At 67.2% G+C, this 56,199-nt stretch carries 53 protein-coding genes and 1 tRNA gene (2 of these 54 only partly in view); 30 read left to right on the top strand and 24 right to left on the bottom strand.

All coding sequences use genetic code 11. The features are described 5' to 3' along the window. Both ACT3HL_RS09840 and ACT3HL_RS09835 read right to left on the bottom strand, forming a co-directional pair. Positions 1-880, bottom strand: the 5' portion of a protein-coding gene (locus tag ACT3HL_RS09840) for an aminomethyl transferase family protein (protein ID WP_445086658.1). 440 nt of this gene lie to the left of the window's left edge; 880 of the gene's 1,320 nt are visible here — the first part of the coding sequence; its start codon is at positions 878-880; the stop codon falls past the left edge of the window. A 140-nt stretch (positions 881-1,020) separates the two neighbouring features. Continuing rightward, positions 1,021-2,580, bottom strand: coding sequence for an AMP-binding protein (locus ACT3HL_RS09835; protein ID WP_445086657.1), 1,560 nt, complete (start codon positions 2,578-2,580; stop codon positions 1,021-1,023). Positions 2,581-2,677: 97 nt separating this feature from the next. Between ACT3HL_RS09835 and ACT3HL_RS09830 the strand changes: the two genes are divergently transcribed. The 5 genes from ACT3HL_RS09830 to ACT3HL_RS09810 all read left to right on the top strand — a co-directional run bounded on the left by ACT3HL_RS09830 (position 2,678) and on the right by ACT3HL_RS09810 (position 7,484). Then, positions 2,678-3,637 carry an NAD(P)-dependent oxidoreductase gene (locus ACT3HL_RS09830; protein WP_445086656.1) on the top strand — a complete coding sequence of 320 codons (960 nt, stop codon included), beginning with the start codon at positions 2,678-2,680 and terminating at the stop codon, positions 3,635-3,637. A gap of 598 nt (positions 3,638-4,235) precedes the next feature. Beyond that, positions 4,236-4,997: an IclR family transcriptional regulator domain-containing protein gene (locus ACT3HL_RS09825; RefSeq protein WP_445086655.1), complete on the top strand. Its 762-nt coding sequence runs from the start codon at positions 4,236-4,238 to the stop codon at positions 4,995-4,997. A 158-nt stretch (positions 4,998-5,155) separates the two neighbouring features. Further along, a complete protein-coding gene (locus tag ACT3HL_RS09820; protein ID WP_445086654.1) occupies positions 5,156-5,527 on the top strand; it encodes a VOC family protein in 372 nt (123 codons plus the stop codon). Positions 5,528-5,681: 154 nt separating this feature from the next. Next, a complete protein-coding gene (locus ACT3HL_RS09815) occupies positions 5,682-6,464 on the top strand; it encodes an aldolase/citrate lyase family protein (RefSeq protein WP_445086653.1) in 783 nt (260 codons plus the stop codon). An 87-nt stretch (positions 6,465-6,551) separates the two neighbouring features. Further along, on the top strand, positions 6,552-7,484 hold the full coding sequence (locus ACT3HL_RS09810; RefSeq protein WP_445086652.1) for a VOC family protein: 933 nt from the start codon (positions 6,552-6,554) through the stop codon (positions 7,482-7,484). Between the two features lie 326 nt (positions 7,485-7,810). Here the strand turns inward: ACT3HL_RS09810 and ACT3HL_RS09805 are convergent, their stop codons facing one another. Continuing rightward, positions 7,811-9,610 (bottom strand): MutS-related protein, encoded by a 1,800-nt coding sequence (locus ACT3HL_RS09805; RefSeq protein WP_445086651.1) that lies wholly within the window; start codon positions 9,608-9,610, stop codon positions 7,811-7,813. A gap of 80 nt (positions 9,611-9,690) precedes the next feature. Beyond that, on the bottom strand, positions 9,691-9,855 hold the full coding sequence (locus ACT3HL_RS09800) for a DUF7563 family protein (RefSeq protein WP_445086650.1): 165 nt from the start codon (positions 9,853-9,855) through the stop codon (positions 9,691-9,693). A gap of 168 nt (positions 9,856-10,023) precedes the next feature. Here ACT3HL_RS09800 and ACT3HL_RS09795 point away from each other — a divergent pair, with 168 nt between their 5' ends. Beyond that, positions 10,024-11,760 carry a bacterio-opsin activator domain-containing protein gene (locus ACT3HL_RS09795; protein ID WP_445086649.1) on the top strand — a complete coding sequence of 579 codons (1,737 nt, stop codon included), beginning with the start codon at positions 10,024-10,026 and terminating at the stop codon, positions 11,758-11,760. A 72-nt stretch (positions 11,761-11,832) separates the two neighbouring features. Here ACT3HL_RS09795 and ACT3HL_RS09790 read toward each other — a convergent pair whose 3' ends face one another. From ACT3HL_RS09790 to ACT3HL_RS09765, 6 genes are all read right to left on the bottom strand, one after another. Then, a complete protein-coding gene (locus ACT3HL_RS09790) occupies positions 11,833-12,033 on the bottom strand; it encodes a DUF7835 family putative zinc beta-ribbon protein (protein WP_445086648.1) in 201 nt (66 codons plus the stop codon). A 149-nt stretch (positions 12,034-12,182) separates the two neighbouring features. Next, the gene (locus tag ACT3HL_RS09785) at positions 12,183-13,334 is read right to left on the bottom strand and encodes an acyl-CoA dehydrogenase family protein (protein WP_445086647.1); all 1,152 of its coding nucleotides are present in this window, start codon (positions 13,332-13,334) and stop codon (positions 12,183-12,185) included. Between the two features lie 70 nt (positions 13,335-13,404). After that, on the bottom strand, positions 13,405-15,285 hold the full coding sequence (locus ACT3HL_RS09780) for an AMP-binding protein (protein ID WP_445086646.1): 1,881 nt from the start codon (positions 15,283-15,285) through the stop codon (positions 13,405-13,407). A 1-nt stretch (position 15,286) separates the two neighbouring features. Beyond that, complete coding sequence (mce, locus tag ACT3HL_RS09775; protein WP_445086771.1) at positions 15,287-15,673, bottom strand: methylmalonyl-CoA epimerase; 387 nt, start codon at positions 15,671-15,673, stop codon at positions 15,287-15,289. 150 nt (positions 15,674-15,823) lie between these two features. Further along, a complete protein-coding gene (locus ACT3HL_RS09770; protein WP_445086645.1) occupies positions 15,824-17,500 on the bottom strand; it encodes a methylmalonyl-CoA mutase family protein in 1,677 nt (558 codons plus the stop codon). Between the two features lie 76 nt (positions 17,501-17,576). Beyond that, positions 17,577-19,436, bottom strand: coding sequence for a PKD domain-containing protein (locus ACT3HL_RS09765; protein ID WP_445086644.1), 1,860 nt, complete (start codon positions 19,434-19,436; stop codon positions 17,577-17,579). Positions 19,437-19,489: 53 nt separating this feature from the next. On the opposite strand from ACT3HL_RS09765, the gene ACT3HL_RS09760 reads away from it, so the two are divergent. Continuing rightward, positions 19,490-20,578, top strand: coding sequence for an oxidoreductase (locus tag ACT3HL_RS09760; protein ID WP_445086643.1), 1,089 nt, complete (start codon positions 19,490-19,492; stop codon positions 20,576-20,578). Positions 20,579-20,835: 257 nt separating this feature from the next. Further along, positions 20,836-21,807 (top strand): DUF7547 family protein, encoded by a 972-nt coding sequence (locus ACT3HL_RS09755; RefSeq protein WP_445086642.1) that lies wholly within the window; start codon positions 20,836-20,838, stop codon positions 21,805-21,807. Positions 21,808-21,938: 131 nt separating this feature from the next. Here the strand turns inward: ACT3HL_RS09755 and ACT3HL_RS09750 are convergent, their stop codons facing one another. After that, positions 21,939-23,414 carry a PQQ-dependent sugar dehydrogenase gene (locus ACT3HL_RS09750; RefSeq protein WP_445086641.1) on the bottom strand — a complete coding sequence of 492 codons (1,476 nt, stop codon included), beginning with the start codon at positions 23,412-23,414 and terminating at the stop codon, positions 21,939-21,941. A gap of 112 nt (positions 23,415-23,526) precedes the next feature. Here ACT3HL_RS09750 and ACT3HL_RS09745 point away from each other — a divergent pair, with 112 nt between their 5' ends. From ACT3HL_RS09745 to ACT3HL_RS09720, 6 genes are all read left to right on the top strand, one after another. Next, entirely contained in the window at positions 23,527-24,510 is a 984-nt protein-coding gene (locus ACT3HL_RS09745) for an ATP-binding cassette domain-containing protein (protein ID WP_445086640.1), read from the top strand. Beyond that, entirely contained in the window at positions 24,507-25,268 is a 762-nt protein-coding gene (locus ACT3HL_RS09740) for an ABC transporter permease (protein ID WP_445086639.1), read from the top strand. The genes ACT3HL_RS09745 and ACT3HL_RS09740 overlap by 4 nt, the downstream gene beginning before the upstream one ends. Before the next feature lie 62 nt (positions 25,269-25,330). After that, entirely contained in the window at positions 25,331-25,990 is a 660-nt protein-coding gene (locus ACT3HL_RS09735) for a bifunctional 4-hydroxy-2-oxoglutarate aldolase/2-dehydro-3-deoxy-phosphogluconate aldolase (RefSeq protein ID WP_445086638.1), read from the top strand. A 67-nt stretch (positions 25,991-26,057) separates the two neighbouring features. Then, complete coding sequence (locus ACT3HL_RS09730; protein ID WP_445086637.1) at positions 26,058-26,522, top strand: winged helix-turn-helix transcriptional regulator; 465 nt, start codon at positions 26,058-26,060, stop codon at positions 26,520-26,522. Positions 26,523-26,845: 323 nt separating this feature from the next. Continuing rightward, complete coding sequence (locus ACT3HL_RS09725; RefSeq protein WP_445086636.1) at positions 26,846-28,342, top strand: proton-conducting transporter transmembrane domain-containing protein; 1,497 nt, start codon at positions 26,846-26,848, stop codon at positions 28,340-28,342. Then, positions 28,332-30,863, top strand: coding sequence for a putative inorganic carbon transporter subunit DabA (locus tag ACT3HL_RS09720; RefSeq protein ID WP_445086635.1), 2,532 nt, complete (start codon positions 28,332-28,334; stop codon positions 30,861-30,863). Before ACT3HL_RS09725 ends, ACT3HL_RS09720 begins: the two co-directional genes overlap by 11 nt. Before the next feature lie 118 nt (positions 30,864-30,981). Here the strand turns inward: ACT3HL_RS09720 and ACT3HL_RS09715 are convergent, their stop codons facing one another. The 4 genes from ACT3HL_RS09715 to ACT3HL_RS09700 form a co-directional block, all read right to left on the bottom strand. Continuing rightward, positions 30,982-32,640, bottom strand: coding sequence for a PH domain-containing protein (locus ACT3HL_RS09715; RefSeq protein WP_445086634.1), 1,659 nt, complete (start codon positions 32,638-32,640; stop codon positions 30,982-30,984). 1 nt (position 32,641) lies between these two features. After that, positions 32,642-33,109: a PH domain-containing protein gene (locus ACT3HL_RS09710; protein WP_445086633.1), complete on the bottom strand. Its 468-nt coding sequence runs from the start codon at positions 33,107-33,109 to the stop codon at positions 32,642-32,644. Positions 33,110-33,114: 5 nt separating this feature from the next. Beyond that, positions 33,115-33,573, bottom strand: a complete 459-nt coding sequence (locus tag ACT3HL_RS09705; protein ID WP_445086632.1) for a CopD family protein — start codon at positions 33,571-33,573, stop codon at positions 33,115-33,117. Positions 33,574-33,728: 155 nt separating this feature from the next. Beyond that, a complete protein-coding gene (locus ACT3HL_RS09700; RefSeq protein WP_445086631.1) occupies positions 33,729-34,565 on the bottom strand; it encodes an inositol monophosphatase family protein in 837 nt (278 codons plus the stop codon). A gap of 103 nt (positions 34,566-34,668) precedes the next feature. On the opposite strand from ACT3HL_RS09700, the gene ACT3HL_RS09695 reads away from it, so the two are divergent. Then, positions 34,669-35,169 (top strand): macro domain-containing protein, encoded by a 501-nt coding sequence (locus tag ACT3HL_RS09695; RefSeq protein ID WP_445086630.1) that lies wholly within the window; start codon positions 34,669-34,671, stop codon positions 35,167-35,169. 85 nt (positions 35,170-35,254) lie between these two features. Here ACT3HL_RS09695 and ACT3HL_RS09690 read toward each other — a convergent pair whose 3' ends face one another. Beyond that, positions 35,255-36,286, bottom strand: a complete 1,032-nt coding sequence (locus tag ACT3HL_RS09690) for a succinylglutamate desuccinylase/aspartoacylase family protein (protein WP_445086629.1) — start codon at positions 36,284-36,286, stop codon at positions 35,255-35,257. Between the two features lie 105 nt (positions 36,287-36,391). Between ACT3HL_RS09690 and ACT3HL_RS09685 the strand changes: the two genes are divergently transcribed. From ACT3HL_RS09685 to ACT3HL_RS09655, 7 genes are all read left to right on the top strand, one after another. Further along, a complete protein-coding gene (locus ACT3HL_RS09685) occupies positions 36,392-36,766 on the top strand; it encodes a helix-turn-helix domain-containing protein (RefSeq protein WP_445086628.1) in 375 nt (124 codons plus the stop codon). After that, on the top strand, positions 36,766-37,059 hold the full coding sequence (locus tag ACT3HL_RS09680) for a DUF7521 family protein (protein WP_445086627.1): 294 nt from the start codon (positions 36,766-36,768) through the stop codon (positions 37,057-37,059). Before ACT3HL_RS09685 ends, ACT3HL_RS09680 begins: the two co-directional genes overlap by 1 nt. A gap of 121 nt (positions 37,060-37,180) precedes the next feature. Then, the gene (locus ACT3HL_RS09675; RefSeq protein WP_445086626.1) at positions 37,181-37,780 is read left to right on the top strand and encodes an NAD(P)H-dependent oxidoreductase; all 600 of its coding nucleotides are present in this window, start codon (positions 37,181-37,183) and stop codon (positions 37,778-37,780) included. 96 nt (positions 37,781-37,876) lie between these two features. Next, positions 37,877-38,464 (top strand): thymidine kinase, encoded by a 588-nt coding sequence (locus ACT3HL_RS09670; RefSeq protein WP_445086625.1) that lies wholly within the window; start codon positions 37,877-37,879, stop codon positions 38,462-38,464. A 17-nt stretch (positions 38,465-38,481) separates the two neighbouring features. Beyond that, positions 38,482-39,084, top strand: a complete 603-nt coding sequence (locus ACT3HL_RS09665; protein WP_445086624.1) for a YIP1 family protein — start codon at positions 38,482-38,484, stop codon at positions 39,082-39,084. A gap of 90 nt (positions 39,085-39,174) precedes the next feature. Continuing rightward, complete coding sequence (locus ACT3HL_RS09660) at positions 39,175-41,307, top strand: OB-fold nucleic acid binding domain-containing protein (protein ID WP_445086623.1); 2,133 nt, start codon at positions 39,175-39,177, stop codon at positions 41,305-41,307. Between the two features lie 175 nt (positions 41,308-41,482). Further along, positions 41,483-43,156 carry a tRNA uridine(34) 5-carboxymethylaminomethyl modification radical SAM/GNAT enzyme Elp3 gene (locus ACT3HL_RS09655; protein WP_445086622.1) on the top strand — a complete coding sequence of 558 codons (1,674 nt, stop codon included), beginning with the start codon at positions 41,483-41,485 and terminating at the stop codon, positions 43,154-43,156. A gap of 185 nt (positions 43,157-43,341) precedes the next feature. On the opposite strand, the gene ACT3HL_RS09650 is transcribed toward ACT3HL_RS09655, so the two are convergent. The 6 genes from ACT3HL_RS09650 to folP form a co-directional block, all read right to left on the bottom strand. Further along, the gene (locus tag ACT3HL_RS09650; protein ID WP_445086770.1) at positions 43,342-43,800 is read right to left on the bottom strand and encodes a GNAT family N-acetyltransferase; all 459 of its coding nucleotides are present in this window, start codon (positions 43,798-43,800) and stop codon (positions 43,342-43,344) included. 346 nt (positions 43,801-44,146) lie between these two features. Beyond that, positions 44,147-44,341, bottom strand: coding sequence for a cold shock domain-containing protein (locus tag ACT3HL_RS09645; protein ID WP_445086621.1), 195 nt, complete (start codon positions 44,339-44,341; stop codon positions 44,147-44,149). Between the two features lie 207 nt (positions 44,342-44,548). Beyond that, positions 44,549-45,148, bottom strand: coding sequence for a superoxide dismutase (gene sod / locus ACT3HL_RS09640; protein WP_445086620.1), 600 nt, complete (start codon positions 45,146-45,148; stop codon positions 44,549-44,551). Between the two features lie 100 nt (positions 45,149-45,248). After that, entirely contained in the window at positions 45,249-46,676 is a 1,428-nt protein-coding gene (locus ACT3HL_RS09635; RefSeq protein ID WP_445086619.1) for an FAD-binding domain-containing protein, read from the bottom strand. A 112-nt stretch (positions 46,677-46,788) separates the two neighbouring features. Then, positions 46,789-47,490, bottom strand: a complete 702-nt coding sequence (locus ACT3HL_RS09630) for a 6-hydroxymethylpterin diphosphokinase MptE-like protein (RefSeq protein ID WP_445086618.1) — start codon at positions 47,488-47,490, stop codon at positions 46,789-46,791. Between the two features lie 203 nt (positions 47,491-47,693). Continuing rightward, the gene (gene folP, locus ACT3HL_RS09625; RefSeq protein ID WP_445086617.1) at positions 47,694-48,968 is read right to left on the bottom strand and encodes a dihydropteroate synthase; all 1,275 of its coding nucleotides are present in this window, start codon (positions 48,966-48,968) and stop codon (positions 47,694-47,696) included. A 103-nt stretch (positions 48,969-49,071) separates the two neighbouring features. On the opposite strand from folP, the gene ACT3HL_RS09620 reads away from it, so the two are divergent. Then, positions 49,072-49,377 (top strand): DUF5827 family protein, encoded by a 306-nt coding sequence (locus ACT3HL_RS09620; protein ID WP_445086616.1) that lies wholly within the window; start codon positions 49,072-49,074, stop codon positions 49,375-49,377. Positions 49,378-49,444: 67 nt separating this feature from the next. Here the strand turns inward: ACT3HL_RS09620 and ACT3HL_RS09615 are convergent, their stop codons facing one another. Then, positions 49,445-50,053 carry an MBL fold metallo-hydrolase gene (locus ACT3HL_RS09615; RefSeq protein WP_445086615.1) on the bottom strand — a complete coding sequence of 203 codons (609 nt, stop codon included), beginning with the start codon at positions 50,051-50,053 and terminating at the stop codon, positions 49,445-49,447. 167 nt (positions 50,054-50,220) lie between these two features. Between ACT3HL_RS09615 and thyA the strand changes: the two genes are divergently transcribed. From thyA to ACT3HL_RS09580, 7 genes are all read left to right on the top strand, one after another. Then, positions 50,221-51,219, top strand: coding sequence for a thymidylate synthase (thyA, locus tag ACT3HL_RS09610; protein ID WP_445086614.1), 999 nt, complete (start codon positions 50,221-50,223; stop codon positions 51,217-51,219). After that, entirely contained in the window at positions 51,216-51,764 is a 549-nt protein-coding gene (locus ACT3HL_RS09605; RefSeq protein WP_445086613.1) for a dihydrofolate reductase, read from the top strand. The genes thyA and ACT3HL_RS09605 overlap by 4 nt, the downstream gene beginning before the upstream one ends. Before the next feature lie 81 nt (positions 51,765-51,845). Then, complete coding sequence (locus ACT3HL_RS09600; protein WP_445086612.1) at positions 51,846-52,031, top strand: HVO_2922 family protein; 186 nt, start codon at positions 51,846-51,848, stop codon at positions 52,029-52,031. A 162-nt stretch (positions 52,032-52,193) separates the two neighbouring features. Continuing rightward, the gene (gene psmA / locus ACT3HL_RS09595; RefSeq protein ID WP_445086611.1) at positions 52,194-52,946 is read left to right on the top strand and encodes an archaeal proteasome endopeptidase complex subunit alpha; all 753 of its coding nucleotides are present in this window, start codon (positions 52,194-52,196) and stop codon (positions 52,944-52,946) included. 109 nt (positions 52,947-53,055) lie between these two features. Next, positions 53,056-53,130, top strand: a tRNA-Glu gene (locus ACT3HL_RS09590). A 726-nt stretch (positions 53,131-53,856) separates the two neighbouring features. Beyond that, positions 53,857-54,090 carry a DUF2249 domain-containing protein gene (locus ACT3HL_RS09585; RefSeq protein ID WP_445086610.1) on the top strand — a complete coding sequence of 78 codons (234 nt, stop codon included), beginning with the start codon at positions 53,857-53,859 and terminating at the stop codon, positions 54,088-54,090. Between the two features lie 347 nt (positions 54,091-54,437). Next, entirely contained in the window at positions 54,438-55,202 is a 765-nt protein-coding gene (locus ACT3HL_RS09580) for an IclR family transcriptional regulator domain-containing protein (RefSeq protein ID WP_445086609.1), read from the top strand. 446 nt (positions 55,203-55,648) lie between these two features. On the opposite strand, the gene ACT3HL_RS09575 is transcribed toward ACT3HL_RS09580, so the two are convergent. Then, positions 55,649-56,199, bottom strand: partial view of a tripartite tricarboxylate transporter permease gene (locus ACT3HL_RS09575; protein ID WP_445086608.1) — the 3' portion only. 970 nt of this gene lie beyond the right edge of the window; only the last 551 of its 1,521 coding nucleotides appear in the window; its start codon lies off the right edge, out of view — the gene reads right to left on this strand; it ends in the stop codon at positions 55,649-55,651.

Genomic DNA, 56,199 nt, shown 5'->3' with positions numbered 1-56,199 from the left:
ATCCGAGTTCGGTCGGCGTGAAGTAGTAGTCGGTGATGTCGTCGGACTCGAAGCTCCCGCCGATCGAGAGCAGCCCCTGTCCCACGCTGAGCCATTCGAGATAGTCTTCCATCCCCTCGTCGAAGATGGCGGGGACGACCAGCGGGATCCAGCCGAGGACGGCGTTGGGGGTCTGATAGCTCACCGCGCCGAGGTGGTGAATATCGTACTCCTCGCCGGCAGCCATCACGGCCTCTTTGATCTCGTCGCCGTGCTCGTAGGGGCCCCAGAACTCGAATCCGGGCTCTCCGGCCATCCCGTGGCGGAGGAGGTTGACCTCGTGGCCCTCAATCTCGACGTCGCCGAAGTTGAAGAAGCCGAGTTCGGGAATATCGCCGTCGACCGCCTCCTCCATCACCTTGATGGCCTCCGGACCCTGTACTTGGAACCGGAAGTTGTTCGGGTCTTCGCCCGTCTGGACGGGACGTCCCTGTAACTCCGCCGTGACGTCGTATTCGCCCGTCTCGGCCTGGTACTGAAGCCAGTTGTGGGCCGCCGCGCCGCCGACGCTCAGGAACTTCTCATCGTCGAGGTGGAACCAGATCGCATCGCCGATGAACTTCCCGTTCGGGTTGGCGACGACGAGCTGCTTCGCCTTGCCGGGTTCGGCGTTGTCGAAGTTGTTGACGGCGAACTCCGAGTAGAACTCGAGCGCGTCGGGCCCCTCGACGTACTGATCCGTCATGTGATAGGACTGGTCCGCGAAGGCGACGGACTCCCGCCAGGAGCGCTGTTCTTCGATCCAGTTCGTGATCTCGTCGGGGACTTTGGTGAACTTTCCGACCCCGAGGTCACGCATCAGTTCGACCGGGTTGCCCGCCGCCTCGACGGCTTCCGCCATACTGTCACTGAAAGACCATTTTCTCTCGCTCATTGTGGTTACAGCGTATAGATGGTAGCGTGTATTACTTAAACGTTGGGTAACATTAACAAACAACCGTGGCTCCGGTCGGCGGCGATGCCGGGCGCCGGGTCGACGCGTTACTCCTTCTCGCCCTTGGCGCTCAGCCGGTCGAGTTTCCCGGTTGACGTCCGCGGAAGTCCCTCGTCGACGAAGTGATACTCGCGGGGACGCTCCATTCGCGCGAGCTCGTCGCTTTCGAGACACCACGCGTCGAGTTCCTCCGCGTCGAGGTCGGGGTCGGACGCGTACACGTACGCGACGACTTTCTCCCCGTACTCCTCGTCCTCGACGCCGACGACGGCCGACTCGTTGACGCCCGGATGGGCGTTGAGCCGCTCTTCGACCGGCGCGGGGTACACCTTGATCCCCTTCGAGAGGATCATCAGGTCGGTCCGGCCCTCCAGGTAAATGAACCCGTCTTCGTCTCTGTAGCCGAGATCACCGGAGTACCACCAACCGTCCTCGAACACGTCCTCGGTCTTTTCCGTGCGCCCCCACGCCCAGACCGGACAGTCGGGCGCTTTGACCGCGATTTCGCCCACCTCGCCCGGCGGCTTTCGATCCCGATAGGTCCCGCCCTCGTCGACGATCCGGATCTCGACGCCGGGGACCGGTTTGCCGACGCTCTCGACGCGGCTCTCGTCGAGTTCGGCGTTCGCCATCACCGTCGAATACGCCTCGGTCGCCGCGTAGGAGTTCTTCACGACGTCGCAGACGCTCTCGCGGAGCCGCCGGAGGGTGCTCGCGTTGAGCACCTCGCCGGCGGACATAATCGCTTGGAGCGAGCTCAGATCGTACTCCTCGAAGGTGTCGACGTTGAGCAGCTCCCGCCACATCGTCGGCACCAGAAGCGCCGACGTCAGGTCGTGTTCGTCGATCATCTGCAGGTACGTTTCGGGGTCCCACGACGGCTGGAAGTACGTCGTGGCGCCGGAGGCGAGCGCGGGCAACACCACCGAGTACCACGCCGCGAACGACGGTGTGAACACGTGCGGCTGCCGTGCCGGTCGGTTGAGCTCGTACACGCTGACGAGCGTGTGCGCTCTGAAGTACAGCGCTCGGTTCGTGAAACACCAGCCCTTCGGCTCGCCTGTCGTCCCGGAGGTCCACATCACGACCGCGACGTCGTCCTCCCGGACGCGGACGTCGGGTTCGGTCGTCGGCCATCCGCTCAGGAAGTCATCGAACGAGTCCTCGTAGTCGGTCTGGGCCTCGCCCACGTTGACGACGGCGTCGAGGTCCGTCGAGAGCTTCTCGCGCACCCGCGCTTCGAAGAACTCGGAGGTCTCCTCGTCGACGACGAGCACGCGGGGTCTGAGCGAGTCGATGCAGTTCTGCAGCGTGTTCGGCGAGGCGCGCACGTGGAGGTTCGAGACCGTGCAGCCGGCTTTGAGTCCGCCGTTCCACAGCACGGTGTGTTCGAGAGAGTTCTCACAGAGCAGCGCGATTCGGTCCCCCTGCCCGACGTGCGCTCCGAATGCGTGTGCGGCCTGAGCGCTCTTCTCGTCGAACTCCGCCCACGTCATCGTCCGGCCGTCGATCCCGTTTCCGAACGCCGTCTTCTCCGGGTTGTTCGCCGCGGCGATCCGGGAGAAATCTTTCACAGCGGGGACGTCAACGGTCGACGTGGTGTGCATACCAGACGGTGTGGTAACCATCTGCCTTATAATTTGAGATAGACCCGCTCGTGCGGGGACCGACAGCTCAATATGCGCCCCCCGCGTGCCGCAGGACGTGACCCGAGTACTCGTCGATCAGGACATCACCCCCACGGACCGATTGCTCGACGGACTGGACGACTCTTGGGACGTCACCGTCGGCATCGAGGCCGACGAGGAGACGCTTCAGACGGTCCTTCCGGACTACGATATCGCCCTCGTGACGTCCCGGATCCCGCTCACGCGGGCGGTCCTGAACGCGGCGACTCGACTCTCGCTGATCGGGAAACTGGGGACCGGCATCGACTCGATCGACCTCGACGCGGCGCGGGACAACGGCATCACGGTGACGCACACGCCGGGGCACAACGCCCTCTCGGTGGCCGAACACGCGCTCTGTCTCACGCTCGCGACCGCCCGCAGGCTCACGGAGGCGAGAGCGCTGCTCTCGGAGGGCCGCTGGCGCGACGAGTACACGCTGGGAACGCGCCTCTCGGGCTCGACGGTCGGGATCGTCGGGTTCGGTAACGTGGGCAAACGCGTCGGGACGCTCCTGTCGGGGTTCGACGTCGACATCCTGTTCGCGGACCCCTACGTTCCGGACATCGACGCCGAACTCGTCCACGGGGCGAAGGCGTCGCTCGGTGACCTGCTGGAGCGGAGCGACGTCGTGGTCCTCTCGGCGGAACTGACCGACGAGACCCGCGGCCTGATCGGCCCCGAGGAACTGTCCCGGATGAAGCCCTCGGCGATACTGGTGAACGTCGCGCGCGGGCCGGTCGTTCGCGAAGACGCCCTCGTCGAGGCGCTCACCGACGGGACGATAGCCGGGGCCGGTCTCGACGTGTTCAGCGAGGAGCCGCTCGCGGCCGACTCGCCCCTGCTCGAACTCGACAACGTCGTCGCCACGCCCCACGTGGCCGCGATGACCGCCGAGTGTCGGCGCGGAAACGTCGACCAGCTCGCCGCGAACGTGATGGGACTCGCCAACGGTGAGCCGGTCTTCGACAGGTACGTGCCCGTCGACGCGACCTGAGGACCCTCCAACACCGATCCGATATACTCGGTGTTAGTGTCGTGGTTGCACACACTCGCGGTCGGTCGTCCGCCGGCGACCGTGCGACTGAAGATTCTTGGTTGCACCCGACGCGGCCCAGTGTCGCCGTCGATACTCCAACTGCGAACATCCGTCCGAAATAATCGGCATCTTTTCTCCGGTCGGGAGGTGTCGAACTCCCCCGTTGCAGGATCGTGATCGGCTCCCGCCACCGTCGCTGCCGTTTCTCGCCGAGTAGTTGACGATTTACAGTCACCGACGTGATTTGGTTGGGATGAGCGCCACGATCGAATCTGTCGTCTACGCTATCTCACTCTATTATGGCGTATGGGTATCCGAATTCAAGCCGCCTGGGAGAGATAATTCAGATCGTTCTAACGGACGTACGGTTGTTATGCACGCCGAACCCAGCCGAGCCATCGGGGGCTGTACTCTCCGTGGCGGTACTGACGCGTGATAGGACGTCCTCCCCACAGAGATCGATTTACCGCGGTTCGGACCCCGAGATCGTGCCCGCTGGGTGAATTTTCTCCGAGTAAATCGGAAGTTTCAGGTTCTATTACTATAACAGGGGGATATGCCACCGAAGCGGACCTCGCTCACGACCGTCGAACGGGCGTTCGAGATCGTCGATTTGCTCTGGGAGCTTGACGGGGCCGGCCCCTCAGAGGTCGCAGAGCGGATGGGGCTCCCGGACAGCACCGTGTACGACTACCTGCGTTCACTGAGCGAGACGAGATACGTGACCCGGGAAGACGGCGAGTACCGCCTGAGTTCGTACTTCCTCACGATCGGCGGCAAGATGAAATACCGGAACCGGCTGTTTCAGGTGGCAAAGCCGGAGATGAAACGGATCGTCGCCGAGACGGACGAACTCGTCGGACTGACGATCGAAAACGACGGCCGCGCCGTGGTGTACCACCAGGAGGAAGGCCGGCGGGCGCTGAGCCTCGGCACGTACTCCGGCGCTGCGACGCCGCTTCACACGGTCGCGACCGGCAAGGCGATTCTCGCTCACCTCCCGGAGGCCCGCGTCGACGAGATCATCGAACGGCGGGGGCTCGTCCAGCGCACCGAACACACCGTCACTGACCCAGACGAACTGAAAGCGGAGTTAGCCGAGATACGAGACGACGGATACGCGGTCGACTGGGACGAGCAGGTCGTCGGCATGGGAATGGCCGCGGTTCCCATCCTGATCGACGACCGCGTCCTCGGGTCCTTCGGCATCGTCGTCCCCACGGGACGCATCCGGGACGCGTCCTATCGGGACGACCTCCTCCAGAAGTTACAGGAGATGGCGAACACGGTCACGATCAACTACCAGTACGGGAACTGATAGGGAGTATCGTAACTGTTCATAGATTCTCGCAGAACGGGGCGACGAGAATCTATGAGGACTTCCGATACTCCCTATGACCGCTCGGGGGTCCGTTCCGGCGCGGTATGAGTTCTCATATCGGAATGTTTAGTACCGTCGGAACGAATCTCAGGGGTATGATCGGTGAAATTGATCACATCGAGATCGAGGCCAGTGACGCGACGGAGATGGCGGAATTCCTGAAGAAGCTCGGATACGAGGAGCTCCGCCGGACGGAGCACCACGGGCAGTCCTTCGAGCTCGAGCCGGCCGACGGCGAGGGTCCGATCTTCGAGATCCACACCGTCGACGGCGAGGAAGTCCCCGGAATCAACCACATCGCCTTCGCCGTGGACGACATCGAAGGCTTCACCGAGGACATCGAAGAGAAAGAGATCGACTCGATCGTCGGCCCTTATCACGTCGATAAGACCGGCCGCACCATCACCAACTTCCGCGACCCCGACGGCCGCCGGTTCCAAGTCGTCTCCGACGACGAGGACGAGTAACGCCACCGTCGATCCCTCTCGGTCGACAGCGGTCCGCTTTGCGGCGCTAGGCGATTGCTTCGAGATTGTGGGGTATTGGAACAGTCTTCACCTACCAGAATAATCGACACCTACCAGAATGTATAACCGGACGGGTGTTGGACCTCCGAATAGCATGGATCAACACAACCGCTTTCGACACGCGATCGAGAACGGCGAGGTCGTCTTCGGCGCGCGCTCGTCGACGTTCTCGCCGACCGTCATCGAACTCTACGGCGAACTCGGTATCGACTTCGTCTGGCTCGACTTCGAGCACATGGGTCCGAGCCCCTACGACAGCACGGTGTTCGAATCGCTCACGCGCGCCGCGGAGGTCGGCGGCACGGAGCTGTTCGTCAGGCTCCCCGCCGGCGATCCCGCGCTGATCCGGAAAGTCCTCGACGCGGGGGTTCGGAACGTGTTCATCCCGCGCGTCGACTCCGCCGAAGAGGTCAGAGCGGCCGTCAAAGCGACCCGGTTCGTGTACGGCGACGAACCGGGCGAACGCGGGATGGCCAGCGGTCGGTCTCGCACGTGGGGGCTCGCCGACGACTACATCGAAACCGAGGACGAGGAGGTCTGCCTCGGCGTGATGATCGAGAAGACGACCGCGGTCGACGACCTCGACGACATCCTCTCGGTCCCCGAGCTCGGGTTCGTCTTCATCGGGCCGTCGGACCTCTCCGTGCAGATGGGCCACCCCGGCGAGAAGACGCACCCGGACGTCGTCGCGCAGATCGACGACATCAGCGAGCGGTGCCACGACGCCGGGGTTCCCACCGGAGTGATCAAAACGGACCCCGACGCCGTCGAGCGGGCCATCGACGACGGCCACCAAATCATCCGGGTCGGCGGCGATCTGGCGTCGATCAAATCGACGCTGGGCGAGCGGATGGACGCCCTCGGTGACCTCCGATAACGCCGCCACGCATCTGTTCCGGCCGGTTCCCACGCGGCGCACCGCGGCGAATGAATTATAGTGACCGACGAACGAGAGTCCGACACAATGCCACCAGAGCTTGCCCGCCTCGGTCACGTCGCGCTCGAAACGCCCGACCTCGACGGGTCGCTGTCGTTTTTCAGCGACGTCGTCGGGTTCGAGGAAGTCGAGCGGGAGGGAGACACCTCGTATCTCCGCGCCGTCGACGAGTTCGATCACCACTCGATCGCCCTGACGGAGGCCGAGGAGTCGGGCGTCGATCACATCGGCTGGCAGACCGTCGACTCCGAGTCGCTGTCGGCGTTCGCAGAGCGCCTCGAAGGGGAGGGCATCGACGTCACGTGGGTCGAAGCGGGCGAAGAACTCGGGCAGGGCGAGGCGATCCGCTTTTCGACGCCGACCGGTCACGAGTTCGAGTTCTACCACGAGATGGAGAAGCCGGACCCGCCCGCGGAGCGGCGCTCGAAGCTCAAGAACAAGACGTACTCGCGGACGACGACGAACCCGATCGCCCCCCGGCGCATCGACCACACGCAACTGTGGGACACCGACGCGGCGGGGTTCGCCGAGTGGCTGCAGGAGGCGCTCGGGTTCACCGTCCAAGAGCAGTACGATCGGACGGACGGATCTCGCTGGGGGACCTTCCTCACCGCCTGCGGGAACAAGATCGAAGCCGCCGTCATCGACGACGAGGAGGCCGGTAACGACCCGGCGCTCCATCACATCGCCTACAAGGTGGACACCGCCGACGACCTCTTCGACGCCCACGACGCGATGAACGAACACGGGATCCCGACCGACGGGATCGGCCAGCACTCGATCTCCCGCGGGAAGTTCCTCTACGTCCGCGACCCCGTCAGCGGCCACCGGATCGAGTTCAACGCCGGCGGCTACCTCGTCTTCGACCCCAACTGGGAACCGATCGCGTGGACCGAGGACGACCTGGAAGACCGCCAGTGGATCGGCCAGATCAAATCGAAAGAGCGCGTCAACTACTGACGGCGCTTTCGGCGCAGGCCGCGACCGACTTACCTCTTCGTAATACAGTTACTAAATCAAATAGGAAATGTCCAGAAGTGTGGTTCTTCCTCGGGAGAAACGTGCGGACGGTTACGACACGCGGCCGTCTCTCCGTGCGACTCTCTCAAAACCGAGGAGAGAATCGGTGACAAACCGCGATTGGTCGGTCAGTAGAGCCAATCTCAGATCTGGCAGTTACATGCGACGTCGCGGCTACCGGGTCGGTTTTCTTCGGATGCCTGTCGGGATTACTGCGTAAACGTATGACGATATGCTGTCTATACTATTCTTATCTCGGAAATATTTCACTCGGCTGACCACGCCGCATCGGAGAGCGTGCGCTGGACGGCTTCCTCGCCGACAGCCGCCGCGAGCGCCTCGAACCCACTGCGTTCGGCCCGGTCGTCGGCGTTCGCGACGAGGCGCGAGACGATGAACTCCGGCGTGGACTTCCCGACGGTCCCGAAGCGCGGCTGGTAGTCGACGCGGAGCGCTAAGTCGTCGGTCAGTCCCTCCGCGAAGATACCGTCGATGCGCGCCGCCGACGGGAGCGGGCTGAGGTCGTCCGCGAGGTGCGTCACGTAGACCCCGAGGGCGTCCCGATCGACGGTCAGATCGACGAGCCCGTTCAGCAGGTCCGCGGCCCGCCCCGGTTCGGTGATCGCCTCGAACTCGTCGACGAGCATCAGCGTCCGGTCGCCGGTCGAAAGCGGCGGCACGATCGATTTCAGCGTCGATTCGAGGACGCCGGCGTTGAAGCTGGCGTGTCGGCGGTGGAAGACAACGGTGTCGAACTGTCCCACGTCGGCGCGCTCGGCGGGCACTGGGAGCCCCATCGACGCCAGGAGGACGACCTGTGCGAGCGTCTCCAACAGCGTCGTTTTCCCGCCGGAGTTCGCCCCGGTGAGGACCGCGACCCGATCGCCAGAGGGGGGTCGGACCGCTCCGTCGGTGCCCGACGCTTCGCCCCCCGCGTCGGGGCCGTCCGCATCTGGATCGGGTCCTCCGAGGTCGTGCGTCCCGATCGCGTAGCTGACGGGCTGGATCTCCCCCGACAGCGAGAGGTTCCTGGCGCCTTCCACGGCGAGTCCGTCCTCGACGAAACGGGGGCGCGTCAGGTCGTACGCCGCGGCGAACCGGCCGAGAGAGAGCGTGAACCCGGTTTCGGAGACGGCGTCGACGGCGACGTCGACGTCCTCGCGTGCGGTTTCGATCGATTCTCGGAGGTCTTCGGCGACGGCCCGCTCGCGTTCGACGGCCGCCGCATCGAGTTCCTCGCGGAGGTGCCGAAGCGAGGTCGCAGCGAAGTCGGCCTCGTCGTGGGCGTCGGCCGCGACCGCGGCCTCGACGCGTCCGCGCCGGAGGTCGGCTTCGCTCGCGACGTACTCGACGAACGCCGCGCGGAACTCCTCGAAGCTCCGGACGCCGCGTTCCCGGATCGACTCCAACACGTCGAGCGCGCCCGCCTGCAACTCGGCGACGGCGTCCCGTCGCGCCCGGAGACGGTCGAGTTCCTCGTCGGTCCCGGCCGCGACCGACCCGTCGTCGTCGACGGTCCCGAGCGCGCTCGCCGCCGCGCGGAGCGCGTCGTCGTCGAGGCCGTCGAGGGCTTCGAACGCCGTTCCGCGGAGGCCGGCCTCGCGGAGTTTCAGCGCCGTCTCGACCGCCACTCGGTCGGTGCCCCCCGCCTCGTCGTAAGCGTCGTAGGCCGCGCGGACGGCGTCGCGGTCCTCGTCCCCGAGCGCGACCCACGCGTCGCGAGCGGCGAGGACGCGGTCCAGTCGGGCCTCTCGCTCGTCCACATCGGACAGCGGTGTGAGCACCCGGATTCGGTCGGCGGCGTGCGCCGTGAGCGCGCGCTCGCTCGCCAGCGTGAGCAGTTCGTCGTAGACGTCCCGAGTGTCGCGCGTCCCCAGCGTCTCGATGCCGGCCGCGCCGTTGGCACGCCGGAGGATCCGGACCGCTCGCCCGCGCGAGAGTCCGGCCTCCGCGAGGGTCCGGATGTCCGCGCCCTCGATGGCCTCGACGGCTCGCTCGACGCCGATCGACTCGCGTAACGTCTCGCTCGTCTTCGGGCCGACGCCCCAGTAGTCCTCCAGTCGCATACGGCCACGTGCGGCGGCACCACCTTGTAGCTTGGCGATTCGGGCGACCGCTGGGGGCGGTTCGGACGAACCGCCGACCGCTATAGCGACGAGACGCGGCGCGCGCGGGCGTCTCTGACGGTCGCTCCCTCGCGGATCGCGTCTTCGCACTGCGGACAGACGCGAGCGTCCTCTACTCCCTCGGGGGCGAACACGCGGACGTAATCGCGCGAGACGAACGAACCGCAGTTCTGGCACTCAGGCATTCGGCGTCACCTCGGCGGTAGGTCGGTCGGACATACTCACCTCGACGTATGGGATGTACTGGCCTAACACGGGACCCTACGCTATTAGGGTGTGAACATGGGATGTGACGATCCCGGCCGACCGAGGGGCAACTATTTGTCGATCCGCTCGCTCCGTTCCGATAGCAAATGTCACCGGTCGTCCTCGTCGTCGACGACGACAGGGACCTCGCAGACACCTGCGAGTACTGGCTCCGTGACGACTTCGACGTCCGCGTCGCCTACGGCGGCGAGGCGGCGCTCGATCGAATGAGTGACGACGTCGACGTGGTCCTCTTGGACCGGCGGATGCCAGACCTCTCGGGCGATGAAGTCCTCGAGGCGATCCACGCCCGCGGCTACGACTGCCGCGTGGCGATGATGACGGCCGTCGACCCCGACACCGACATCGTCGAGATGCCGTTCGACGAGTACCTCGTCAAGCCGGTCGACGAAGAGAGCGTCAGGGGCACCGTCGAAGAGCTGCTCGTGCGCTCGGAGTTCGACGAGCAGGTCCGCGAGTACTTCGCGCTCGAGTCGACCGAGGCGGCGCTCGACTCCCGCGACGTGGGCGACCTCGGCGATCCCGACGCGCTCAGAGCGCTGACCGAACGGCTGCAGGACCTGCGGGCCAAGCGGGAATCGGAGATCCGCGAGCGCGAACGGCAACTGACGCGGGTCCGGCGAATCAACGCCTTGCTCCGGGACGTCGACAGCGCGATCGTGGACGCCTCGACCCGGGAGGACATCGAGACGACGGTCTGTGAGGCGTTCGCGGCGTCGCCGTACGAGGGCGCGTGGATCGCGCGGTACGACGGGACGCTCGATGCCGTCGAGTGGCGGGTCGACGGAGAGCCGTCCGAACCGGTCTCTCACGCCGCGGCGAACGCCGCCCGCGACGCCGTCGAGACGGGGTCGGTGTGCGTCGCCGGACCGCGAGAGGCCGCAGCGGAGAGCAACGGGGACGCCGGCGGCGACGCGGTTCCCCGCGTCGTCGCCGCGCCGATCACGTACGGTGACACCACCTACGGCGCGCTCGTCGTGGCCGTTCGAGGGTCGCTCTCCCGGGAGGAGCGATCGGTGTTCGGCGAGATCGGTCGGACGGTCGGCAACGGAATCAACGGGGCGGAGTCCAAGCGGTTGCTCTACGGCGACTCCGCGGTCGAACTCCGGTTCGACCACGCCGACACGCGGGATCTCGTGGTCGACTTGTCGCTGGAGTTCGAGACGACGGTTCGCCTCGAGGGGTTTTCGCCCGCCGGCGACGGGGTCGTCTCCTGTTACCTCGCCGTCAACGAGGTCGACGCCGCCGAGTTGCTTTCGACGATCGCGCCGCTGGACGCGCTGGCAGACGCGCGAGTCGTGTCCGAGCGTGACGGCGAGTCGCTGTTCGAGCTGCGGTTGCGGGACGCGTCGGTGCTCGTGACGCTCGCCGAACTCGGGGCGACGGTCGAGACGTTCACCGCCAGCGGCGGCGAGGGGACGCTCGTCGTGAGAGTGCCCTCCGGGTCTGACCTCAGAGCGCTCACGGAGGCGGTTCAGTCGTCGTATCCCGATCTCTCGATCCGGGCCAAACGCGAGATCGACGACGCCGTGCAGTCGACGTCGTCGTTCCGACGGCAGCTCGCGGAGAAGCTGACCGACAGACAGCGGACCGTGATGGAGACGGCGCTCGTCTCGGGGTACTTCGAGTGGCCGCGGGGGAGCACCGCCGAGGAGGTCGCGGATTCACTCGGCATCGCCGCGCCAACGTTCCACGAACACTTGCGAGCCGGCGAGCGCAAGCTCATCGAGTCGTTCTTCGCGGAGACGGAACACGCCGTGACGGTGGAGACAGTCGGAAGCGAAACCGACCGCGGGGCCGAAGACGCCGTCGGGAACGACTGAGGGCGGGCCGAATCGGCGTCCGTCCGCTCGGCCTCGCCTCACAGCGAGATCGAAGCCAACCGCGGGCGGCCGTCAGGCGTTGTTCATCCGCTGGGTTCGCTCGTCGCCGCAGACGCGACACTGCGTCACCCGGTAGGGCTCTCGGGAGAACGCCCGGTTCGTCTGCTTCGTGCTCTCGGTTCTGAGTTCGATCGAAACCGCGTGCGGGCTGTGCGTCTCGCAGTTCTCACAGTACTCGGTGAGTTCAGTGGCAGCAGATTGGCTTTTTGACATCGTCGCTCGGTGTCCGAACAGAGGGCCACTATCGAGTTGAGCACCGGCCCTACGTGCGTAGGGTCGACCGATCGAAAGCGAACCGCGGACCTCGCGTGCTGACGCCGCCCGGCGGTACGCCGGTCCGCCGAGACTCCGGATGTTCGCGCTTAGATGCCGCCCTGTCGGTAGATCAGATTGCGCTGGATCTCGTTGGCACCCTCGTAGATGACGGGAATCCGAGCGTCCCGGTAGACGCGCGAGATCGGGTACTCCTCGAGTACCGAGCGGCCGCCGTGCAGTTGCATCCCGCGCTCGGCGCAGTCGACCGCCGTCTCCGTCGACTTCGTCTTCGTCGCGGCGGCCCAGAAGCCGGCGTCCTCGCTCGTCTTGACCTTTCTGGCGGCGCGCCAGTTGAGCGCCCGCGCGGCCTCGAACTCCATTCGCATGTCCGCGAGGATGTGCTGTGTCGACTGGAACTCCGCGAGGTTCCGTCCGAACGCCTCCCGGTCGTGGACGAACGCCCACGTCTCTTCGATCGCGCGGGCGGCGAGGCCGATCCCGTGGCCGCCGACGACGACGCGGCCGTGATTGAAGAAATCCGCGAGGACGTAGAAGCCGCCGCCCTCGGTCCCGACGAGGTTCTCCTCGGGGATCTCGCAGTCGTCGAAGACGATGTGGCCCTGCTTCGAGGCGCGCATCCCGATCTTCTCGGGGATGTGCTCGGCCTCATAGCCCGGCGCGTCGGTTTCGACGATGAACATCGAGTAGTTCGAGTACCGGTCGTCGCCGTCGCCAGTCTTCGCGTACACCGTCAGCCAGTCGGCCTCGACGGCGTTGCCGACCCAGTACTTCTCGCCGTTCAGGACCCAGCCGTCGTCGGTCCGCTCGGCTGTCGTCGTCATCCCGGCCATGTCCGAGCCCGTCTGCGGTTCCGAGACGGCGAGTCCGGATATCTGCTCGTTCGCGGCGACGGGCCGGAGGTACTCGTCTCTCTGTTCCTCGGTCCCGTACTGTTCGATGATCTCACAGCCGAAGGAGGCGAGCATCAGCGTCAGCGCGATCCCCGCGTCAGCCGCGTAGAACTCCTCGTTGACCGCGAGGACCTCTTCGAGGTCGAGGCCGCGGCCGCCGTACTCCTCGCTTATGTCCTGTGCGACGAGCCCCGCGTCCATCCCCGCTTCGAGGATTTCCCAGGGGTACTCGCCGGACGCGAAGTAGTCCTCGGCGTTCGGGCGGATGTGCTCGTCGGCGAACGCTCTGGCCTCGCGCTTAACAGCGTGGGCGTGCTCCGGGACGATCGACTCGTCGAGAAGGTCCATACGACTCGCTCGCGACCCACGCGCAAATAATTCTCGGAACTTTGAAAAACCTACAACGTGTTTTTAGTTGCTACGTGTCGTCGGATCCCGGGGAATCGGCGTCGCCCACGTCCTCGCCGGCCGTAGAGCCGTCGCCACCATCGCTGTCAGCCTCCCGATCCTCATCGTTTGTACCCTCGCCGACTGCCTCATTGCCGTCGCCGCCGGCCGCACTCATATCACTCGCGGCCGCACTGTCATCACCAGCGGCTGGCTCGCGCTCTTGGCCCTGTCCGTCGGCTGACTCGCGCTCTGGGTCGTCGGCCGCCTCTTGCCCCTGACCGCCGGCGAACCGCTCGCGGACGACGGATCTATCGACCGTTCCGGAGACGGTTCTGGGGAGCGAGTCCGCGAACGCGACCGTCTGGGGGAGTTTGAACCCCGCGAGTCGCTCGCGGGCGAAATCGAGCAGCGCCGCCCGGTCGATCGCCGGTTCGCCCGACTGCTGTTCTCCCGGATCACCGGGCGTGGTCGGTCGCTCGGGGACGACGAGCGCAGAGACGCGTTCGCCCCACTCCGCGTCGGGCACGCCGACGACGGCCGCCTCCCGAACGTCTGGATGGGAGACGAGCACGTCGACGACCTCGCCGGGGTCGACGTTCTCGCCGCCGGTGATGATGCGGTCGTCGACGCGGTTCAACACCGCGAGCGTCCCCGACTCGGAGACGACGCCGACGTCGCCGGTGTGGAGACCGAACTCGCCGAACGCGTCCGCCGTCGCGCCCTCGTCGCCGTAGTACCCCGGCGTCACGGTCGGCCCGTCGACGACGACCTCGCCCGCCTCGCCGCGCGGGAGCGGCCGCCCCTCCTCGTCGACGATGGTCACGTCGGTCATAAACAGCGGTCGACCGACGCTCTCGGGGTCCTCGAAGGCCTCCTCGGGGCGCGCGGTGGCGATCTGCGAGGCGGTCTCCGTCATCCCGTAGGTCGGATGGACCGGTATCGAGAAGTCGCGACAGCGTCCGATGAGCCCCGCGGAGGCGGGCGCGCCGCCGAGGAGGACGACCCGAAGCGACTCCGAGAGCGTCCCGCGGCGGTCGAGCATCCGGCGGAGCATCGTCGGCACGAGCGACACCGCGGTGACGTCGTATCGGTCGATGTCGTCGGCCGCCCCGCCGGCGTCGAACGACTCCCGGAAGACGACCGACATCCCGTACAGCGGCATCCGGAGGATCGGCGCGATCCCGCCCATGTGATGGAGCGACAGCGTCACCAGCCAGCGGTCCGACGGGTCGAGCCCCAATCGGAACACCGACGAGACGGCGCTGGCCAGTAGGTTCCCGGTCGTCAACTGAACGGCCTTCGGGTCGCCCGTGGTTCCGGACGTAAAGAGGATGAGTTGGGTGTCTCCGAGCGACCACTCCGCCGGATCGACGGTCGCGATGGTCGCGCCGTCGACCGACGCCGCGTCGTCCGTTCGGGGCTCGTCGACGGTGATCACCGGTATCGTGCCGTCAGACTCGCTCTCGCTGTCGCCCGTTCCGCTGTCCTCGGTTTCGATCGTTCCCTCATCAGTTTCACCACCGGCCACCCCCGTTTCGGTCGCCGCCCCGCGAGCTCGCGAGACGGCCTCGACGACGGATTCCTCGGTCGTCCGGCCGCAGACGACGGTCGTCACGTCCGCCGTCGAGAGCTGCCCCGCGAGCTCGCGGGGCGTCTGTCCGTCGCCCATCGGGACGAGCGTCGCGCCGAGGCGCATCGCGGCGTGCACGAGACAGACGTATTCGAGGCGCGGCTCGAGGACGACCCCGAGGTGATCGTCGGCACCGACGCCGAGGGATGTGAGCCGCCCGGCGATGTCGTCGACGAGCGTGTCCAGATGCGAGAACGTGTAGTCGTCGCCGGTCGCCGCGTGGACGAGCGCCTCTCCGTCCGGTTCGATCTCGACGCGGTGTGTGAGCCAGTCGTACATCCTACTCGTGAGAGACGAACTCGACGAGCACTCCGCCCGTCGATGCGGGGTGGAGAAAGGCGATCTCGTGGCCCCACGCGCCCGGTCGCGGCTCCTCGTCGACGAGGTCGACACCGACTTCACGGGCCCGCTGTAGCGCCGCCCCGATGTCGTCGGCGCGGAGCGCCACGTGGTGGATGCCGGGCCCGTTGCGGTCGAGAAACCGGGCGATATCGCCGTCCCCGTTCGGCTCTATCAGCTCGAAGTACCCCGCACCGAGTTCGAGAAACCGCATCGTCATTCCCCCGCGCGTCTCCTCGTGGACGAGCGGCGCGTCGAAGAGCGCCTCGAACGTCGCTGCGAGTCCCGCCCCGTCGTTCGTCGCCACGCCGAGGTGGTCGAAAGCCATCGACATACCGGAAACGTCGTGCGATGTCGAGATAAACGGTCGGGTCTGTCGCTCGCCGGGTGTGATTCGCCGATCCCACGGACGCTCTGCCGACCTCGCAGACACACTGCCCATCTTACGGATCGTCTGTCGCTCTCGCGGACGGGTCGGCTACCGATCGGGTCGGTATTCGCCGAACGCCTCGCGGAGCACGTCGGAGATCTCTCCGACGGTGGCGTAGGCCTTCACCGCGTCGATGATCGGCGGAACGAGGTTTGCATCGCCCGCTGCGGCCGTTCGGAGCGCTTCGAGCGTCTCCTCGACCGCCTCGTCGTCGCGCTCGTCTTTCACCGCCTGCAGCCGCTCTCGCTGCCGGCTCTCGTCCTCCTCGTCGACTTCCTCGACGTCGACGTGCGGGTCCTCGTCGACTTGGTACTCGTTGACGCCGACGACGACCCGCTCGCCCGACTCGATCTCGCGCTGACGCTCGAAGGCGACGTCCTGGATCTGCCGCTGCACCCAGCCGGATTTGATCGCTTCGAGCATCCCGCCTCGGCTGTCGATCTCTTCGAGGATCTCGAACGCCTCGGCTTCGATGTCGTCGGTGAGCGACTCGACGTAGTAGCTCCCCCCCAGCGGATCGATCGTGTCGGCCACGCCGGACTCGTGGGCGAGGATCTGCTGGGTTCGCAGCGCGGTTCTGACTGACTCCTCCGTCGGCAGCGACAGCGCCTCGTCCTTGCCGTTCGTGTGAAGGCTCTGCGCTCCGCCGAGAACTGCCGCGAGGGCCTGGTAGGCGACGCGGACGACGTTGTTCTCGACCTGCTGGGCGGTGAGCGTCGAGCCGCCGGTCTGCGCGTGGAACTTCAGTTGTTTGGACTTCGGATTCTCCGCGCCGAACCGCTCCTCGAGAAGCTTCCCCCACATCCGCCGGGCGGCGCGGAACTTCGCGACCTCCTCGAAGACGTTGTTGTGGGCGTTGAAGAAAAACGAGAGCTGCGGGGCGAACGTGTCGACGTCGAGTCCGGCGTCGAGTGCCCCCTCGACGTACTCGATGCCGTCGCCGAGCGTGAAGGCGATCTCCTGGGCCGCGGTCGATCCGGCCTCTCGGATGTGATACCCCGAGATCGAGATCGTGTTGAACTTCGGCGTCTCCGCCGCGCAGAACTCGAAGATGTCCGTGATGAGCCGCATCGACGGCTCCGGCGGATAGATGTAGAGGTTGCGCGCGATGTACTCCTTCAGGATGTCGTTTTGGATCGTCCCGCGGAGGTCAGCTCTCGGCACGCCCTGCCGGTCGCCGATCGCGACGTACATCGCGAACAGCACCGCCGCGGGCGCGTTGATCGTCATCGACGTCGACACCGAATCGAGCGGGATCCCGTCGAAGACGACTTCCATATCCCGGAGGCTGTCGATGGCGACGCCCGCCTTCCCGACCTCGCCGGCGGCCATCGCGGCGTCTGAGTCGTAGCCCTTCTGCGTCGGGAGGTCGAACGCCATCGACAGCCCCGACGAGCCCTGATCGATCAGATAGCGGAAGCGCTCGTTCGTCTCCCGGGCGGTTCCCATCCCCGCGTACTGGCGCATCGTCCAGAACCGCCCGCGGTGCATCGTCGGGTAGACGCCGCGCGTGTAGGGCTCCTCGCCCGGAAAGCCCAAGTCGGCCCCGTAGTCGAGGTCGGCGGTGTCGCCGGGGGTGTAGAGCCGGTCGACTTCCTGTCCGCCGGTGTCGGTGGTGAACGTCTCCGACCGCTCTCCGAAGCGGTCCAGCGTGGACGCGAGCGTCTCCGCCTCCCACTCGCGCTTTGCCTCCCGGATCTCGGCGAGGTCGTCAGGATCGAACATACCAAGACGTGGCCGCCGGTCGCTCTTGAAGCTGTCCGCGCGCTCCCGCTCGGACCGCCGACGCTCGGCGACCGGTTCAGCGCGATTCGCCGTCGTTCAATCGCCGCCGCAGCGCGTAACTCGCGCCGGCGATCCCGGCGAGCGCGGGCCCCACTCCGAAGCCCGGTGCTGAGATCCCGATCGGCTCCGCCCCGTCCGCGTTCGACTGTGTCCCATCGGACGTGCTGTCTGTCGACGCTACCGCGTCAGAGCCGCCATCCGTTTCGGTCCCGGCGTCAGCGCCGCCGGACTCGGCACCGCTTCCGCTCGCGGCGTCACCGCCGGTATCCGCGTCGTCGCTGACAGCTGTGTCGTCCCCGACTTCGACCTCCACGGCGGCCTCGTCAGTCCGGCCGCTGTCGTCGACTGTTGTCAGCGTGACCGTGTGACTCCCGGCGGCGTCGAACGCGTGCGTGACTACCGCCCCGGAGGCCGTCTCGCCGTCGCCGAACTCCCACGTGTAGGCGACGATCTCGCCGCGGTCGAGTTGGGACGCGGAGCCGTCGAACTCGACCGTCTCGCCGACCGCCGGAGTCGTCGTCGACCGCTCGATCTGCGCGTTCAGACCGAGTTGCTGGCCGAACGCCCCGACGTCCTCGCCCTCGATGCTGCGCCGGTGGAACTCGACGATATCGTCGACCGCCGGTCGTGGCGTGTGCCCCGCGCCGTCGTACACGCGGAACTGCGCCGACACGCCGGCCTCCTCGTAGGCGGACTGACAGAAGGGGAACCGCTCTTCGATCATATCGTCCCCGTAGACCTCGAGGGCCGTCTGTCGAAGCTCGTCGTCCGTCCACGCGTCCTCGTACGGGATCGTGTCGTTGTCGTCTTCGCTCCCCATATAGAGCAGCTGATTGACCTCGCCGAGCGCGTCGAGGTCGACCGGCTTGCCCGTGAACTCCTCGACGTCGGCGATCCCGACGTGGTAGTTCAGGGTGCGTCCCTCGGCCTCCGAGAGCGGCAGCAGCGTCATCCCGTTGAGACCGCCGGCCGTGACCGACAGGACGCGGTCCGGGTGCAGAACCGCGAAGCGGTCGACGAAGTTGCCGGACGCGGAGAACCCGTTGAGCGCGATCCGCTCTCTGACGGGGTAGGACGCGTCCGCGAGCCGCCGAGTCGCGTCTTCGACCATCCGCAGCAACTGCCGATCGATGCGCTCCAGCGGCCCGCCGTCTATTTGTATGGTCTCCCGATCGAGCTGGTGCGTGTAGTGCCGCCAGTCGACCGGATCTGACCGCGGCCGCGGGAAGACGGGCATCAGCAGCGGGACGCCGATTCGGTCCGCGAGTCGACGAGTCAGTCCGCCGTCCATTCGACGCTCGACGGCGCTCTCGTGCTCTCCAAACTCGTCCGTCGACGTCCCCGTGTTGTTGGGTTCGACGAGAATCGGCGGGTCGCGGTCGGACTCGGCTCTCGACGGCGCATACAGGTAGTACGGGTACTCGAATCCCGCGTCGGGATCGGCGTCCACGCGCGTCACCGGGATCCCATCGCGGTACTCGACGTTCCCGGTCGGGGTCACGGTGGCGCTGTCCGTCACCAACACGCTGCCGCCGCCGCTCGGGTACAGCGACAACTCCAGCAGCCGGCCCTCTGTGAGCGGCGTATCCAGAGAGACCGTCACGTTCTCCCGCTCGCCCGCCGATAGCTCTCCCCGGGCGAATGTCTGTTCGTGCCCATCCGTCGCGACCGTGTACATCACGTCGACAGCGGCGTCGACTTCCCTGATGACGATCTCCCGACCGTCCGTGGTCTGGTCCTCGAACGTCACAGACGACTCCTCTCGGGCGGTGACCGAATCGGCCGCGGAGGCGAGGGTCAGCCCCGCGATCCCGGTCGCAGCCACGCGCAGCAGCCGGCGTCGACCGCAGGACGCGTTCGGATCCGTCTTAGCCATCATCTTCGACCTCCAGCCAATAGTATATAGTTGTCCGGACCGACCGTCTCACGATGACGGACTCGCTGTTCACGCCGCTCACGCTGAGGGAGACGACGATCCGGAACCGGGTGGCGGTGGCACCGATGTGCCAGTATTCGGCACCGGGCGGCTTCGCGACCGACTGGCACCACGTTCACCTCGGAAGCCGCGCCGTCGGCGGGGCGGGCGTGGTGCTGACCGAGGCGACGGCGATCTCGCCGACGGGTCGGATATCGCCGCGTGACCTCGGCATCTGGTCCGACGATCACGCCGACGCCCTCCGCGACACGATCTCGTTCGTCCGCGAACGGGGGAGCGTCCCCGGAATTCAGCTCTCACACGCCGGACGGAAAGGAAGCACAAGGCCCCCGTGGGACGGCGGCGGACCGATTCCGGTCGAGGGGGGCGGCTGGGAGACAATCGCGCCGAGCGGGACTCCCTATCCACACCCGACCGGAGAACCGGTCCCGACTCACGAGATGACGGCGCGAGACATCGACCGGATCATTGCGCAGTTCCGGCTCGCCGCAGAGCGGGCTCTCGACGTCGGGTTCGAGATCGCGGAGGTTCACGCCGCGCACGGCTATCTCATCCATCAGTTCCTCTCGCCGGTGACGAACGACCGCGACGACGAGTACGGCGGCTCCTTCGAAGACCGCGCGCGGTTCGCCTGCGAGGTGACCGAGGCGGTCCGGGAGGTGTGGCCCGACGAGAAGCCGGTGTTCGTTCGGGTCTCGGCGACCGACTGGCTCCCGGACCGCGAGTCGTGGGACCTCGAACAGTCCGCGCGGCTCGCGCCGCTCCTCGAATCGGCCGGCGCGGACCTCATCGACGTCAGCTCGGGCGGGATCCACCCGGACCAGCAGGTGCCCGAGGCGGGTCCGGGCTATCAGGTCCCGTACGCCGAGCGGGTGCGGGCCGCGGCCGACGCGGCAGTCGGCGCCGTCGGGAAGATCACCGAGCCCGAACAGGCCGATCAGCTGATCCGCAACGGGCGTGCGGACCTCGTCCTCCTCGCCCGGGAACACCTCCGAAACCCCTACTTCACGTTGGAGGCCGCTCACGAACTCGGCGTCGACGTCGAGTGGCCGACGCCGTACGAACGCGGCCGGTTCCGATAGCCGAGACCGCCGGCGATCTGAATCGATCGGTGGGGCGGCAGCCCCCCGACAGACGTGGGACCCCACGTGTATATGGCGAACAGCCGGCACGACAGTTCACGCCCGCGCTCCCGCGTCGACGTGCCGAACAACCGCTGCTCGACGCGGGGCGTTGACTACGTCACGCGCGGTCTGGTCCCGGGATGGGATATGAACCTCCGGGTCGGCGCCGACGTCGCGGGCGCACGCTTTTCCCGGTGCGTCTCCTTCTCTGCGGTATGTCCCCCGCGAACGCCGATGACGACTTTCACGCGCTCCTCGATGACCTCGAAACGACGCTGTCGGCGCTCCGCGAGGAGTTACGCGACGGCGGAGCAGACGGCTCGGGCGAGACCGACGGTCCGGGAACGGCCGGAACCGCCGCGTCGCCCCCCGACAGTCGTGGCGGTCCTCCTCGCCGACCCGGGCGCGCTGGGGGCCGGCCGCGCCCGCCGTCGATCTCGGAGCTGTTTCGCTTCACCGAGGAGTACACGCTGCCGACGCTCATCGCGATGCTCGAAGCCACGATCCAGTCGCTTGAACTCCTCCGCGGCGTGCTCCGGCTCGCGAGTCCGGAGCGCTCCGCGTTCGGCTCCGGCGCGGACCGCCGCGCGGGCGGACCGACAGGCCGCTCCGTCTCCACCGCGGCTCGCCTCGGCGACGGTGTCGCCGGCGTCGGGCGGGAGGCCGCCTCGGGCGTCGAACGCGCTCTCTCGGAGCTACAGACGGCGCTCTCGGAGTCAGATATCCCGGAGGACCGGACGTCCCGAGAACTGCTCGACGACGCGCGGCGGCTCTCCGAAGAGGTGGCAGAGCGGCTCGCGGAGGCGCGTCGAGAGGGCGAAGCCGACCGGTACGGCTACCGTCGCGACGAGCGCCGTTCCGGGGGCGGCGACGCGGATTCGTCGGCGACGGCCCGCGTGACGGGGGGAGTCGACATCGACGTCGACGACGAACGCGGCGGAGACGAATCCGGAGGCGACCAGCGGCGCGAGGGCGGAGACGGGAGCGATCCGGACGAGCCCGAAGTCGACGTCGAGTCCGAACTGGCGTCGATAAAGGACGAGGTCGGCCGACGGGGCGAGCGTGCTGTCGGCGGCGACGGCGACGGCGACCACTGCGGGGAGAGCGGACGCGCAGAGAAAGACGGAGCGGACGCAGACGACGACAGTGACCGGCCTGAGGACAGCGACCGGCGCGGCGACAAGTGACCGGCCTGAGGACAACGACTGGCGCGGCGACACGTCTCACGGAGATGCAAGGCGGTAGCCCGCGACGTCGCTCGTGGGTCGATGACACGAACTGAGCGCGTCTCCGCCGCCGATAGGCGCGACGACGGTTCTCAGGGTGCGACGATCCGATGTACCCGCCCCGTGTCGCCCTCGCCCCCGCTCGCGTCGGTCGCGAGCACCAAGAGGTCGCCCGTCTGGTCGCGGCCGAACCCGAGCACGAACTGCCCGAGGTCGGCGTCGCCGACCACCGGCACGGTGGCGATCTCCCACGGCGGCTCCGCGCCCGTGTCGACCGCGAGCAACTGACCGCGCGCGACGTAGTCCGCGAAGACGTACGCGCCGTGAAGGCCGGGGACGGTGTCGCTCTCCGCGACGAACCCGCCGATGATCGAGACACCCGAGAGGTCGCCGTCGTGGGCGTACGCCGCGACGGGATCGACGAACGGCTCGCCGTCGAGCGAGGTATCCGGGCAGGCGTCGCTCCGGAAGCAGTGGGCGCCCTCCCGGACGTTCCAGCCGTAGTTGCCGCCGCGCTCGACCAGGTTCAGTTCCTCCCACGCGCCCTGTCCGACGTCGGCGACGTAGAGGTCCTCGCCGTGAAACGAGAGCCGCCAAGGGTTTCGAAAGCCCCACGCGTACTGCTCGTCGAGCCCCTCTCGGCCGACGAGCGGGTTCGCGTCGGGAACCGCGTAGTGGATTTCGTCGCCACTGGCATCGCTGTCCCCGCTCGAACCGCCGCCGTCTTCGCCGCCGTCGCCCCCGTCGACGTCGATTCGGAGGATGCTACCGAGGAGGTTCTCGGTGACGTCCTGTCCGTTCCCGCCCTCGACGCCGTCGTACCAGTCGTCGACGTGGCCCGTCCCGACGTCGTTCGAGCCGCCGCCGTCGCCGAGAGCGACATAGAGGTACCCGTCGGGGCCGAACGCGAGCGCGCCGGCGTTGTGATTCGACTGCGGCTGCGGCACGTCCAAGAGCGACCGTTCGGTGCCGACGTCGACGACGTCCGCGCCCGGATCGGCGGTGAACTCCGCCAACACGGCCGTGTGACTGAACGAATCGGGCGTCCCCTGGCGGGGGGGAGAGCTATAGCGAACGAACAGCCGACCGTTCTCCGCGAAGTTCGGGTGCGCGGCGGCACCCAGCAGGCCGCGCTCGCCGCCGAGGACGATTCGATCGGAGAGGTCGAGAAACGGCGTCTCCCGTCGACCGTCGTCACCGAGCTCCCAGATCCGCCCGTCCCGGTCGACGACGAACCGGCGGTCGGTCCCCGCGGGCGCGACGAAGTCGAGCGGCGCCGAAAGGCCCGACGCGACCGGTTCGAGCGCGACGCGCGCGCCGTCGAGGTCGGGGCGGGGGCCGTTCGTCTCCGTCGGCGTCGGCACGCGCGTCGACTGAGACGCGCCGCTCGCGTCGCCGTCTCCGGCCGAGCTATCGACCGTCGATTGCCCGTCTCCGCCGTCGGTCTCGCCCGAGCCACTCGACGCGCTACAGCCGGCGATCGATGCGAGACCGACGGCGACACCCGTTCGGAGGACTCGGCGTCGTGGGATGTCTGAGGGCTGGTCCGCGCTGTTCGGTGCGTCCATACGTCGAACACGGGCCCGACACACAAGGAAATTCGCCCGCGTCCGACGCGTCCGTTTCGGCCGCGCGGTGCGATCCGAACCGCTTACCTCCCGACGGCTCCGAACCGGAGATATGACTGCCGCACTCGTCGCCGAGGGCGTCCGGAAGTCCTACGGCGACGTGACGGCCCTCGACGGCGTGTCGCTGGAGATCGACCGCGGCGACGTGTTCGGCCTCGTTGGTCCCAACGGGGCCGGCAAGACCACGCTCGTCCGCGCGCTGACGGGAACCACGGCGGTCGATGGCGCGGTATCCGTCCTCGGCAGCGAGCCGGACCGGATCGACAAGGCGAAGATCGGCCTGCTCCCGCAGTCGTTTTCGCCCGCCGCCCGCCTCACGCCCAAGGAACTCCTCTCGCAGTACGCCGGGTTCTACGACGCGGCTCGCGACCCCGAGACGGTCCTCGCCGACGTCGGCATCGAGGGGACGGCGGCCGACCAGTGGTACGAGGAGCTCTCCGGCGGACAGCAGCGCCGCGTCTGCGTCGCCATCGCGCTCGTGAACGATCCGGAGGTGCTCTTTCTCGACGAGCCGACGACCGGGATCGACCCGGCCGGCCGCCGATCGCTCTGGGACCTCCTCGAAGACCTCGCATCGGGCGGGACGACGGTCTTTCTCACGAGCCACTCGATGGCAGAGGTCGAACGGCTCTCAGACCGCGTCGGATTCCTCAACGCGGGGCGACTCGTCGCCGTCGGGTCGACGCGGGAACTCGTCGAGGCGCACGGCGGTCGCAGTCGGCTCCTCGTGGAGACCGACGCCGATCCGGCTGCGACGCCGTTCGAGGGGGCCGACCGCGACGCCCACGGTGGAAGCGGTCTCGACTTCGACGTCAGCGCGCGCAACGGACGGCTCGTCGTCGAGGGTGTCGGTCCCCGCGACATCGGCGATGTCGTCTCCGCGCTCGAATCCCGGCAGATCGCCTTCGAGTCGCTGACGTGGAAGCAGCCCGATCTCGAAGACGTCTACCTCGAACTCACCGGCGAATCGTTCGAGCCGACCGGGGACGCGACGGGTGCGACGGGCGCTGCTGCCGGTGGAGGTGGCGACCGATGACCCGTCTCGCACGGATCCGATCTGAGTTCATCGCGTCGTGGCACGCGTTCCTCCGTCGGCGGACCGCGGTGTTTTTCACCTTCTTTTTCCCCGCGATCATCGTCGTGATCTTCGGGGCGCTGGTGCAGACCCAGCCGACCGGCGGCGGCCTCTTCGCCGAGCCGAAGGGGTACTACATCGCGGGCTACCTCGCCGTCGTCGTGCTGTTCACGCCGCTGTCGCGGATCGGGAGCACGGTCGCGCGCTACCGCGAGGGAAGCCGCTTCGAGAAGCTGGCGACGACGCCGCTCACGCGCGCGGAGTGGTTGCTCGCGCAGTCGCTCGTGAACGTCGTCGTGATCGGGGCGGCGGCGCTGCTTCTGCTCGCGCTCTCGGCGCTCGTCACGGGGGCGACGATTCCGCTGACGCCCGAGACGCTCCTCGTCGTCCCGTTCGTCGCCCTCGGCGTCGTGCTCTTCTGCGGGCTCGGCGCGATCATCGGTCGCGTCGCCGACTCCCAGGACGGGGTCATCGCGGCCTCGAACGCCATCGCGCTCCCGCTTTTGTTCCTCTCGGAGACGTTCGTCACCCCCGATCTGCTTCCCGCGTGGTTCCGCCCCGCGCTCGGCCTATCGCCGTTGACGTACGTCGCTCGCGGGGTCCGCGCCGTGACGTACGTCGACGCGACGACGGCCGCGCTCCCGAACCTGCTCGTGGTGGCCGTCCTCGCCGCGGCTCTCTTTGTCGCCGGCGCGCTCGCGGTGCCGCGGACGGACTGAGACGAGACCAGCCCTCAGTCGGGGCCGCATTTATTCGCTCGCGCCCCCCACGTTGAGAGGAGATGGTCACGCACGACGCGGGCGAGGATATGCATCGACTGACAGAGAGCGGCGTCGTCGCGGTGATGCGCGGCGCCGACGCCGACACGGTACTCGACGTCGCGAGCGCGCTCGCCGACGGGGGCGTCACCGCCTTCGAGATCACCGCCGACACCCCGGACGCGATGGCCCTGATCGAGTCGGTCTCGGGATCGTTCTCCGAGGCGGAGGCCATCGTCGGCGCGGGGACCGTGCTCGACCCCGCGACGGCCCGCGCGGCCATCGCGAGCGGCGCGGAGTTCGTCGTCTCCCCGGCGTTCGACCGCGGCGTCGTCGAGGCGTGCAACCGCTACGGCGTCCTCGCCGCGCCGGGGACGTTCACGCCCACGGAGGCGCTCGACGCCTACGAGGCGGGCGCGGACCTCGTGAAGGTGTTCCCCGCGTCCTCCGTGGGCCCCTCGCACCTGTCGAGTATCGCCGGCCCGCTCCCGCAGATCCCGCTGATGCCGACCGGCGGCATCGACGCCGACAACGCGGGCGAGTACATCGAGGCGGGGGCGGCGGTGGTCGGCGCGGGGAGCGCGCTGCTGGACGCGGCGGCGATCGACGCGGGCGACTTCGAGGCGATCACCGCGACCGCCCGGGAGTTCACGCGGCGGATCGAGGAGGCGCGGGGCGATTGACGCGGTCGGCTCGACTCCGTTCGCGCGCAGCCGAAGTGACTTAGTCAGCAACGCGTGTGCATCGACTATGGCCGACACCGACATCGATGACGTCGACAGAGCGATCCTCCACGCGCTCCAAGAGGACGCCCGGAACATGTCGTCGGGCGACATCGCCGAGCGGACCGAGACGTCCGATAGCACCGTCAGAAAGCGGATCCAGCGCCTCGAGTCGGACGGCATCGTCAAGGGCTACAGCGCCGAGGTAGACTATCAAGCCTCGGGCTATCCGCTCCGGATGCTGCTGTTCTGTACCGCGTCGATTCCCCAACGCGGCGAGCTGATCCCCGACATCCTGAACATCGACGGGGTGGTCTCCGTCCAAGAGCTCGTCACGGGCGAACAGAACCTGCTCGTCACCGTCGTCGGGAAGACCGACAGCGACATCACGCCCGTGGCCCAGGAGCTGTTGGACATGGGACTGACCGTCGCCGACGAGGTGCTCGTCCGGAGCCACGAGACGAAGCCCTTCGGAGAGTTCGCGTCGGAGTAGCCGTCGACCGGCCTATTGGAGCGTTTTTCCAGATCGCACATCGGATCGCTATCCGACCGATTCGGGGGCGCACCCCGGTCACCTCGAACGTGCGATGTCCATCACGATTCAGAGAGTCACCCCCGAGAACGAGCGGAGCCTCCGGCGTTCGATCTCGGCCGAGACGTTAGAACATAATGTTCTATAATTCGGGTTCTGTAGAACAGATCGTTCGCAATAGGTGGATTTAATACCTGTTCTGTTCTCAGTGAGGGTAAGAAGATCGGATCCCGTGCGGGGGTAACGGTGACCCCGGGCGGGAACCGATCGGCACGAACCAGAGAATGACAGACCAGAACCAGACGACAGTTGTCGGAGCGCTACCGAACGACGGCTCGGAGGCGGGGCCGATCGCCCCGGTGCTGGTCACGCGACTCACCTGGGCGCTGTTTCTCGCGTGTCTCGGGGCGCTCGGCGCGCGACTCCTCGGGTGGTGGGAACCGACCGGGGCGGCGTTCGGCCCGTTCGCCGTCGACGGGCTCACGCTGTTGCTCTGGGTTGTCGTGACCTTCTTCGCTGGGATCGTCGACAGCTACTCCCTGCGGTATCTGGCGGGGACTCGCGGGATGGTCCGGTTCTTCGGCCGGACGCTCGCTTTCACGCTGGCGGTGATGACGCTGGCCGCCGCCGATCACGCGGTCGCCTTCGTCGCCGCTTGGCTCGTGATGGGGCTCGTGATGGCCGATCTGATCGGTCACGTGCCCGGGTGGCCCCAAGCGCAGTCGGCCGCGCGACTCGCCCGCCGGTACTTCCTCGGGAGCAGCGCCCTCGTCGGCGCCGCGCTGACCGTCCTCTGGTGGGAGACCGGCGCGACGACCGTCTCCGGGGCCGTCGCGGCGCCCGGGTCGCTCCCGACGACGACGGTGTTCGCCGTCGCGGGAGCGCTCGTCTTGGCGGCGATGATCCAGTCGGCACTGCTGCCGTTCCACGGATGGCTCCTCTCCTCGATGACGGCGCCGACGCCGGCCTCGGCGCTGATGCACGCCGGGTTCGTCAACGCCGGTGGGATCCTCCTGCTCCGCTTCGCGCCGGTTGTCACGGCCGAACCGGCGGTGATGCTCGCCATCGTCGTCGTCGGCGCGGCGAGCGCGCTCGGCGGAAAGCTCCTCAAGTCGGTCCAGCCCGACGTCAAGCGTCGGCTCGGCTGCTCGACGGTCGGCCAGATGGGATTCATGATTATGCAGGCCGGCCTGGGGTTCTTCGGCGCCGCGATCGCACACTTGATCCTACACGGCTTCTACAAGGCCTACAAGTTCCTCGCGTCGGGGAGCCGAGTCGAACACGTCGGTCCCGACGCGGGGCGCGAGGGCGATTCCCTCGGCCCGGTCGGTCTCGCCGTCTCACTGGTCTCGGCGCTCGCCGGCGGCGCGGTCTTCGTGGCGCTCACCGGGAAGGGCGCGGGGCTGGACAGCGGACTCCTGTTGACGCTGATCGTCGTGGTGACGACGCTGCACGCCGCCCGGACGGCCCTCGCTCGGACCGCCCTTCCGATGTCGGCGCGGTTGGGGGCGATCCCACTCGTGTTCCTCCCCGCGATCGCCGTCTACGGAGCCGTCTATCGCACCGTCGAGCGGGTCCTGCACGACCTGCCGGTCGTCGCCGCACCTGCGGAGCTGACCCTCGCCCACGGCCTCGTTACCGCGGCGTTTCTCGTCACCTACGTCGCCGTCGAGACGGGCGCCTACAGGCACAGTCGGCGGCTTTACGTGGCGCTTCTGAACGCCGCACAGCCGCCCGCTGCGACCGTCCTGACGTCCACGGAGGAATACAATGAGTACTGATAGCGAGACGCACGACGAGACCGCGATTCGCGACAGCATCGAGCAGGCAGAGCGTGCCGTCGGCCGCGTCTGGCCGCTCCACTCGTTCGTGACGGCTAACCCGCTGGCCGGCTTCGAGGACCGTCCCTTCCACGAGGCGGTCGAGCGCGGCGAGCGGCTGTACGGCGCCGACGGGTACCCGAGCGCGTCGGTGTTCGGCCGCGCCTGGGAGCGGGGACAGATCGACCCCGAACTCCTCCGCGCGGAGCTCTCGCGGCGCGGCTACGACGCCGACCCCGAGACGCTCCTCGACCGGATGGCGTCCGCCGAGTCCGGGCACGCCGCGTCCGCGACCGCGTCCCCCGGCGCCGCGGAGACGCCGGAAGACCGCGTCGACGCCGTCCTCGCGAAGTGGCTGTCGGCGTTCTTAGACCAGGGCGCCGCGGCGTGGTCGCTGCCGGGGCGTTCACAGGGGTTCTACGACGCGTTCCGCGCGGCGGCGCGGCACGACCGCGAGATCCCCGACCGGTCGGCGATCGCCGGCCTGCCCGCGGATCCGATCGACGCGCTCGCCGAGCGGTTCGAGAACTACCCGCGCGATCGGTGGGTGGCCATCGTCGAGCACCACCTCGCGGCGCTTCCCGGCTGGACCGGCCTGATCAGACAGCGCATCGGGGAGGAGGGCGCTTGGCAGTCGGCGCAGCCGATCACGCTTCCGGGCTATTTGGCGGTCCGGATGACGCTCGCCGACGTCTTCGGCGCGCCGATCGCTCCCGAGGGCGCGGACGGTGGCGGCGGATCGGCGACCGGTCGTGTGGGCGTCGAGAACGACGCGGACGGGGACGGGGGAACAGGGGTCGGCAGTGCCCCGCTCGCGGAGGCGTGGCTGAGCGCTTGGGAGGCGACGTACCGCGAGGAACTCGTCGGCGCGGTCGCGGCGGAGAGCGCCTCCCTCGACGACGCCGACGGGAGCGACGAGGGCCGTCCCGACGCCCAGTTCGTCTTCTGTATCGACACGCGCTCGGAGGTCATCCGCCGACACGTCGAGTCGGTCGGGCAGTACGAAACCCACGGGTACGCCGGGTTCTTCGGCATCCCGATGCAGTACGAGGCGTACGACTCCGGGGTCGAGACCGACGCGTGTCCACCGATCGTCGACGCCGCCCACCGCATCGAGGAGCGGCCGACCGCCGACCACGACCACCGGCGCGCGACGCGCGAGCGATGGACGAACGCGCTGGAGGCCGGCGAGACCGTCCTCGAGACGCTGAAGTCAAACGCCGCGACCGCGTTCAGCCTCGTCGAGACCGCGGGCGGCGGCTACGGAATCGCGCTCGCGGCCCGGACGCTGGTTCCGGACCGCGTTCACGACGCTCTCGACGCGGTCGAGGCGCGGGTCCCGGGCGTTCACGAGTTCTGCGCGCCGGCGCTCGAACGCGAGCCGGGGAGCGATGGCGGCCTCCCGTCGGGGCTCACGTTCGAAGAGCGCGTCGAGTACGCCGCGGCCGCCTTCGAGCTGATGGGCTGGGAGGAGTTCGCGCGGGTCGTCGTGTTCGCGGGCCACGCCAGCGAGACGGCGAACAACCCCTTCGGGTCGAGCCTCGACTGCGGGGCCTGCGCCGGCAACCCCGGCGGGCCGAACGCGCGCGTGCTGGCGGCGATCTGCAACGACGAGGCGGTGCGGGCGGCGCTGGCCGAGCGCGGCATCGACGTCCCCGATGACACAGTTTTCGTCGCCGGCGAGCACAACACCACGACCGACGAAGTGACGCTGTTCGACGCGGACGTGCCCGAGAGCCACGCCGACGAGGTCGAACAACTGCGCGCCGACCTCGCGGACGCCACGGCCGGCGCCGCCGCCGAACGCGTCGAGTCGATGGGTGTCGATCCCTCGCGGGCCGACCGTGAGACGAAGCGCCGGGCCGCCGACTGGGCGGAGACCCGTCCGGAGTGGGGCCTCGCCGGCAACGCCGGGTTCGTCGTCGGGCCGCGGGAGCTCACCGACGACTTGGACCTCGGCGGGCGCTCGTTCCTCCACTCCTACGACTGGCGGACCGACGACGGCGGCGACGCCCTGGAGGCGATCCTGACCGGGCCGATGGTCGTCACGCAGTGGATCAACTGCCAGTACTACTTCGCCACCGTCGACACCGCCGCCTACGGGAGCGGGTCGAAGGTGACGCACAACCCCGTCGGAAACGTCGGCGTCTACCAGGGCAACGGCGGCGATCTGATGTGCGGCCTCCCGCTCCAGTCGGTGATGGCCGCGGACGACGAGCCGTACCACCAGCCGCTCCGGCTCTCGACGGTGATTCACGCGCCGGTCGAGCGCGTCACCGAGGTCCTCGAGGAGCACGAGCAGCTTGCGGAACTGCTCGACAACGACTGGCTCTCGCTGACCGTCGTCGATCCCACCCGGGACCACGCCGCGTTCCGGTACGACGAGGAGCTCGCGTGGACGGGACTCGACGACGCCGCGGAACCGGCCGCCAGCGCCCCCGAGCCCGCCCGCCCGAAGTCGGCCGTCCCAGCCGACGATTGAGGGGTTCCAACCGACGACGATTGGGTGGGCTATCGTTTGCCCTCGGAGAGTCTCACTCGAGCGTCCGGCGCGAATTCCGCCGTTCTCGGCGGGCCTTCGCCTCTCCGGGGCTTGGTTCTCAGTCGCTGTCGGGCTCCGAGGCAGGCCCCTCGTCTCCCGCGTCTTGATCCGGACTCGGGGCCTCGGCGTCGGCGTCGCGGCCGGGGCTGTCGTCCGGATCGCCCCCGATTCCGACGCCCGCGCGGCCGGCCCGGTAGGCGTCGACGGCGCGGTCGAGGCGCGCTTCGAGCTCCTCGCGAAGTTCGTCGGCGCGGGCGCCGTCGACGTCGACGGCCGCAGCATCCCTCCCGCCGAGCGAGAGCGACCCGGCGGTGTCGATCGTGACGGTCGCGAGGTCGCGGCGCCGCTGGAAGACGCTCCGGGAGTCGATGACCGTCTGGATCCGGTAGTAGGGCACGATCTTCGTCTCCCGACGGAGGACGCCGTTCCGCGTGACCGCGTGGTGCTCGCCCAGCCAGTGGCCCCGGTGCAGCCACGTCGCGTGCGCGTAGGCGACCGCGAACGGTACCAAAAAGAGCGGCGGCCACCACGGAACCGAAAGCGAGAGCAGCGAGACGGCGCCGTAGAGGGCGGCGGTGAACGCGCCCACGACGAGCAGGTAGCGGACGAGATAGCGCTCCCGCGCCCGTTTCGGCGGTCGATCGAACTCGACGTCGCCGACCGGCTCGAGCGCCTCGACGAGTTCCAGCACGTGCTCGCGCTCGGCGATGGGAACCGCCGCCTCGGAGCCGCGACCGCCGCCGGAGCTCCCCGGCGCGTACCCGGCGGTCTCGATGTACAGCGTCGCGTAGCCGAAGTACCGCTTCAGCGGGTTCTCGGCGATCGTCAGCGTCTGGATCTTCTCGAACGGGATTGAGCCGTCGTACCGCTGGAGCAGCCCACGCTCGTACTGGAGTTCGTCCCCGGCGCGGACCAGCCGGAAGTCGTAGTACTCGACGATGGCGGCCGCGGCCCCGACGAGCCACGAGACGAGCGCCACGGCGACGAGGACGGCGCCGCCGACGAGGACGAGCGTGGCGCGGGGAACCGTCGAGAGGTATCCCGACACGACTGTCGAGCCGATCGTCGACACGACGACGAAGAGGATCCCCGGCACCCGGAGGTCGACCGAGAGCGCCCCGAGGACCGCGAGCTCGCGCCGGCCCAGAGAGAACAGTTCGGTCCGTTCCGGGAGGGTGACGCCCCCGCCCGCCCGTCCCCCGCCCGCCTCGCCGTCGATGGATTCCTCGGTCGCGTCGCGCCCCGCAGCGGGACTCTCGGATTCGCGACGTTTCAGACGGCCCAGTTCGCTCTGGAGCCGCTTTGCCTCCTCGAAGCTGACGAAGCGGAGCTGTGCCTCCGTTTCGCCGCCGCCGGCGGTCTCGAAGGAGACGAGCGCGATCCCGAGCAGCCGCTGGAGGAGGTTCCGCGAGATGTCCACGTTCTGTATCCGGCGGAGCGGGATCTCGCGGCTCCGTCGCGAGAAGACGCCGGAGTCGATGTCGAGGGTGTCCCCCGCGAGTTCGTAGCTGAACCGCCTGACGTAGGCCACCTCGTAGCCGACCAGCGCGAGCGCCGCCACCCCCGCGACCGCGAGGAGGGCGAGCGGTCCCGCCGGGCCGATCGCCGTGAGGCCGCTGCTGCCGCCGAAGAGGACGAACGCCAGCGCGACGGCGATGCCGCTGCCCCGCTGGAACACGCGGTAGGGGACCGAAAGCGGCGAGAGCGTTCGGGGCATCTCAGACGGCGTCCTCGCCCTCCGAGCGGATCGCGAGCCGCTTCAGCCGCTCGCGGAGGTCGTCGGCGTCGCCGGGCGCCAGTCCCGGGATGGACACGTCGGCACCGCGCGAGCCGGCGGTGTAGACCACCGTGCTCGCGAGGCCGACGAGGCGCTCGGTCGGCGACCGCGCGGTGTCGACGTGTTGGATGCGGACGAAGGGAACGACCGTCCGGACCCGCGTGAGCACGCCGCGTTCGAGATACAGCGAGTCCCCGCGGATCTCGTACCGCCACACTCGATAGCGGAGCAGGGCGAACGTGACGCCGAGCGCCGCGACGGCGACGAAGACCCCGACTGACGCCCAGCCGGGAAGCCACGGGGGATCGACGAACTGCTGGACGCCGAATGCGACGCCGGCGAGAATCGCCGCCGTCAGCACGGCCCGGACCAGCCAGAGCAGTCGAATGCGGGGGTGGAGCCTGTTCATCGGTCTCAGTACAGAGCGATCCCTGACGCGAGTATGCCCGCGTCGACGAGGAGCAGGATGCCCACGACGGCGGCCGCCCGGAAAGTCGTCAGCGCGGCCCCGGCGGGCGTTCGGACGCGTTTCTCTCGGAGGCCGTCGGTCATACGGCCCCGGCCGATCTCGACGAGCGCGGTGAGCACGAGCCACAGCGCGAGCATCGCCAGTACGAGGTGTCCGCGACCGGTCCCGGTGAGCGTCTCGACGGTGTAGCGCGTGCCGGCGAGGTGCCCGCCGGTGGCGAACATCACGACCGACGCGCCCCGCGAGAGATAGACGAGCCGATCGGCGATCGTCTGTAGCGGGGCCGCGTCGAGCGCTCCCTCGACCGCGGCGGGGAGGATCACGGCGGCGACGAAGACGACGCTGCCGACCCACAGCGCCCCGACGAGGACGTGCAGGGTGGTCATCACGGTGTCGAGTACCATAGCGGCGGAACGAACCGGCGGCGCTTGAAACCCGGCGGTTCCGACGCGCCCGGTTCCCCGTCGCGGCGCCGTCGGTACGTCACCGTTTTCTCCGCTGTGGCGCCGTCGATACGTCTCTGTTTTCCACGGTGGCGCCGTCGGCGTCGGCGCTCCTCTCACCCGAATGCGGCGGTCGCGGCGTCGGCGAGTCGGTCGCACGTCGCCCGATCCGTCGCCGCCACGTAGAGACCGCCCACGCCGGTCGCATCGCGGCCGACTTCCGTCGGTGCTCCGCCCTCGAGGTCGAAGACCCGACGCGCGACGCCGCTCTCGGCTGCGAGCAGTGATCCGGCGTACTGCTCGTAGACGTCCGGCCGGTAGGCGACGAGCCCCTCTATCCCGCCGCGGGCGAGGAGCCCCCAGTCGACGCAGGGAGACCACGTGTCGATGACGCGCTTACAGCGCGACTCGATCGCCGACTTCATCGACCGAGCCGTCGCGCTGTGGTCGTCGTCGCGGACGGCGGGGAGCCCCACGACGAACGACACCGTCGCCTGCGGGAGCGAGCGGTCGTTCCCGGCGATGAGCGTCTCGCCGTCGACCGTCGCGCCGTCCCCGCGACGCGCGAGGTACAGCGAGTCGGGGAGCGGCTCGTAGACCGCCGCGACGAGCGGGTCGCCCTCGTCGAGGACGCACGCCGCCGTCGCGAACGAGGGGATGCCGGCGACGAAGTTGTTCGTGCCGTCCAGCGGGTCGACGACCCACTCGTAGCGGTGATCACCGTTGCGCCCGGACTCCTCGCCGTGGATCGTGTGCTCGGGGTACGCCTCCTCGATCACGGCCAGCGCGCGCCGCTCTGCGGTCCGATCGGCGGCCGATTTCACGTCGTCGGTGCCGTACTCGGCTTCGATCGAGACGTCGCGGAACGCGTCGGCGAGGTAGTCGCCGCCGGCGCGGACCGCCCGCGCCGCGACGGCCGCAAGCAGCGGGGGCTCCGCTGATCGATCGTCCATACTCGCCCGAGGGGCGATCGAGACAAGAGCCTTCGGTTCGACCCCGTCGCGGGCCCGCACGATCACCACCGGGAGTTTTGTCAATGGCGGCGAACACTGGCGTATGGAGTTCTCCGTCATCCAGGGCGACATCGCACAGCAGTCCGCAGACGGGCTCGTCAACGCCGCCGGAACGAGTCTCCAGATGGGGTCCGGTGTCGCCGGCGCGCTCCGTCGCGGCGGCGGCGAGGCGCTGAATCAGGCGGCGGTCACGAAGGGGCCGATCGACCTCGGCGACGTCGCCGTCACCGACGCCTACGACCTCGACGCCGACTACGTCATCCACGCGGCGGCGATGCCGCACTACGGCGACGGGCAGGCCACCGAGGCGAGCATCCGCGACGCGACGCGGAACTCGCTCGAACGCGCCGACGAACTCGGCTGCGAGTCGCTGGTGATCCCCGCGCTCGGCTGCGGCGTCGCCGGCTTCCCCCTCGAAGACGGGGCGCGGATCATCGCCGACGAGATCCGCGCGTTCGATCCCGCGTCGCTCTCCGACGTTCGGTTCATCGCCTACGGCGACGCGGGCTATCGGACGCTCCGCCGCGTCGCCGACGAGGTCTGATCCGGTCCCCCGTGGGGCGTTAGGCCACCCTACGCCCAAGGCCGTCCTTCGGAACGACTCTGTGTCGAACGCTCACGAGACACCGCTACACCCAGGGTCGTTCCGAAAAATCCCCCGCTTCGACCTCCCGTTCGATCTCCCGGAGCGTCGCGTCGTCGACGCCGACGAGGTGACAGAGCGGATGTCCCGGAGCCGCGACCGGGTTCTGTAGCGATCCGATGATGAGTCCCGTGAACGGGGCGGCGACGCGCTGCTCTCGCTCCTTGAAGTGATCGGAGATCGTACAGATCGTGTCGCCCTCGTAGACCAGCGGGACCGAGCCGTACTGCATCTCGACGAGGCCGCCGGTGTCGGCCCGCAGCCACGTCTTGTCGCCGTTGCTGTCGACGACGCGAGTCCATCCCGGCCACCTGACGGGGGCGTCGGGGAGGAGTTCGTACTCGGCGAGGACGCTCTCGACGCCCTCGAGCGCGCGGTCGATCAGCGCCGGCTGGAAGCGGTGTGCTCGACCCATCTCGACGGTGATCGTGGGGATTCCGTCGTTCGTCGCGACCGTTCGGAGCGATCCGGCGTCGGCCTCCCCCGAGAGGATGAGATTCGACGCGAACGCCCTGGCGAGGCGGTTGACCTCGGGGCGAGCCGTGTCCGCGCGGACGTGATACATCGTCGTCCGGTTTCGCGTCGAGGTGTGAAAGTCGATGCCGAAGTCGCAGGGCCTGACGAAGCGCTCGTAGATTCGATTCGCCATCCGCTCGGCGGTGTTCGATCCCGACCGACCCGGAAACGACCGGTTCAGGTCCTGATCGTAGATGGGGATGTACCGCTGCTGGGCGAGGTATCCCGGGACGTTCGCGACGTGTACGCAGACGATCGTTCCGTGCACGTCCGCCGGGTCGTATCGGTCCGCCACCTCCTGCAGTACCTTCACCCCGTTGAGTTCGTCGCCGTGTATCGCCGCCGAGAGGAAGGCTGTCGGCCCGCCGTGTTCGCCGTTGATGACGGTTACGGGTATCTCGACGGGATCCCCCATATACGTCTCGCTGATCTCATAGCGGAGGTGGCGGGTCTTCCCCGGCGGGACCTCGGCGTCGTATCGGAACGGTTTCGGATCGCTCACGCCGCGCCGTTGGTGGGACGCCACCAAAGGCGTTGCCTACGGACGGACCGTCGGCCTCGCGCGAATCCCGGGAGATTAATACCGTCGGTGCTCCTCGTCCCGGTAATGGCGCGCGAGCCGTCCGCGAACGAGTCGTCGGACCTCCAGCCCGTCCTCGACGCGCTCGACGACGCAGATGCGAGAGCCATCATCAGAGGACTCGACGAGCCGAAAACGGCGAACGAGCTCTCTGAGTGCTGTGACATCCCGCTGTCGACGACGTATCGGAAGCTGGATCTCCTCACCGAATCCGGACTGCTCGAAGAGGGGACCGAGATCCGATCGGACGGCCACCACACGACCACGTACTCGGTCGCGTTCGAGGAGGTCCGAATCGCGCTCACCGAGGGGCGCGACCTCGACGTAGAGATCGCCCGCCCCGATCAGGGGCCCGAAGAGCGGCTCGCAGACATCTGGACCGCCGTACGGGAGGAAACATAATGGTACACACGACCACATCCGCGAGTATCGCAACGGGAATCATCGTGGTGAAGACGGGGATCCTCGTCCTCGGCGGACTCATCACGTACTTCTCGCTGAAGGCCTACCGAAAGACGGGCACCCAGTCGCTCCGGGCGCTCGCGATCGGGTTCGGGGTCATCACGCTCGGGGCGCTCCTGGGCGGCACCTTCGATTTCATCCTCGGCGTCGACCTCGCCACCGGGTTGCTCATCGACGCGATCTTGACGTTCATCGGCTTCGCCGTTATCACGTACTCGCTGTACGCCGATTGAAACGCGCTGCGCGGAGAAACTCCGGCGGCGGGGCGAACCGTTTTCCATTGGGATCGGGCTGTTTCGGTGACGTGACTCCTTTCGACGATGGTTTCTTGAGACGCCCGACCGAGTTCACCGTATGTCATCCGACGGCTCGGCATCCGGCGCGCACGTGGTTGCCGTCTGTGGGAGTCTGCGCGGGGAGAGCTACACCCGGCGAGCGCTCGAACGCGCGCTCGATGGGACTCGTGCGGCCGGCGGAACCGGCGCGGTGCTGGATCTCAGGGAGTACGAACTGCCGACGTTCGATCCCGACGTGGACCGGCAGGGCGACGGCGACGCGCTCACCCGACGAATTCGAGAGGCCGATGCGATCCTTTTGGGGACGCCGATGTATCACGGCTCGTACTCGGGCGTGCTGAAGAACGCGCTGGACTACTGCGGCTTCGACGAGTTCGAGGGGAAAACGGTCGGCCTGTTAGCGGTCGCCGGCGGGGGATTTCCGGTCACCGCGCTGGAGCACCTCCGGTCGGTCTGCCGCGCGCTCGACGCGTGGGTGATTCCCCACCAGGCGGCGCTCCCGAACGTTTCGAGGCGGTTTGACGGCGGCGACATCACCGACGAGAAACTCGATGACCGGGTTCGTGTGCTCGGTCGTCGAGCCGTCGAGTACGCCAATATCGAGCCCGATCCACACACGTTCGAGGCCGACGAGAACGTCGGTGCCGACGGCCGGTAACGACCGCGGAGCGCGACTGCGGTCGACGGCCGGTTTCCGGAGCCGGCGTCGTCGAATCACCAACGGTTTTGCTCCTCCACCGCACTCGGAGGTCGTATGCACGCCATCACGAACAGCGGCTGGGTCGAGGTCGTCACTGGGTCGATGTTCTCCGGGAAGACCGAGGAGGTCCTCCGCCGGCTCCGTCGCGCCGAGATCGCGGGCCAGGAGATCGCGGTGTTCAAACCCGCGATCGACGACCGATACGGCGAGGCCACTGTCGGCTCGCACGTGGGCCGACAGTGGGGGGCCGCCGTTGTTCCGAACGAGGGGTCGGCCGTCTGGGAGATCCGAGACCACCTGAACGGCGAGGACGTCGTCGCGGTCGACGAGGCGAACTTCTTCTCCTCGGAGTTGGTCGACGTCTGTCAGGCGCTCGCCGACGACGGCCGCCGCGTGCTCGTCTCCGGTATCGACCAGACGTACCGCGGCGAGCCGTTCGAGCCCCTCCCGCAGTTGATGGCCGTCGCCGAGTACGTCGACAAGCTGCAGGCGATCTGCACGCAGTGCGGCGAGCCCGCGACGCGGAATCAGCGGTTCGTCGACGGGGAGCCAGCACACGCCGACGAGCCGACGATCGTCGTGGGCGCCGACGAGTCCTACGAGGCGCGGTGTCGGAACTGTCATACGCTTCGCCGCGACTAACCGGAGGTAGAGAGACTATGACGACGTGGGTGGAGAATCCGGAGGGCGGGCGCGACCGCGGGGCGCGCGGCGTCGCGAGAGCGTGGCTCGAGGTCCTGATCCGCCCGCGGCAGTTCTTCAGAAACGGGGTCGCGCCGGGCGATCAGGCACCGGGGCTCGTCTTCGCAGTCGTCATCGCGGCCGCCTACGCCACCGGGCTGTTCGCGTTCTCACCGGAGCGGATTCCGTCGCTCGCCGGCGGGACGGCCGTCTCGGCGGTCCTCGCACTCGCGGCCGTGGCGCTCATCGTCGCGCCCGCGGCGCTCCATCTGACCGCCGCGCTCCAGACAGTTCTCCTGATTCTCACCGTTCGGGACCGCGGCGGGATCAGCGAGACGGTGCAGGTGATCGCGTACGCCGCGGCCCCGTGCGTCTTCGCCGGCTTTCCCTCGCCCGCGCTCCGGCTCGCCTGTGCGCTCTACGGTGCGGTGTTACTGATTGCGGGCCTGCGCGAGGTCCACGGGACGACCACCGCTCGGGCCGCACTCGCCGGGTCCGTGCCCGCAGTGCTCCTGTTCGGCTCGGTGTTCGGCGGCATCGACGCCGGCCGGACCGTCCTCCGGATGGTCGGAATCGTCTGACAGGATCCGTTCGGTTCCCTCCGGATCGGGGACTTCGCTCACGGACGGGATTCGACAATCGTTTTAGGCGCGACATATTCTACTCACGCAATGGATTGGATTACGCACGACGAAGACGTCTGGTTCGATTTCCGGGGAAATTCCCCGAAACAGCTCACGCCGGGGCGGTACTACAAGGGTACCGTCGATGGATTCGCGGATTTCGGCGTTTTCGTCGACCTCGCGCCCGGGGTGACCGGGCTCCTGCACCGCAGCGAACTCGACCGCCGTCTTGAGAGCCTCGATTGGGAGTCGGGCGACACCGTCTTCGTTCAGGTGAAGAACGTCAGAGACAACGGGAACATCGACCTCGGCTGGTCGATCCGGCAGGCGGAATCCGAGTTTCGCGGCGCGCGGGTGCACGACCCCGACGGCGACGCCGACGGCGAACCGATCGAGTCCGAGGACCGCGACGGTGGACCCACGCCCGTCAAGAAGACGCCGAAGGGCGCCCCGACGAAGTCCCGCAAGGCGAACGGCAGGGAGTCGAACGGAACGACTGGGGCGGACACGACGGCCAACGAAACCGCCGCTGACGCGGATGTCTCCGCGGACGCGTCCGACGACCGAACGGACGACACCACCGGCGGGGAGGAGGCTGACCAACGCGCCGTCCAGGCCGCCGACGAGGCCGCGGTGGACGCCGCCGCCGAGGTCGCAGCCGACGCTGAGAGCGACGAACCGCCGGAGCGCGTCACCGTCGACTCGCTCGGCGACCGCGTCGACGAGCGGGTTCGACTCGAGGGCGAGATCATCGGCGCGCGACAGACTGGCGGCCCGACGATCTTCGAGGTGCGCGACGAGACGGCGGTCGTCGACGCCGCGGCGTTCGTCGAAGCCGGCGTCCGCGCCTACCCCGAGGTGGAGGAGGGAGACACCGTCCGACTCGACGGTGACGTCGAGATGCGGCGCGGCGAACTGCAGGTCGAAACGGAGGAGCTGACCGTCCTCGAGGGCGAGGACGCGGAGGCAGTCGAAACGCGCCTCGCCGACGCGCTCTCGGAGAAGGCCCGACCGGACGCGGTAGAGCCGCTCGCCGCACACGACGCCGTCGAGGCCGTGACCGAACAGCTCGGCGACGCCGCGGAGGCGATCCGTACGGCCGTGCTGCAGTCGCGACCGATCGTGATCCGGCACGCCGCCACCGCCGACGGCTACGTGGCCGGCGCGGCGATCGAACGGGCGGTGCTGCCGCTCATCCGCGAGGAGCACGCCCGCGCGGACGCCGAGTACCACTTCCTCAACCGCCGCCCGCTCGACGACCCCGTCTACGGGATGGACGCCGCGACGAACGACGTGACGCGGATGCTGCAGGACAACGAGCGCCACGGCGAGAAGCTCCCGCTCGTGATCCTCGTCGGCGTCGGCGGCACCACCGACTCGCTGGACGGGCTCGGCCTCCTCGGCGTCTACGGCGCCTCGCGTGTCGTCGTCGACGCCGCGCCGGTCGATCCGGAGATCGTTGACGAGGCGAGCGTCCTCGTTTCGCCGAGTCTCACCGACGTCGACGCCGGCGGTCTCTCGACCGGCGCGCTCGGGGCGAACCTCGGGGCGGTCGTTAACGCCGACGTGAGCGACGACCTCTCCCATCTCCCGGCTGTGAGCTACTGGCAGGACACGCCAGCGGCGTACGCCGACCTCGCCGAAGAGGCGGGCTACGACGCCGACCGGACGCGGGAACTCCGTGAGGCAATCGCGCTGGAGGCGTACTACCAGTCGTATCAGGATAAGCGGGAGCTCGTCACCGACCTTCTGTTCGACGACACCGACGGCGGCCTCGCCGGCCACGTCTCCGAGCAGTTCCGCATCAAACTCGACGATGAGGTCGAGACCGCACAGGCGAACGTCGAGCACCGCGACGTCGACGGCGCCTCCGTCGCCGTCCTCGACGCGGACTCCTACAGCCACCGGTTCGACTTCCCCCCGACATCGCTGCTCGCGGACGCGCTTCACCGCCGGGCCGACGACGAGCGACCGGCGACCATCGTCTACGCGATGGACGAGCTGTTCGTTCGCACGAGCGACGACGTGGACGTCCGCGCGGTGGCGTCGACGGCTCGCGACGCCGTCCCGCAGGGCGGCATCACCGCCGTGGGGATCCGTCAGAACCGCGTCGAGTTCCTCTCGGGCGCTCGCGACAACGTGGTCGACGCCGTCGCCGAGGCGGTCGTCGAACAACTCTAAGGTGCGCGCGGTCGCCCCCCGCGCTCGCTGAGCGGCCACCTGCGTCCCTTTCTCATAATTCCCTACGCTCGGGAGCGACACGCTTAACCCCGAAACGGGACGAGACACGCGTAATGAGTCGCCGCTCGCGACGGCTGTCGACGCGTGCTTCGGAACGACCGGAGGCGATCCCCACGTGAGCTCTGACACCGGTCCGGATCCCGACCCGACGGAGACCGAGGCGTTCCGCCGGACCTGCGAGGATCTCGTCGAGCGGATTCTCGAGGACGAGGTCGGTCGTGACGACCTTGAGTCGGCGAAGCTCGATGCGTGTTCGACGCACTCCTCGCCGAAGGTGCCGAAGAACGCGGCTATCCTCTCCTATGCGCCCGAGGACCGTCGCGAGGAGGTGAAAGAGGTCGTCCGCCGAAAGCCCGTCAGGACCGCCTCGGGCGTCTCACCGGTCGCGATCATGACCTCGCCGCAGATGTGCCCACACGGGAAGTGCCTCTACTGCCCGGGCGGACCGGCCTCGGAGTTCGATTCCTCGCAGTCGTACACCGGCCACGAGCCGGCGGCCGCCCGCGGCGAGCAGAACGACTACGACCCGTACGGTCAGGTGACGCTCCGACTCGAACAGCTGAGGCACATCGGCCACCCGGTGGACAAGGTCGAACTCATCCTGATGGGCGGGACGATGACCGCCCGGAGCCACGACTACCAGGAGTGGTTCGTCAAGCGCGCGCTGGAGGCGCTGAACGACTACGACCTCGACGCCGATCCCGAGCCCGCCGAGGATCAGTCGTTCAAACCCGACCCCGGAGACGTCGAGTTCCGCTACGTCGAGGACGTCATCACCGAGAACGAGACGGCCGACATCCGGAACATCGGCACGACGTTCGAGACGAAGCCCGACTGGTGCGACCCCGAGCAGATCGACCGGATGCTCGATCTCGGCGCGACGAAAGTCGAGGTCGGCGTTCAGACGACCTACGAGCGGATCAACCGGGAGATGCACCGCGGCCACGGCGTCCAGGCGTCGATCGACGCGAACCGCCGGCTCCGGGACTCGGGGTTCAAGGTCGGCTTCCACATGATGCCGGGCCAGCCGGGGATGACAAAGGAGATGATCCTCGAGGACTTCCGGCAGCTGTTCGAGCGCGAGGCGTACCGCCCGGACTACCTCAAGATCTACCCGACGCTCGTCGTCCGCGGGACGCGCGTCTACGACCAGTGGCGGCGCGGCGAGTTCGACCCGCTCGGCAACGACGAGGCCGCAGACATCGTCGCCGAAGTGATGGGGATGATCCCCGAGTACACGCGTCTCCAGCGCGTTCAGCGGGACATTCCCGCAGACTTCATCGACGCGGGCGTTTGGAAGTCGAACCTCAGACAGCTCGCCGAAGAGCGCGCTGAGGAGAAGGGGATAGAGCTGCGGGACATCCGCGCCCGCGAGGCAGGGATGAACGAGGCCGACCCGGACCCGGAACGGGTCGAGCTGAACGTGAAGACCTACGACGTCGCCGGCGGGACCGAACGGTTCCTCGCGTTCGAGGACCCGGTCGAGGACCTGCTCGTGGGGTTCTGTCGGCTCCGCTTCCCGAACGACCCGGTCCGGCGGGAACTCGAAGGCGCCGCGATCGTCCGCGAGCTCCACGTCTACGGCAGCGAAGCCGGAATCGGCAGCGGCGAGGGCGAGTGGCAGCACCGCGGCTACGGGCGGCGGCTCGTTCGCCGCGCGGAGGGACTCGCTGCCGACGCGGGCTATGAGAAGCTCGCGATCATCTCGGGCATCGGCGTCCGGCAGTACTACCGCCAGAAGCTCGGCTACCACCAGGACGGCCCGTACGTCTCGAAGCGGCTGCGATAGAGGGCGAACAGTCGGCACGACAGTTTGCGAATGCCTCCCGCGTCGACGTGCCGAACAACCGCGGCTCGACGCGGGGCCGCTCTCAGGTCACACGGGCTCTGGCCGCGGCTTCGTATATAAACACTCGTTAGCGGTCGCACTCGTTGGCGACGACTCTCTCGGGCAGACCCAGCGCGGGCGTCACTTCAGAACTCGTCGCCGCCGAGTGCCCTCTCCATCTTGACGTGCGGAATCCCCGCTTCCTCGAACTCCTCGCCGAACGCATCGTACCCGAGCCGTTCGTAGAACCCCCGCACCGGCGTCTGGGCGTGGAGGTGCAGCGAGTCGAAGCCCGCCTCGCGGGCATACGATTCGACAGCGTCCATCACGCGGCGCCCCCACGCCTCGCCGCGACGGTCGGCGGCGACGGCGACGCGTTCGACCTTGGCAGTCCCCGTGGTCTCCGAGTCGGTCCCGACGCCCCGGAGTCGCGCCGCGCCGACGACATCGCCGCCGTCGTAGGCGACGAAATGCGTCGCTTTCGCGTCCGGTTCGTCGTGTTCGTCCCACTCGATATCCTCGTTGACGCCCTGCTCGCCCACGAACACGGCCCGTCGGAGCGCGAACGCGTCGCGACGCTCCGCGTCCGTCGAAACGACCAACACGCCGGTTCGGCGGTCGCCGTCCTGTCGGCTCCGATCGTCGTCGCCCTCGTCAGCGCCGCGATCGACAGTCACCGGTGGAGAAACGCCTGCAGTGAAACTGAGCGTTTCGGACTGCTCGCGAGAACGGTCCCCGTCCGGCGGACCTGCTCCCGATAACCGCGTCGGAACCGAGCCCCGCGGCTCATACCGGCTGTTCCCGCTGTGTTCCGGTGAGCGCCGTCACTGGGGCGGGCGCTCAACGGTACGAGACGAGAACAATCAGTATCAGTGGTGTGGAAATCCCCGAGCGAACTCGGGAAAAGTACGTGCCGTCTACTGTCGCCGCGAACGACGACCGAAGTCGGTATTAGTTACGAACGAGGTTCGTCGCGCGCGGTCCCTTGGGGGACTGCTCGATCTCGAAGTCGACGTCCTGGCCCTCTTCGAGGTCCGGGCCGCCAACATCCTCCATGTGGAAGAAAACGTCGTCGTCAGCGTCGTCCGTCGAAATGAAACCGTAACCGCCTGTGTCGTTGAAGAAATCAACCTTACCGTTTGCCATTGCAAACAAACGTAGACCCCATTCCCGGATAAGACTTGCGAGGGTCGCGGTACCACGACCATCGAGTGGACAGTTGTCACGATTTCCGCGGACCAAGTGCGCGCCCCACGACAACGGGGGAGCGGATCGTGATATTCACTGGCACGCCGTGAGCAGTGGCTCACCGGACGCCGCCCTCGAAAAAATATCGGGGTGTGTCGAGTTCGCTTACTCGAAGAGTTCGACAGCCTGCTCGTAGCGGGCGCTGGGCTCCCCCCAGTCGACGACCTCGAAGAAGTTCTCGACGAAGTCGCCGCGGGCCGGGCCGTAGTCGTGATAGTAGGAGTGCTCCCAGACGTCCAGTGCGAGGATCGGATGACTGCCCCAGAGCGCGCCCTGGTCGTGCTTGTCGACGACCACGTTGCGAAGCTGGTTCGAGAACGAGTCGTAGACGAGAAGCGCCCAGCCGCCGGCGCCGGACGCCGCGGCCTCGAACTCGCCTTTCCAGGCCTCGTAGGACCCGAAGTCCGCCTCGATGCGGTCTGCGAGCGCGCCGCTCGGCTCGTCGCCGCCCTCGGGCGACATATTCTGCCAGAACAGGTCGTGGAGAATGTGTCCACAGCCGTTGTGGGTCACGTTGCGGATCGCGCCCGCGGACGACGAGAAGTCGCCGGCTTCACGGTTCTCTTCGAGCGTTTCCTCGGCCGCGTTCCAGCCGTTCACATAGCCCTGATGGTGCGTGTCGTGGTGCCACGTCAGGACCTGTTCGGAAATGTGCGGTTCGAGCGCGTCGTAGTCGTACGGAAGGGGATCGAGTTCGTAGCTCATAATTGGACCTCCACTGCGTACCACGTTCGGATTCCTGTTAAACGTTAAGGGGGGTGTGGTAACATGGCTCTCTCGGGGAGTGGCGACCGTTTCGAATTACTCAGCTCTCGCCGCGCGCTGACTCGAACATCGCCAGCGCGGCCTCGCGACGCTCCGCGTGATTGACGATCGGAGCCGGGTACTCCGGAGCGATCCGCTCTCGTTCCTCGGCGGACAGTTCGTGCCACGCGTGAATCTGCTCGGGGTCGGCACCGCGGAGCTCCGGAACGTAGGTCCCGATATACTCCGCATCGGGGTCGTACCGCTCGCCCTGCGTCATCGGATTGAAGATCCGGAAGTACGGTTGCGCGTCCGTCCCCGTCGAGGCCGCCCACTGCCAGCCGCCGCTGTCGTTTGCGGTGTCGTGGTCGGCGAGGTGCTCTCGGAAGTGGGCGTATCCCTCGCGCCAGTCGATCAGGAGGTCCTTCGTGAGAAACGACGCGACGATCATACGGACGCGGTTGTGCATATACGCCTCCGCCTTTAGCTGGCGCATCCCGGCGTCGACGATCGGGTATCCGGTCTCTCCGGCCTTCCACGCCCGCAACGCCTCGGGGTCGTCTCGCCACTCGATGGCGTGTTCGTACTCGCGGAAGTTCGCGGTGACGACGTCCGGATTGAAGTAGAGCACGTGCGCGTAGAACTCCCGCCAAGCGAGCTGTGACTGGAACTCCGCGACGGACTCGATCTCGCTGTCGCCCGTCGCACGCGCGGCGGCGTCCGCGGTCGCCTCGTACACCTCGCGGATCCCGACCGTCCCGAACTTCAGATCCGCGGAGAGGCGCGAGACACCCTCGCGCGCCGGATAGTCCCGATCGTCGGCGTACCGGTAGATCCCGTCCTCGCAGAAGGCCCCGAGCCGCTCTCGGGCCGCCTCGGTCCCGGCCCGCTGGACGTCGGCCGCCGGCTCCTCGAATCCGAGGGCGCGAATCGTCGGGAGGTCCTCGCCCGCAACGTCCGCGAGCGCGTCGGCGTCGGGCGGATCGATCGCCCCCGGCTTCTCCCGGTCGCGCCACTTCTTCCAGAAGTAGGAGAACACCGAGTACGGCTCGCCGTCGTTGGTGGTGATCGATCCGGGCTCGTGGAAGATGGCGTCGTGAAACGATTCGGCAGCGACGTCGCGCTCGTCGAGCGCCCGTCGCACGCGCTCGTCGCGTTCGCGGGCGAGCTTCGAGTAGTCTTCGTTCCAGACGACGCGCTCGGCGTCGTACGAATCGGCCAGCTCCGGGAGCGCCGTTTCGGGATCCCCGCGGGCGGCGACGAGGTCAGACCCGCGCTCGCGGTACCACGCCCGAAGCGCGGCCAGCGCGTCGAGCAGGTACCGGACGCGGGGGCCGCTCGCGTGTTCGAGGACCGCCTCGTCGAACACGAAGACCGGGACCACGCCGTCCGCTGACGGATCGGGCGCCTCCGCGACCGCGTCGGCCGCGGCCGCGAGCGCCCGGTTGTCGGCGGCGCGGAGGTCCCGACGGTGCCAGTGGATCTGCATACCGGTGACAGACGCGCCCCCGCCCTCAACGTGTCGGCCGTTCCCGGTCGGCCGCGACTACCCCGCCGAGCGGATACCGATCGGTTTGCACGCCAGAACGCGACCGCGAGAACTACGGGAGCGGAATCGGATCGATCCCGTCTCGCCGGCCGTCGAGCACGGGGAACCGCTCTCCGCGCCGCCGTTCGAGCAGGTGGAGTAGCCGCTCGGCCCACGCGAGCTTCTTCGCCTTCGCCGGCGAGACGCGCGGGTCATCGAAGTCCCAGCCGACGAACCGCAGCTCCGCGGCGCCGACGGCGTCCGCCAGAAACGCCGCCCGGTCGCCGTCGGTGAAGCCGCCGAAGTTGTAGACCGCGTCGACCGGCGCCGCCTGCGTCGTCGCGAGGACGTTCGACGGCTCGAACTTCGGGGCCCACGCTTCGATCAGCGAAACGTTGTCGCCGTGGGCGTGCGCCGCCACAGGCGTCCCCTGGTGTGTGAACTCGCGCGCCGTCTCCGGGTTCTTATCGAAGTCCGTCACCAGCAGGTCGACTTCGCGGCCGGCCGCCCTGAGGACGTCAGCCGCCGTCGAGGCCGCGAAGACCCGGTCGGCGTCGGCGATCCTGTCGGCGTCGGCGACCCGGTCGATCTCGTCGCGAAGCGAGGGCGCGGCCCCGACGACCGCGACGACCGCGCCGGTGCAGTCGAGTCTGTCCACGTCGAACGGCGTCGCGTGCGCGGCGAGGACGTCTCGCGCGCGCTCGTCGCCCGATCGGGGGTAGCCGAAGTCTCGAAGGATCGACTCGTAGATCGGCTCCCAGTCGTCGAAGTCCATGGCTATCGCTCCCCGTGCGTTCGGTACGAGCCGGAATGGCACCGAGTACCCCTACCCACGTGCCCTTCCGGCTTCCGTTGGTCGGGTTTTGATCGATTTGGTATAAGCTTTCCCGTGTTACATCGCCGCTGATACGGGTGAGCCGTTCGTACAGGGCGGTCTGTGGAGCGTCGCCGATGTCGTCGCGAATCCCGCATCGGAACTCACCGAAGCGCCGCCGCGATCCGTCCGAGCGACTCCTCGAGCGCGGCGGATCCGCCGAGGTCTCCGCTCTCGATTCCCCCCAGCACACCCACCGTTCCGAAGAGGAGGGCCGTTCGGTCGGCTGTCGCCCCGGCCGATCCGCCGGGGACCACCGTCGCCCCGCGCCGGGCGGCGGCCGTTGAGAGCGCGCCGACATCGGCGTCGGACAGCCCCGACAGCTCGAACACTCGCACCGTCGCGTCCTCCGAGAGCGTCCGCGCGCTCACGTTCCGCTCACCGGAACCCGCCCGCTCCCTCGCCGGGTCGTCGCCGCCGCCGACCCGGAGCCGTTCGAGGTGCCGTTCGGTCTCTTTCGGCGTCGTCACGTCCAGTTCCTCGACGGCGATGTCGTCGGCCCCGCGCGCTCGAAGCCGCTTGCGAGCGAACTCGTGGCCGATCAGCGCCGCGTCGCGGGTCTCGGAGACGTCGTGGGTTCGGATCACGTGCGCGCCGCGTTCGACCGCCATCGACGTCGCCGCCAGCGAGACCGCGAGCGCCTCATCGGTGGATCTGCCCGCGACCTCCCGGAGGAAGTTCTTGCGGTTGATAGAGACGAGCATCGGGTGGCCGAGCCCTCGGAACTCCCGGAGTCGGCGGAACGTCTCGCGGTCGTCTTCGAGCGTCTTCGACTCGGACCAGCCGCCGAAGGCGGGGTCGACGATGGTCTTGTCGGTGAGGCCGTTCAGCGCGAGCGCGTCGTATACGTCGTCTACGTAACTACGGCTACGCTCCCGTTCGCCGGCGCTGCGCGCCGCCCAGTCGACTGACTCCACCGCGCCGGGACGCGTCAGGTCCGGCGGCGAGGCCATCTTCGCGACCGCGACGTCGTGGTCCTCGCAGACCCGCGGCATCTCCGGATCGGCGAAGCCGCAGATATCGTTGACCATCTCGAACCCTCGCGAGAGCGCCTCGTCGGCGACCTCGTGATAGCGCGTCTCGATCGAGAAGACGGCGTCGCCGGAGACGCTTTCTACCGCCTCGACCGCGGTGTCGAGCCGTTCGAGTTCCTCCTCGGCGGAGAGCACCTCGAAGCGCTTGTTCGCGGATTCGAGGCCGACGTCGACGATGTCGGCGCCCTGTTCGATGAGCGCTCGGTCGACGTACGCGGCGGCCTCGCCGGGGTCGTCGAAGACGCTCGGATCGTAGGGCGACTCCGCTGAGACGTTCAGCACCCCCATAATCCGCGGCGGGTGTTCGTCGCCGATCTTCAGTCCGGCGGCGTCGACAGTTCGCATACTCGCCCCTGGGACGGGTGACACAAATATCGTCGCGTTTGCACGCCCTCGCGCACGCGACCGCTCTGCGGGGGTTTTTGCCGACCGACGACAACGGGGCTGTATGCCCAGACCAAAAGACGACTTCGACACCCTGTATCCCTACCGGCTGTACGACCCCGACGACGTGCTCGACCCCGAGTTGATGTACACGGTCCCCGAGATCGCGCGCCTGCTGCAGGGGCTCGACCCCGACGCGGACCTCGACGCCGACACCGAAGAGCGGGTCCTCGCGTGGACGATCCCGTGGCTGATGGAACACGCCGACGACTTAGTGATCAACGACCCCGTCGGCGACGAGCCGGGCTACTTCGGCATCGCGAGCGAAGATCGACCGGCGGCGGAGATCCCCGAGGACGCAGACAGCTAGCCCGGTGGCACGATTTCTGTCGGCCCGTGGTTCGGCTTCGCTGCTTCTCCGCGCCCCGGCGTCCCGCTCAACCCATTCGCGCCGCCCGCGCGGCGATCTCCACGTCGTCGGCGGGGCGTTCGGTGACGCTCGGCCCGTGACCGACGTGTAAGACCGAGAGGTCCTCGCCGACGGTATCGCGGAGGTAATCGATGCTCTCGATAATCGTCGCCCGGTCGCCGCCGGGAAGATCGGTTCGCCCGAACCCGCCGTTCGCGAAGACGAGGTCGCCCGCGAAACAGACGCCCGTCGAACGGGAGAAAAGGCAGAGGTGGTCCGGCTTGTGGCCGGGCGTGTGGAGCGCCTCGTAGGTGTCGTCGCCGATCTGGACCGTCTCGCCGTCGGCGACGGCGTGGTCGACGTACTCGCTGTCGGTGTCGTGGCCCCACGTCTCGACGCCGAACGCGTCGCGGATCGCCGGGAGGTTCTCGACGTGGTCCGGGTGCGTGTGCGTGAGATAGACGCGATCGAGACCGGTGGCGGCTTCCGCGTCGCCGAGGTGGGATTCGAGGGCGGACTCGACGCGGGCGACGACATCGAAGTTCGCGCCGGTGTCGACGAGCGCCGTCGTCTCGCCGGTGACGAGAAAGACGTTCGAGGTGAACGCTTGGACGCCGGATGCGAGGTTCTGAATCACGCTCGCGGATACGCGGTCCGGTGACTTGCGTCTTTCCGCTCGCGACGGTCGGGCGCGCGCCGTCGGAACCGGGCGCTCCCCACGAGTGGCCGTGGGGCAGCACCGGCGAACGCCGTGGCGATACAATCAAGGCCAACGGCGCTACAACGTAGTGCAATCGGATCACTATGCGACAGTACCTCGATCTCGTCACTGACGTCCTCGAAGACGGGGGACACAAGCCGAACCGAACGGGCGTAGACACGATCTCGGCGTTCAGCCGCCACTACGAGATCGACCTCTCCGAGGGGTACCCGCTGCTCACGACGAAGGACCTCTCGGGGCCGCGGTGGAACTCGCTGATCCACGAGTTCGTCTGGTACCTCTCCGGCGAGGAGCACATCCGAAACCTCCGCGAGGAGACCGGCATCTGGGACGCGTGGGCCGACGACGAGGGAGCCCTCGACACCGCCTACGGGCGGTTCTGGCGGCGGTACCCGGTGCCCGAGGAGGGACTGCCCGGAGAGTCGTGGCCGGACGCCGATCACCGCTGGATGAACGACGAGGGGACGTTCGATCAGATCCAGTACGTCCTCGATCAACTCCGTGAGGCTCCGAACTCCCGGCGGATCGTCGTCAACGCGTGGCACCCCGCGAACGCGGCCGTCTCGACGCTTCCGCCGTGTCACTACACGTTCGTCCTCAACGTTCAGGGGGACCGATTGAACGTTCACCTGACGCAGCGCTCCGGCGACGTCGCCCTCGGCATCCCCTTCAACATCGCGGCGTACTCGCTTCTGGCGATCGCGATCGCCGGGCGGACCGGCCTCGAGCCGGGGACCTTCGCCCACAGCGTCGTCGACGCGCACGTGTACTGCGGCGCCGGCGAGCGCGGCGCGTGGTATGCGGACAATCTGGACGCGCTGCAGTCGCGGCTCGCGGCGGTCGAAGAGCCGGCGACCTATCGCGACGTCCGCGAGTGGCTTCTCGATGCGGCACCCCCGGAATCCGACGGCGAGGAGCGCTATGACCACGTCCCCGGGCTGCTCGAACAGTGCGCGCGCGAACCGCGCGAGCGGCCGTCGATCGACGTGGCTGACGTCCCGCTCGACGAACTCGCGTTCGAGGACGTCGAGCTATCGGGGTACGACCCCGCCCCGGGGATCCGCTTTGCGGTGGCCGAATGACGGCCGATGACGGGGACGCTCTCGACGCGGTCGACGAACTTGATCTCAACCTCGTCCTGATCGCGGCCGTCTCCGAGAACGGCGTCATCGGCCGGGACGGCGGGATGCCGTGGCACTTCCCGGCGGACTTGCGGCACTTCAAGCGGACGACCGTCGGGCATCCGGTGATCGTCGGCCGGAAGACCTACCAGACCGTCATCGAGGGACTCGGGGAGCCGTTTCCGGGGCGGACGACCGTCGTGCTCTCCTCGCAGTCGCTCGATCTGCCGGCCGGCGCCGTGCTCGCGAACTCCGTCGAGGAGGCGATCGAGGTGGCAGCCGCAGACGCGAACGATCGGGGGGTCGAAACGGCGTACGTCGCCGGCGGCGGCCGCGTCTACGAGCAGTTCCTCCCGTTTGCGACCCGGATGGTTCTCACTGAGATCCACGAATCCTACGAGGGCGACACGCGGTTTCCGGAGTGGGACGAGAGCGAGTGGACCGAGACCGGACGCGAGCGCCACTCGGCGTTCGATTTCGTCACCTACGAGCGTTCTTCCGACTGATCTTCCGATTGACGTCCCAGCGATTCGATGATCTATCAACGGGAGAAATCTTTTCTAGCAGGCAGCTAACTGTCCGCCCGTATGAGCGCGACATTCGAACTGTTCGAGGATACCGCCGGGAAGTACCGCTTGCGACTCGTCCACACCAACGGAAACATCATCGCCGACGGCGGCGAGGGCTACGCGACGAAGCAGAAGGCAAAACAGGGGATCCAAAGCGTCAAGGATAACGCGCCCGACGCCGGCGTCGTCGAGGTCGACGACTGATACGGACTGGTGGAGCTTTTCGCGGGTGACCGCAACCCCAGCTGCGGGACCACCGGGAAGAGACGACGACCGTCCGTCTGATCGGCGGCCCCCCGCTACCGGTTCCGGTAAGAACGTGCGCCGGTGGTGATTTTATCCGTTTCCGGGACCGAGTGGGGACAGATGAACCGAAACGACCAGCAGGCGTACGATCGGGGAACGTCGCTTTTCTCTCCGGACGGCCGCATCTATCAGGTCGAGTACGCCCGCGAGGCGGTCAAGCGCGGTGCGCCGAGTCTCGGGATTCGGACGGCGGAAGGCGTCGTCATCGCCGCCAAGCGGCGGACGAGCTCCTCGCTGATGGAGGGCGAAAGCATCGAGAAGCTGCACAAACTCGACGATTACCTCGGCGCGGCGTCAGCCGGCCACGTGGCCGACGCCCGCCAACTGATCGACGACGCGCGGCAGGCGGCGCAACGAAACCGACTGCGGTACGGCGAGCCGCTCGGCGTCGAGGCGTTGACGAAGTCCCTCTCGGACGATATCCAAGAGACGACTCAGTACGGCGGTACGCGCCCGTTCGGGGCCGCCCTGCTCATCGGCGGCGTCGACGATGCCGAAACGAATCCGCGGCCGCGGCTCTTTCAGACTGACCCTTCGGGAGCGCCGCAGGAGTGGCGCGCGGTCGCCATCGGCTCTGGACGGGACGACATCCAGGCGTTCTTGGAGGACAGCTGGTCGAGCGAGTTGTCGCTCGACGATGGCGTGTCGATCGCCGTCCGCGCGCTGCTCGAAGCCGACGAAGAACTCGACGCGGACAGCGTGACCCTCGCGACGATCACGACCGAGGGATACCGACTCGTGTCGACCGCGGAGATCGACGACGTCATCGCCGAATACGGATCGGATCCCGACGATTCCGGAGCCGAAAAGTAGGTCTTTCTTTCTCGTTCCCTCCCCGGGTCCGCGCACGAGACACCACCGCACAGCGCGGCTAAAACGGAACCGTTTTACACATCCCAAGGATATCGGAAAACGCAAGATCGCTCCGTTGGTGTAGTCCGGCCAATCATCTTGCCCTCTCACGGCAAGGACCAGGGTTCGAATCCCTGACGGAGCACTCCTATCCTCCCGCCGTCTTGCAGTTTTCGTGCGGTCGTGATTAGTAATGGATGAAGGGTGAGGATCGTGTTAAGTTAAGTATGATTCCGCCCGACGACGTGAGCTTACAGCCACGTTTCCGCGGTCGGTAGATCAACGTGGCTAAAACAGTTCGATAACGAATGTGTTCAGTGTTATAATTCTCAAAAGATATGTTTGATACTGTTGTGGAAGCCGTGAGCTACGACACGATTGCAAAGATTTTCTCGGCGGAGCGCTCTGTTGAGATCGTCAGCATCATCGACGAGAAACACCATCTTGGATGTCGTGTTTCTCGATTAACTCACTGAGAAACTCTCGAGCGATTGGAATCGAATACGTCGGAAACGCCATAAATAGAGGCTGCTGTTCGTTTATTGTTCGACGACAGCGTACAGCCAGCACCGCTCGTCGTTGATTCGGATGCCTTCTGATCGACCGCCGCGCGATCCGAGCTTGCACCGTCAGCTGGCTGTCGATCGGCTTTCGGTACCCTGTTGCACACAGCACTACGACTCCGTTCGGCCCCCCAAAACCTCGAGAGAAGTAACTGTATTTGAGAATGATAAGAAAGCAAGGTGGTGTCGAATACTATTTTCAATATCTCGCAGGGCGCCCGTTCTCTCCACAGACTTCGAGGTCCGATGTCGACACCGAATATATTCGTCCGAAACCGTATCTCACTCTGGGACTGAGAAGCGTCCGTATGGCAGCGACCACACTCGATATTCGCGACATTCCACCCGCCGAACGACATCCGAAAATCCACCAAGCGTTCGAGGCGCTCGAAAGTGGTGAAGCGCTCGAACTCGTCAACGACCACGAACCGAAGCCGCTATTCTACGAGATGCAGGCCGAAGTCGACGAGTTCGACGCCGAGGAATACGAGGTCGAAAAGCGCGGCCCGACCGAGTTCGTCGCCCGTCTCCCGAAAAAGTAGCGTTGAGCGCGCCGGCCGCGAGTCGAGGGGGAACAGCACCCACTAGTATCGTTAATCGACTATCGTACGTCACACCTATTTGTATATGGGTATATTTGACTATAGTTAAGAACTATTTATTTTCATATATTACCATAAGGCCCCAATCTCGATTGAAAAAGCGTTTATTATCTATATCTGTAGCCCTTTATTAGAATAAATACATTTCAAATTAGATGGTAAGATATATCTAATAATTCGAGGTATTACATTGGTTAGATTGCTCATGGAGCAGTGGTACAACCAACCGTAATCTTTGTTTTCGAAAGCCTCGAAACTATTTTATCATCAGCGCTGAGATTCCAACTATGAACTCCACCGCCCCTCGAAGACCGGTCAAGACGGTCGATACAGCCGCGGACATCATCCGAACGTTACTCGGCACGAACGGGATGACGATGTCCGCAATCGCGGACGAGGTCGGCTTGGCACACAGTACAACGCATCGGCACTTAGCGACGCTCGTCGAGAACGAATTCGTCGTGCGTGACGGCGACGAGTACCGTCTCAGCTTCTGGTTTCTTGACGTCGGAACCCAGACGCGTCGCCTCCACCCGCTGTACAAGGCGGGGCGTGAGTACATCGATCGATTAGCGGACGAAACGGACGCACGCGTCTGGCTCAGCACCATCGAAAACGGATACAGCGTTACGCTGTACTGGGCGAGTAATCAGAACCCGCTCTATCAACACTCCCGCATCGGGACGAGACATCACCTGCATAGCTCCGCTGTCGGCAAAGCGATGCTGGCGGAACTCCCCGTTTCGGCGGTCGATGCGATCGTCGAAACACGGGGGCTCCCCGCCCAAACCGAGCATTCGATTACGGAACGGGATGCGCTCTCGGCCGAACTCGAAACAGTGCGCGAGCAGGGGTACGCGCTCAGCTCCGAGGAGACAGTCGAGGGCATGGACGCTGTGGCGGTCTCCGTGAGCGATACCGTCGCAGACATTCTCGGCGCTATCTGCGTCGGCTGCCCCACGAGTCGAATGGACGCCTCCCTGCGCGAGGAATTCGTGCGAGAGATACAAAACGTGGCTGACGAGATGGCGATTCGCACGCGGTTCTCATAGGCCTCATCACGGGCCGGCATTCGTTCTCACGATCTCCGACTCTCTTTCGAGCTTCTCGAACCACTGTTTGGTAGCTGTTTTCGTGAATTCAGGGGGACAGTGCGGGAAGAGAAGTCGATCTGCGCTCTCTGGGTGGTTCCGGATTCGACCACGCCCGCCGTCGTATCCGGAAAACCACGGTGAAAAATAACGAATGTACGTATGTTACTTCCATCTGATTTTCGAGTTTCTCGAAATGCTGTGTTTGGGGATCCACTCGGTCCGAGTACAAATTACGGGGGTCACTTGCGGAGACGACAGTCCGCTATCGTACGATCGGAAGCCAGTGACTCGATCGAGAGTTAGGCTCGATAGAATTTGCTTATAATGTTCGTTCTCATCCCTCACCGGTGGGCGCTTACTATCCCGTTGGCGGTGCACCCGGTAAATAGTGAGAACAAACAGTATCAGTGACTGATGCGGCGGCGGATCGCTTTCGCTTCTTCGATCAACTGATAGAGCAAGAGCAGACCGGCTAGGCTCACGATCAATCCCGGAATCGGCGCGGTGACGACGGCCAACCGGTCGCCGCCGGCGGCTTGGACCGCAGAGATGTAGTAGTTCTCGAGAATCGGTCCCAAGATGAACCCGAAAATGATCGTGACAGGCGAATACCCGAGCTTTCGAAGGACGAACCCTAATACGCCGAAGACGATCACAGCTACGGCGTCGAGCGTGTTGAAATTGAACGCGAACCCCCCCAGAATCGAGAGCACCAGCACCATCGGCGCGACGATCTCGACGGGGAGTGTCACTACTTTCTGGAGCAGCGAGGACAGCGAATAGCCGACCAGCAGCATAACGAGGTTCGCGATGAACAGCGAGAGGACGATCGCATAGGCCAGTTCAGGCGTTTCAGCGAAGAGCAGCGGTCCGACGCGGACGTTCTTCATCTGCATAACGCCCAACAGGATAGCCGCCGCGACACCGCCGGGGATGCCGAGTACGAGCGTCGGGA

It is taken from the genome of Halobellus sp. GM3 (assembly GCF_052545375.1).
Note: the sequence above shows the minus strand (reverse complement) of the source record. Positions and strands in the feature narration are given on the sequence as shown.

What these genes read in the sequence shown, in the direction of transcription:
- ACT3HL_RS09835 (WP_445086657.1), bottom strand. Translation starts at nt 2,580, where the DNA reads ATGCACACCACGTCGACCGTTGACGTCCCCGCTGTGAAAGATTTCTCC.
- ACT3HL_RS09825 (WP_445086655.1), top strand. Translation starts at nt 4,236, where the DNA reads ATGCCACCGAAGCGGACCTCGCTCACGACCGTCGAACGGGCGTTCGAG.
- ACT3HL_RS09820 (WP_445086654.1), top strand. Translation starts at nt 5,156, where the DNA reads ATGATCGGTGAAATTGATCACATCGAGATCGAGGCCAGTGACGCGACG.
- ACT3HL_RS09815 (WP_445086653.1), top strand. Translation starts at nt 5,682, where the DNA reads ATGGATCAACACAACCGCTTTCGACACGCGATCGAGAACGGCGAGGTC.
- ACT3HL_RS09810 (WP_445086652.1), top strand. Translation starts at nt 6,552, where the DNA reads ATGCCACCAGAGCTTGCCCGCCTCGGTCACGTCGCGCTCGAAACGCCC.
- ACT3HL_RS09805 (WP_445086651.1), bottom strand. Translation starts at nt 9,610, where the DNA reads ATGCGACTGGAGGACTACTGGGGCGTCGGCCCGAAGACGAGCGAGACG.
- ACT3HL_RS09800 (WP_445086650.1), bottom strand. Translation starts at nt 9,855, where the DNA reads ATGCCTGAGTGCCAGAACTGCGGTTCGTTCGTCTCGCGCGATTACGTC.
- ACT3HL_RS09795 (WP_445086649.1), top strand. Translation starts at nt 10,024, where the DNA reads ATGTCACCGGTCGTCCTCGTCGTCGACGACGACAGGGACCTCGCAGAC.
- ACT3HL_RS09790 (WP_445086648.1), bottom strand. Translation starts at nt 12,033, where the DNA reads ATGTCAAAAAGCCAATCTGCTGCCACTGAACTCACCGAGTACTGTGAG.
- ACT3HL_RS09785 (WP_445086647.1), bottom strand. Translation starts at nt 13,334, where the DNA reads ATGGACCTTCTCGACGAGTCGATCGTCCCGGAGCACGCCCACGCTGTT.
- ACT3HL_RS09780 (WP_445086646.1), bottom strand. Translation starts at nt 15,285, where the DNA reads ATGTACGACTGGCTCACACACCGCGTCGAGATCGAACCGGACGGAGAG.
- mce (WP_445086771.1), bottom strand. Translation starts at nt 15,673, where the DNA reads ATGGCTTTCGACCACCTCGGCGTGGCGACGAACGACGGGGCGGGACTC.
- ACT3HL_RS09770 (WP_445086645.1), bottom strand. Translation starts at nt 17,500, where the DNA reads ATGTTCGATCCTGACGACCTCGCCGAGATCCGGGAGGCAAAGCGCGAG.
- ACT3HL_RS09765 (WP_445086644.1), bottom strand. Translation starts at nt 19,436, where the DNA reads ATGGCTAAGACGGATCCGAACGCGTCCTGCGGTCGACGCCGGCTGCTG.
- ACT3HL_RS09760 (WP_445086643.1), top strand. Translation starts at nt 19,490, where the DNA reads ATGACGGACTCGCTGTTCACGCCGCTCACGCTGAGGGAGACGACGATC.
- ACT3HL_RS09755 (WP_445086642.1), top strand. Translation starts at nt 20,836, where the DNA reads ATGTCCCCCGCGAACGCCGATGACGACTTTCACGCGCTCCTCGATGAC.
- ACT3HL_RS09750 (WP_445086641.1), bottom strand. Translation starts at nt 23,414, where the DNA reads ATGGACGCACCGAACAGCGCGGACCAGCCCTCAGACATCCCACGACGC.
- ACT3HL_RS09745 (WP_445086640.1), top strand. Translation starts at nt 23,527, where the DNA reads ATGACTGCCGCACTCGTCGCCGAGGGCGTCCGGAAGTCCTACGGCGAC.
- ACT3HL_RS09740 (WP_445086639.1), top strand. Translation starts at nt 24,507, where the DNA reads ATGACCCGTCTCGCACGGATCCGATCTGAGTTCATCGCGTCGTGGCAC.
- ACT3HL_RS09735 (WP_445086638.1), top strand. Translation starts at nt 25,331, where the DNA reads ATGGTCACGCACGACGCGGGCGAGGATATGCATCGACTGACAGAGAGC.
- ACT3HL_RS09730 (WP_445086637.1), top strand. Translation starts at nt 26,058, where the DNA reads ATGGCCGACACCGACATCGATGACGTCGACAGAGCGATCCTCCACGCG.
- ACT3HL_RS09725 (WP_445086636.1), top strand. Translation starts at nt 26,846, where the DNA reads ATGACAGACCAGAACCAGACGACAGTTGTCGGAGCGCTACCGAACGAC.
- ACT3HL_RS09720 (WP_445086635.1), top strand. Translation starts at nt 28,332, where the DNA reads ATGAGTACTGATAGCGAGACGCACGACGAGACCGCGATTCGCGACAGC.
- ACT3HL_RS09715 (WP_445086634.1), bottom strand. Translation starts at nt 32,640, where the DNA reads ATGCCCCGAACGCTCTCGCCGCTTTCGGTCCCCTACCGCGTGTTCCAG.
- ACT3HL_RS09710 (WP_445086633.1), bottom strand. Translation starts at nt 33,109, where the DNA reads ATGAACAGGCTCCACCCCCGCATTCGACTGCTCTGGCTGGTCCGGGCC.
- ACT3HL_RS09705 (WP_445086632.1), bottom strand. Translation starts at nt 33,573, where the DNA reads ATGGTACTCGACACCGTGATGACCACCCTGCACGTCCTCGTCGGGGCG.
- ACT3HL_RS09700 (WP_445086631.1), bottom strand. Translation starts at nt 34,565, where the DNA reads ATGGACGATCGATCAGCGGAGCCCCCGCTGCTTGCGGCCGTCGCGGCG.
- ACT3HL_RS09695 (WP_445086630.1), top strand. Translation starts at nt 34,669, where the DNA reads ATGGAGTTCTCCGTCATCCAGGGCGACATCGCACAGCAGTCCGCAGAC.
- ACT3HL_RS09685 (WP_445086628.1), top strand. Translation starts at nt 36,392, where the DNA reads ATGGCGCGCGAGCCGTCCGCGAACGAGTCGTCGGACCTCCAGCCCGTC.
- ACT3HL_RS09680 (WP_445086627.1), top strand. Translation starts at nt 36,766, where the DNA reads ATGGTACACACGACCACATCCGCGAGTATCGCAACGGGAATCATCGTG.
- ACT3HL_RS09675 (WP_445086626.1), top strand. Translation starts at nt 37,181, where the DNA reads ATGTCATCCGACGGCTCGGCATCCGGCGCGCACGTGGTTGCCGTCTGT.
- ACT3HL_RS09670 (WP_445086625.1), top strand. Translation starts at nt 37,877, where the DNA reads ATGCACGCCATCACGAACAGCGGCTGGGTCGAGGTCGTCACTGGGTCG.
- ACT3HL_RS09665 (WP_445086624.1), top strand. Translation starts at nt 38,482, where the DNA reads ATGACGACGTGGGTGGAGAATCCGGAGGGCGGGCGCGACCGCGGGGCG.
- ACT3HL_RS09660 (WP_445086623.1), top strand. Translation starts at nt 39,175, where the DNA reads ATGGATTGGATTACGCACGACGAAGACGTCTGGTTCGATTTCCGGGGA.
- ACT3HL_RS09645 (WP_445086621.1), bottom strand. Translation starts at nt 44,341, where the DNA reads ATGGCAAACGGTAAGGTTGATTTCTTCAACGACACAGGCGGTTACGGT.
- sod (WP_445086620.1), bottom strand. Translation starts at nt 45,148, where the DNA reads ATGAGCTACGAACTCGATCCCCTTCCGTACGACTACGACGCGCTCGAA.
- ACT3HL_RS09635 (WP_445086619.1), bottom strand. Translation starts at nt 46,676, where the DNA reads ATGCAGATCCACTGGCACCGTCGGGACCTCCGCGCCGCCGACAACCGG.
- ACT3HL_RS09630 (WP_445086618.1), bottom strand. Translation starts at nt 47,490, where the DNA reads ATGGACTTCGACGACTGGGAGCCGATCTACGAGTCGATCCTTCGAGAC.
- folP (WP_445086617.1), bottom strand. Translation starts at nt 48,968, where the DNA reads ATGCGAACTGTCGACGCCGCCGGACTGAAGATCGGCGACGAACACCCG.
- ACT3HL_RS09620 (WP_445086616.1), top strand. Translation starts at nt 49,072, where the DNA reads ATGCCCAGACCAAAAGACGACTTCGACACCCTGTATCCCTACCGGCTG.
- thyA (WP_445086614.1), top strand. Translation starts at nt 50,221, where the DNA reads ATGCGACAGTACCTCGATCTCGTCACTGACGTCCTCGAAGACGGGGGA.
- ACT3HL_RS09605 (WP_445086613.1), top strand. Translation starts at nt 51,216, where the DNA reads ATGACGGCCGATGACGGGGACGCTCTCGACGCGGTCGACGAACTTGAT.
- ACT3HL_RS09600 (WP_445086612.1), top strand. Translation starts at nt 51,846, where the DNA reads ATGAGCGCGACATTCGAACTGTTCGAGGATACCGCCGGGAAGTACCGC.
- psmA (WP_445086611.1), top strand. Translation starts at nt 52,194, where the DNA reads ATGAACCGAAACGACCAGCAGGCGTACGATCGGGGAACGTCGCTTTTC.
- ACT3HL_RS09585 (WP_445086610.1), top strand. Translation starts at nt 53,857, where the DNA reads ATGGCAGCGACCACACTCGATATTCGCGACATTCCACCCGCCGAACGA.
- ACT3HL_RS09580 (WP_445086609.1), top strand. Translation starts at nt 54,438, where the DNA reads ATGAACTCCACCGCCCCTCGAAGACCGGTCAAGACGGTCGATACAGCC.